Raw genomic sequence first — 57,671 nt, 5'->3', positions numbered from 1 at the left:
AATGTATAATGATAATACAAGATTCATTGAAGATATAGGAGCTGATGAATTGAAGATGCAAGCCTTTTTCAACAAAGTAGAAGAAACATTTAATATAAAGTTATTTGATTCTGAAAAAGACAATTGTAAAACTGTTGGAAATCTAAAAGCACTTCTAAAAAAATTATGTTATCCAAAAACACAACAATACTACAGTAATTATGGGCCTGTTATCTTCCAAACAGAAAATGACATTATACCAAATTTCGATTTATCATTTAATTTAAATTGTACTACAAAATGTATGAATCAGCGTTCCAACATTATTTCTGAAGTTACCAATATAGATGCTACAGTTACACCTTTTAATTTTTCATCTGATCAAGATTGGATAATTACAATAACATATAAGTCAGAAAAAGGTAATTACATTGCAAAAACTTTAAACACAGAAATTACATGGAAAGGAACAGTTACTTCAACTATTGCTTATACAAACGGAAATAAAATAATAGAAAAATGGGAAGTAATAATCCATGCTATAGTATCAAATGAAAGAGGGTTAGTTCTCACAACATCGAATATAGAAAAAAAAGGTAAAGAAATAAAACCTAATAAAGAGTCTGATAATAATAAAGATGATTTATCTCACTACACATTTGAATTCTTAAAAAAGATTATTTCTGAGCAATGTAATATTGACCCAGCCTTTATACATAAAGAGTCTCAACTCATTCATGAACTCAATTTAGATAGTTTAGATTTTATTGAATTAATAATGAGAATTGAAGAAGAATATGGAATTGATATTTCTGCAGAAAATGCAGAACGATTAAATACAGCTGGAGATCTATATCAATACATCATAGAACATGCCTAATAGAGAATGATTTCTAAAAAACTTATTAAATGAAAGAAGCTTTCTCTAGCCACTAAAATGAAAAAACTTTTTTATGTTTTCCAACAATAAAAGACACATAAAAATCTATTTTGGAACTATTTCATTAAAACAAGCTATATCATCATTGGCTAAATAGATAAAATCGCTATCATGTAATTTTTCAGAGATTGAATTTCTTTTTTCCCTCTAGTCAGCAACCTCCGTTATACATATTTTAGATTAAAATCAAATATATCGACATTACTCTGTGATAAAAAGAGTCACTACACATATAGAGAACTATTTTATTTTTGGAGGAGATATTGCTCGTATTCTCTAGCTTTTGTCAAAACTATCAATATCTCTTGGAGTACATGGTCGGTTTTTTCTTTTACTTTCTTCGAAAAGTCTTGCCCTCGCTGTACCTCCAACCATTCTAAAAGAGGTATTGCTTCATCCACTCCAATCATTGTAAAGAGAGGGAGGAGCTTATGCGCCATAGCAGCTATCCCGTCCACCTCTTTATCGTTCAGCGCTTGTTGCATCCGTTCGATATTCTTACCTGTTTCTTCAATAAAAGTCTGAATAATGGAGGATGCCGCTTCCGGATCGTCTTCAGAATAAGCAGTAAGTGCAGAGAAGTTTATTCCGGCTGTTGCCATATCTTCTGTGATATGCGCTTCATCAGCCGAGAGTTGTCCTTCATTTACCGTCATCAATAATTCTTTTACTGTAAACGGTTTATGCAGACAACCGGCAAAGCCATGTTCATGTAAAGCAGCCTTATCCATTTCGCTACGGGCGGTCACAGCAATGACGGGGATTGTTTTTGCTTGTGGTATATTAGAAGCCCGCAATAATTTTACCAAATCAAAACCGTTAATAGCAGGCATTTGTATATCTGTTAGCAATACATCGAAAACGGAAGAGCGAAGCTGTTCAATCAACTGCTCCAGCTGTTCACAGCATACCGCATCGATACCATGTTGTTTCAACATGGCAGCAGTCAGATTCAACTGAATCCTATCGTCATCGATCAAAAGGACACGGATGACTTTCATCGGAGGAATCACAGCCGACTCCTCTGTTATATCCGCATTTTCGCTTTCAGTAGATTCACTTTCCGCAATGGATTTACCTACCGGATAAAGAGGCAGAGTTACAGTAAAACAGCTTCCTTTTCCTAATGTGCTTTGCACGTCAATGGTTCCTTCAAGCAAGGTTACCAGTTTCTTCACAATAGAGAGTCCGAGTCCGAAACCTTCTTCCCCCTGCGCACCGGAAAGACGTGTAAACTCCTGGAAGATACGTTCACGATCTTCTGATGCCATTCCTTTTCCTGTATCGGCGATAGCAATGGTTAACTTAGAAGAATCATAGCTGGCTGTCAGACTAATCTCTCCTTTTTGAGTAAACTTTACGGCATTAGACAAAAGGTTGTTCACTATTTGCCGGAGTCGCAAAGGATCACTGATATATCTTCCGTTCAGTTCCGGGGCGACGTGACATTGCAAGGCTAAACCTTTGGCAGCGGTCAAAGGTTCGAAACTGACATAAATCTCGTCGAACAGCTGGGAAGGGTTAAAGGTTACACGGTTCACTTCCGCTTTATTGAGATCGAGCCGATGGAAATCGAGCAAGTCACTGACTAGTTTCAACAAATGTTCCGAAGAGCTTTTCATATTGTCGAGGTAGAACCGTTGCCGTTCATCTTCTGTCAGCCGGGACAGAAGTTCGGTATATCCCATGATTGACCCCAACGGCGCCTTAAAGTCATGGGTAATGGCCAGCATTAATTTCTCACGGGCAACAAGCAAATCTTCCGCGCGTTTATTCGCCACCTCCAATTGCTGACGATAACGGTTGCTGCGAGAGATATCCCGCATAATCAATATCAGGAAAAAAGCAGATAATAGTACGGCACCAACCGCGATACCGCCGATGATACGCGCCGACCGCATTCTTACCTCCTGCTGAAGCTCGGCATCCTGACGGGCACGCAGGGTCATTTCTTCCTCATATTGTTTAATCAGACTATCCATTCGTGCCGTCAACTGTGTATTCATCCGCTGGTACTTCGTACTGGTACGCCGGATGGTTTTCTTCCGTTGCAACCGTTTTTCTTCGGTAGCCATGCGGATTTTCTGCTGAAGAGAATCTTTAGAAGTAGTCGGTTGGAGAATGGTATCAGTGGCTACTTCCAGCGATGTATTAACTAATACGGCACTGTCTTGTTTAGAAGGGGAAAACACTTCGGCGAGCCGTTTGAAGAATCCCTTCTTTTTAGGAGTAGTTATTAACGAGTCACGCTTGGTAATGACCCGATGTTGTACCCGTTGCTGGGTAATGACAGAATCTTGTTCGGAAATGATTTCTTCAATCTCCGAAGCAGAGAGAAGACTGTCGTTTGCTTCACTTAACACCCGCAACATCTGAATCGTGTTTTGATCTTTCTCGTGGAGAAGGGTCAATAGACTATCAGTTCTTAAGTTCTGCTGATCGTCGGCTGCCGACAATGCTTCCATCTCACGATGTACAAACACCAGCGAGAAAAGGAGGATCGCCAGTAACAAAGTGTAACCGGCGGTTATTTTCAACTTTGTAAAACGGAAGGAAGCCATTGGGATAAAAATTTTAAGTATTAAGTATTAGGTTTTGGGGTGAGGTTCGGGAAGTTTTGTCATGTAGTGGAAACGCCACCAGAGCATTAATCCCGCACTCGTCAGACCAAAAGGAAATGCCATCCAGACACCTACTATCCCCCATCCCATTACAAAGCCGCAGAAATATCCTACGGGAAGCGAAATAACGAAATAGGCGATAAAGGCGATAACCATCATTAGTTTTACATCTGAAATTCCACGCAAAGCATTGGCGAAAGTGATTTGAAGCCCGTCGCCAAACTGATAGACAAGGAAAGGAAAAATTAAAGATGTCACCATAGCAACCACTTCCTGGCTGTCGGTAAACCAGCTTCCCAAGTAATTCCGGCAAAGGAAGACAATCAAGGAAAGCACGGCACCCAATGTCATCATCAGATGAAAACCGGCATAGGCGGAACGGCGTACATTGACGATGTCATTCTGCCCTTTGAAATTGCTGACACGAACAGCAACAGCAGCCCCCATACCGTAATACATCATAAAGGTAAACTGCGAAATAGCCAACATCACCTGATGAGAAGCCAAAGCGATCGTACCCAGCCAACCGATCATGATAGCACTCAAACTAAAGGAGGCTGTCTCCATCCCCATCTGGAAAGCAACCGGCCATCCTAGTCCATTCAAGCGTCCAAATACAGCGCGTGACCATCCCAAACGGAAAAAGCCAATCTTATAACGGACAAAACGCGGACTACGCATAAAAATGATTATAAATACAATCACCATCACAATACGCGAAAACAGCGTACTGATACCTGCTCCCAACAAACCTAATTCGGGCAATCCGAGTTTACCGTAAATCAGGATATAGTTTCCTATGATATTCAAGACATTTCCTCCAAGCAATATCCACATGGCGGTTTTGGTATCCGTTATTCCGTCTGTGAATTGCTTGAATCCATTGAAAAGCATGACAAACACTAATGAAGCAAGCAAAACAAGGTAATACGGTTTAATCAGAGGAATCAATTCTTCCGGCTGTCCGAGATGCTCTATATTCAAATAAAGAACAGTCATACATATAGTCAGTAGCAATGCAACCATCAGGTTTGCCAGCAAACTGTTGCGTAATGCCTGTCCGGCAGGAGCATACTGATGAGTCCCATACAGCCCTCCTACAATGGGAGTCAGTCCATACGAAAACCCTGTACTGAAAATAATCGCCAGATTAAACACATTATTTACGAAGGAAGCTGCTCCCAGCTCAATCGTACTATGATGCCCGATCATTAATGTATCAGCAAATCCGAGAACGATCACTCCTATTTGCCCGATCACAATCGGTAGTCCGAGAAAAATTAGTGCTTTGTAATGGTCTTTGTATATATCAAATAGTCTCTTCATCATCTTTTAAATAGGATCTTAAAATCCTCATTTACTTTTATAGTAAAGCACAACTCCGTTCTCCTTCCGGAAAGCGGATTGGGCTACTGTCCGCAATTGTTCCGCCGTGACAGAACGATAACGTTCTACTTCTTTTTCCATGTCTTCCGCTCGGCCAAGCAGTTCGAACCAAGCCAGGTTGGTTGCCACATTCAAATAATTGATGTTACCGAATATCTGGGTGGACTCAAATTTGTTCTTCACTTTTTCCAGTTCCTGTTCGTCAACCAGTTCGTGCTGCAACAGTTCCAGTTCTTCCCTTACTGCCGCTTCCGCCTGTTCCAGAGTGACACCAGCCGAAGGCTTTCCACTAATATGGAATAACCCCGCATCTACACTGCCTGAAATATAGGCATCTATGCTCGAAAATAACTGTTTCTGTTGTACCAAACGCTGGTTCAATCGACTGGAACGTCCGTTGCTCAACACATCCGACAAAATATCAAATGCATAATAATCTGGATGCCGATGGTCGGGCATGTGATAGGCCATAAACAAAGCATCGAGAGGCACATTTCTCTCTACCGTCAACCGCCGTTCTTCTGTCTGTTCCTGTTCTTGTGGCAGGTTCCGCAAAGGAACTTCCCGACGAGGAATAGAAGCGAACCATTTTTCCGTCAAAGCAACTGCCTCTTCGAAAGAGATATTGCCGGTCACGGCCAATATTGCATTATTAGGAGCATAAAAACGAAAAAAGAATGCTTTTACTTCTTCCAGCGTAGCATTGGCAATATGCGACAACTCTTTTCCGATCGTAGGCCATTGATAAGGATGCGTCTGATAAGCCAGAGGGCGCAAAAGATGTCCGACATCTCCATAAGGCTGGTTCAAACAACGCTGTTTGAACTCTTCCATTACCACTCCCCGCTGTACCTCCAGGCTCCGTTCGCTAAAGTCAAGACTCAACATCCGGTCGGATTCCAGCCAAAAGCCGGTTTCTACATTCTGACGAGGTACAGTGAGGTAGTAATTGGTTATATCATTATTCGTCCAGGCATTATTCTCTCCACCCGCCAATTGAAGCGGCATGTCATAATCGGGAATATTCACCGACCCTCCGAACATCAGGTGTTCGAACAGATGGGCAAAGCCGGTATGCTCGGGATCTTCGTCGCGAGCTCCCACATTATATAATATATTAAGGGCAACCATCTGCGTACTCTCGTCCTGCGAATGTACCAGACGTAACCCATTATCAAGAATATGCCTGTTGATTTTCATACGATTCAGTCAAGTATTGTCACCTTTGTTATCTTTACATCTTCTTCGGGACGGTCGCTGCGGTCTGTTTTCACCTGCTGGATCTTATCCACAATGTCCATTCCTTTCACCACTTCGCCAAACACGGTATATTCGCCATCCAAATGCGGAGTACCACCCACCGTAGTGTAGGCTTCAATCTGTTCCGGAGTGAAATGGAATTCCGGTTCTTTGGCAGCCATTTCCTGTGCCTGCGCAAACAGTTTTTCCTGCAAATCATAAAGACCGTTTTCATCGTTTGCTTTCCGCATCTTATAGATTTCCTTCATGTGTTTCTGTGCCAGTGTATTGAAAATAACATTTATCTTATTCTCATTCATCTGGCTTTCCATTCCCAGCAAAGTAGAGTCGTTAAACACTTTACCTGTCACGATATAGAACTGGCAACCGGAAGATTCTTTCTTCGGGTTCACATTATCCCCCTGGCGGGCAGCGGACAGGGCACCTTTCTTATGGAAATATTTAGGATATACAAATTCAGCGGGAACGGTATAACCTACGTCTCCGGTACCCAGCATTTTTCCTTTCGGCGCATTTTTTGAGTCCGGATCACCGGCCTGAATCATAAAATCTTTGATAACACGGTGAAACAGTGTACCTTCATAAACTCCGTCCTTCACCAGTTTGATAAAATTATCACGATGTTTCGGTGTCTCATTATACAGTTTCACCTCAATGTCTCCTAAAGTTGTTTCAATCTTCACCAACGTTTCTTTATCCATGTCTCCTCCTTTTTTTGTTCCGGTTTTGCAGGCAGTAAGTCCGCAAAACGATATGGTTAATATGATCAATAGAATCTTTTTCATAACACTTTTATTTAATTTAAGTTTGCAAATATACCACTTTCACCCAAAACCTCTTACCTTTGTGACTTAAAAGAATCAAAACCTGACATGATGAGCTCCATATTGATCGTTGAAGATGATATCACTTTTGGAATGATGCTAAAAACCTGGTTAGGAAAAAAAGGCTTTGAAGTATCATCAGTGAGTAATATTGCCCGTGCCCGGAAACATATCGAAAGCCAAAGCGTCGATCTGGTTTTATCAGACCTGCGGCTACCCGACCATGAAGGCATTGATCTGCTGAAATGGATGAACGAACAAGGCATGGACATTCCTTTGATTATCATGACCGGCTATGCGGATATACAATCTGCCGTGCAAGCTATGAAACTGGGAGCACGTGATTATATCGCCAAGCCGGTGAATCCGGAAGAGTTACTGAAGAAAATCTCTGAATGTTTGCAGTCCGGAGAAACTCCCGCTACTCATAACACAGCTAAATCGTCTTCTAAAAAAGGCTCTTCTACCTCATCGAAAGATTCAACAGAAAACAACCGTGCCTATCTGGAAGGAGAAAGTGACGCAGCCAAACAACTCTACAATTATGTAGGCCTGGTAGCTCCGACCAATATGTCCGTACTTATCAACGGCTCCAGCGGAACTGGAAAAGAGTATGTGGCACACCGTATTCACCAACTTAGCAAACGAAGCGATAAGCCGTTTATTGCCGTAGATTGTGGCTCTATCCCGAAAGAACTGGCGGCTTCCGAGTTTTTCGGTCATGTGAAAGGATCGTTTACAGGTGCGTTGACTGATAAAACCGGTGCTTTCGTTGCTGCCAATGGCGGTACTATCTTTCTGGATGAAATCGGGAATCTTAGTTACGAAGTGCAGATACAACTGCTCCGTGCTCTGCAAGAGAGAAAAATACGTCCGGTAGGCTCTACACAGGAGATATCGGTAGATATTCGTTTGGTATCCGCCACCAATGAGAACCTGGAACAGGGTATTGAGAAAGGCACTTTCCGCGAAGACCTTTATCATCGTATCAATGAATTTACCCTCCGGATGCCCGATCTGAAAGAACGGAAAGAGGATATTCTACTCTTTGCCAACTTCTTCCTCGACCAGGCAAACAAGGAACTGGATAAACACCTGATTGGTTTTGACGCGAAAGCATCACAGGCTTTATTGAATTATCATTGGCCGGGAAATTTGCGCCAAATGAAGAACATCGTCAAAAGAGCAACTTTATTGGCACAAAACAGTTTCATCACTTTACTGGAACTGGGAACCGAGCTTTTAGAAACTCCTGCATCAAGTAGCACCAGTATTGCACTACGCAATGAAGAGACTGAAAAAGAGCATATTCTGGAAGCACTGCGCCAAACCGGAAATAATAAGAGTAAAGCAGCGCAATTACTGAATATTGACCGGAAGACATTATATAATAAGTTGAAACTGTATAATATAGACTTATAACTCTGTAAATCTACAAGTATACTCCGTAACACCATCGGATTAACTGAATTTTCTCCGGTACTTCTGTTGAAAACTTTATTTCAGCACCAATTTGAGCAAAAATACTCTCCCTCATTAGAGGTACGATATGAACAAGAGAACAGCTGCACGAGTGTGGAATAATTCCACACTCCCCGCCACAATTTCCACACACTCCACACACACTTCCCCAACATCCTGATTGGTTCTATTTCCACATATCTTTATTTATCAACCACTTACCATACATTCTTCTATTTTGGCACACGCTTTGATATTTAATTAGACGTTAGCGAAAAAGCAATAACCAATTCCTTAACACAAGAGAGAGAATTGAAAACATATGTCTAATTATCATTAAAGCAAACGATTATGAAGAAATTAGTATTAGTAGTAGCAATGTTTATGTTTGTTTGTGGTGGTTCATTCCTTGTAAAGGCGCAGAGTTCTGCGGAAGCTGTGACAGCCCCGACAGAAATCAATGCGACAGTTGTCAATGATACAGTAGTAAAAGATACTGTAACCAAAGAAGACGCACCTGCAAAGGCATCACTGATTGCATTAGCCGCCAATGTCAATGATACAGTTGTCACAGACACTGCATCCAAAGACAAACCGGCTGTGCCTGTCAAGGAATAACCTTGCCAACAACATGCAAAACATAGTCTGCCGAAGAATAGTAAGCACACTACAAAAAAAGCCATCCCTACTTTCGTCTATTCCGGGGATGGCTTTTTTTATTATCCTATCTTCTTACAATCATTCTGTAGGAGTACTTGTTTCCAATATCGGATCTGTTTTCCAACTTGAAACAATATTTGCCGCCTCTGCTTCGAAGCTCTTTCCTGCCAAGGACACAAATGTCTTGGTATTACCATTTCCATTATTGAATAACCAATTAGCTACCATTCCATCCTTATCCTCACTCAACAACTTGCCGCTCTGCTCGGAGATCTGTTGATCCGACAAAGCTTTTGTCCAAATACGGGCATAACTGATAGCTCCGTTCAACCGGCGTTTACCATCAGACTGACCGATGTAGAAATCAGAAGTAAGATTGATCTCTTTCAAATCATCCGGCGTACCGTTTGATAATTGAAGCGTTTCTCTGACACCATTTACATACAATGCAATCCGTTCGCTTCCGCTCTTACTATTATCCAATACCACAGCCACATCATACCACTTATTGGTTTCTATCTTAGTAGAGCCCTCATAGCGAATACTACCTTTATCATCTGCAGCAAGCTGAAGGAAACGTTCTTCATCATTGCTTCCTCCCTTATGCACGTCGACACGCAGCAAGAATTTCTTCTCTATACCCATCACCGTATTAATCCGGGCATTTCCATTGTCATTGCCATTCAACGACTCAATATTGAAACGAGCCTCAAATGTGATCGTACTCAAAATCTTTAGCGATTCATCTGCCGTACCATTATATTCAAACGGTACTTTAAAGTAATTACCGCTGCCCAGGTTCGCTACTTTATCTGCCTGTACCACCGTAACGGTCAGACTTAATTCCTGTTCCGCTTCGTCTCTGACAAACACGGTAGTGATACCCGCTTTTTTACCTATTAAATTGAAACGAGTGTCATCCACCTGCTGAATAGCTACAATCTCTTCATTCTCTGCTGTCAGACTATAACCTCCGTTCCCTTTTTCTACCGTAATCATGATCTTATTGTTGACTCCCACTCTCGGTGTCAGATTGGAGACATCAATAGAAATCGGTTTTACCGTCACCTGAACCACTGCCTGTTTTCCTTTATGGTCCGTAAAAGTCACTGTTGTATGTCCGTTCTTCAAACCTGTCAAAGTATAGAAAGGACGGAATTGATCTGTATTAACCATGCTGACAACCGTTTCATCCTCCACCTCATAAGACAATTCATCATTACTGGAAAAGTTTCCCATGCTGACAATCAGTTGCTTTTCACCGGCAACTTCCAAGACCACCTCCGGTTCATTCACTTCCAATTCAAATACACCTACATTCACAGAGATATTGGCAACTACTCCTTCTCCATCCATTACTTCAACGGTAGTGGCCCCATTCTGTGAGCCACTTTTTACAGTTATTAATTCGCCGGAAACGGTAGCCGTTGCAATGGCAGTGTTGAAACTTCTCACGGTATAGTTTCCGTTTCCAACCACTACATTCACTTTGGCTTCCTCATTCTGCCCGATACGTATTACCGGTTTATTCACAATCAACTCTATCAAGTCTTTAGCCACATCGTCGTCATCATCGTCATCACAACCTGTAACGGCAAACGATAATACCGACAAGAGCAACAGACACATATATGTATAGATTCGTTTCATCTGATTTTCTTTTTAAAGTTATACATTCCTACCGGTTTACCATCCGGGATTTTGTTCAATGGTCGGTGTCTTCTGCAACTCACTCTGGCGAATCGGGAACAGATAATGCTGAATAGAGAACGTACGTTCTTCCACGCAGAAACGTTCCATTCTATATTTCACTCCGTCAACCGTAATAGCCCCATTCTCATCCTGCACCGGACGCATTCCGTTAATCATTCGCTGACAACGGGGCAATGCGCCGTTATTGGCAGCCCAGTATTTCTGCGTACGTTTTGAGTTATCGCTTCCGCTGGATTTCCAAAGGCTTTCCTTTGCTAGCTCTTCCTTACTGGTGGGTTCCAGATACAAGCGGCAAGTCCACGGACGTTTTCCCTCATAAAAGAGTTCCACGCGACGTTCGCGCTGAATGTATTCACGCATCAACTGTTGATTAGTCTTTACTTCCGGCGGCATCGGTTTCATAAAAGAACGTTCACGAACCGTATTCACCAATTTATAAGCTTCATCGATATCCTCGCCCAATTCATTACAAGCCTCTGCATAAATATAAATAAACTCCGGAAGACGCCAGATGGCTGGCGCATTGATACTGAAGTTACCGGATTTGTTCCATGACTCCTGTTGGAATTTACGTAAATAATAACCGGTAGTAGTTGCATTGGTAGCACCAATCTTATCGGAACCACTCGCCGTATTGATCGTTTTCGACTCGTTCTTATTATTACGGTAAGGAGCTCCGTGATAAATTACATCACGATAGAAACGCGGGTCACGAGTACCTTTCACATACGGATTAGTATCATCATAGCCACCTTTGCGGGCTTCTGCCGAATATACCGGATAGCCATAATCACCTACGATATATTCGTATTCATCCACTTGTTCCTGTACCGGTTGCTGGCGCGAACTTCCCTCACGGCTGGGCGGATAAATATCACCCTGCCATGCCTGATCCTTGCTCTTCGTCATAAAGAACACATACTCATTGGCAAAGGCATCCATATCATAAAACATATCCCACAAACGAGCATATACACGGCTGTCATTCAGATTACCGTCAGCCGGATCCTTGAAATCATTTGCATCATGTTTCGTATAGAGAGAATAACGCTTGGTTCCGCCGACTTCGAAATCCAGAACGGCTTTAGCCGCTTCTTTGGCTTTTCTCCAACGAGTAGCATCATAAGCATACTCATTTTCAAACACACGACGCAAGTTGTATCCATATTGAGAAGCACCGTTCCACAACGGAGTAGCCGCTACCCAGCGAACAAAAGAAATCAATCCCAGACAGGCTCCCTTATCCACACGCCCAAAATTCTCGGAAGTTTTCACATATTTATTAGGAACCATGCCATAAGCAGTTTGCGCATCCGTCACAATCTTTTCAACCATCGAATGAACAGATTCTTTCTTGAAGTCCATATTATCTCCGGCATTAATCACACGGTCAATATAAGGAGCTTCGCCATACATACGCAATAACAGCATGTGGAAATAACCACGCATGAAATACATCTCACCGATACGGTTGCGAAGATCACCATCCTGCTGTGGGTTGTCGGGCGTATTATACTTCTGTACATTTTCTATAATCAGGTTCGCTTTACGGATTCCTTCATAAAGAGCTTCCCAATATTGCCCTACACTACCGGGCAAAGAATTCGGGTTCCAGGCACCGTTATTGAAGTTATTCGTAATGTTTCCCTCTACGTTGGTTCCTTCACATTCGTCCGTAATGGCACTGTTGCTGAAGTGCTCGAAGAACACCAGCGGACGGTCTGCTTTCTTTGCAGCCGCATATACGTCGGAAACCAGTCCGTTCACTTTTTCGTAACGGGCAAAAACGTCCGCTTCCGTAATATTATCATCATCGTCCCGATCCAGGTAATCGCTACATGAAGTAAAGACCAACGGCAGGACCAATAAAGCAATTGCTGAAAATCTATATAACTTTTTCATATTTCTATCTTATTTAGAATGTTATATCAATACCAAAATTGAATACCTTTTGAATAGGATACCAGGAAGCTCCGTCTCCGGATTTCGTTTCCGGATCTATATCCACATCACCCAGTTTATCAAAAGTCAACAGATTCAGACCTTGTACATAGATACGTGCCTGTTGCACATGGAATTTACGTAATAATTTGGGTGATACATTGTAACCAATTTCCACATTCTTAAGACGCAGGTAGGAAGCATCATACAAAAACAAACTACTGTTTCCATTCTTGTTGTTATCATGTGTTCCATAATGCAATGCCGGATATTTGGCAGTAGCAGCCGTTTCCGGTGTCCAACGGTCCAGATGCATTTTCTTCACACGTCCGATCTTATCTTGTTCAAATTGCGGGAAGTCAAATACAGCAGCCCCATTCAACAGAATAGATGATTTTGTCGCACCTTGCAATAATACACTAAAATCAAAGTTCTTATACTGGAAACCGAAAGGAATACCGAACATCAGTTCCGGACTACGCGGATTTCCCATTGCTGTACGGTCTTCATCATCAATCACTCCGTTACGATCCAAATCCTTATAAACAACATCTCCCGGAATTAATTGTCCCCACGGCTGATAACCGATCTTGTTCAAACGGTCAGCCTCTTCCTGATCGGCTACAAAATGATCGAACACATAAACGAAGTTTTCGTATAAACGTTTACCGGTTTCTTTACGCCAGGAGTTCTTGCGGGCAACTTCCGCTTTATATTCCAAACGGTTGCGGGAGAAAGTCAGGTTCGGACGAATATAGTAACGGAAATCCTTTCCAATCTTATCATTCCAGCTCAATTCGATATCCACACCGCGGTTGCTTACTTCACCCAGATTCTGTAAAGCTGCATCTTTACCTACAATATCCGGATATCCCATGATACCGTCACTATTCATATCTGTAATAATGTCAAAACGATATTCATAAAATGCATCTATCGTCAATGCCAAACGTTGGTTCAGGGTAGTAAAGTCAATACCGACATTCAGTTTACGGGCTTTCTCCCAAGTCAGATTCGCATTAGCCAGATTACCTTCGGAAGTACCGCCTACATTCGTACCAAAGTTATTACCGAAATCATAACCACTGCCACCACCGTAGAAAGCCAGATATGGGAAACGGCTGCTGACATTGTCACTACCTACCAAACCATAGGAGGCTCTTACTTTCAGGAAGTCAATCCAGGAAGCCTTTTTCATAAATTCCTCTTCAGAGACTACCCAACCGATTGAACCAGCTGGGAAGAACCCGTAACGTTTGCCCGGAGCGAAGTTTTCGGAACCATTGTAACCGAAGTTAAATTCCATCAGATACTTCTGATTATAATAATAAGCAAAGCGTCCGGTGATACCCTGGCTATGATAAGCCAGTTCATTGTTAACAGTACGGTTACCACGGTTTGCCAATAACATGGCGGTCACTTCGTGGCGGTTGCTAAACAAACGGTTGTAATCCAAACGTGCCTGTATATAAGTACGTCCGTCAGAAGCGTTATGACTGAATCCGTTGCCAATAGTCTGGTCAATATCATATTTGTTACCCGTTTTGTAAGCACCCGTATAGTGTCCGCCTGCCATATAAGCATCCGAACCTTCGATCGGCATAAACGTCGCATATTTCGGATATTCACGATAACCGTCTTTGTAAGTATCCAGTTTGCGATTAATCCAGCGTCCTTCAGAAGCATCATAAGAGAACATCACTTCCGCTTTTAATCCTTTCGTCAGAAATTCCATATCCAGATTCATGGCAAAACTACCATTCAGATACGTGTTCTTTTCATTCAGATAACCGGTACGGCTCAATTCACCCAGAAGATTGTAACGGTAGATATTGTCACCATAAAGCATTCCACGAGGATTTTGCTGAATGTATTCCTCATTCTGCGGATGCGCATTTTCTTCCACCAGGATGGGCAGATATGGAGGCTGGGTAGCACAGATGGTCATCAGGCGACCGGCTGTTGTACCCGGTGCATTACGGTCGGTAATACGGGCCCCCAAATCCAAACGGGTACTCAAATAACGATTAATGTTGATATCGATGTTCGAACGGAAGTTGTAACGGGTGAACTTGGTTTGCGAGTCATATTCACCGGCATTCGAATATTTGTAGTTACCGCCTTGTGAAAAGTAATTGGCCAATACATAATAACGTACCTTGTCCGTACCTCCACGGATGGAGAGGCTGACATCTTCCTGCAAACCGGGTTTGAAGGCAAAATCATAATAATCCCAGTCATATCCCAAACCATCGGAGTTGTCTCCTTTCGCACGGCGGAAATTGTCAATCGCCTGTTGAGAGAAAAGGTTCAAACTGCTGATGTCTGCGCCCGTCATCTTGGCATCGTTCAATCTGGCTTCATTATATAAAGTTGCATAATCGGCAGAGCCTAAATATTCGGGGAAACCGATCGGCTGGTTAATACCGATAGAGGCTTTCAGGTTCACGGTTGCCTTTTCCGCTGCCTTACCACGTTTGGTAGTAATAACGATTACACCATTTGCACCACGGATACCATAAGCGGCAGTGGCGGAAGCATCTTTCAGGATAGTGAATGTTTCAATTTCATCCGGTGCGAGGTAACTCATGTCACGTTCGATTCCATCGACAATGACAATGGCACTCTGGTTACCGTAAGTTGCCTTACCACGGATAAACAATTCACTTTGATCCACACCCGGTTCACCACCCGCATACTGGTTTACAATCAACCCCGGCAGACGTCCGGCAAGCGCATTGTTGATATTGGCAGTAGGACTCTGCGTCAGATCTTTCGTTGTGATGGTAGCCACAGAACCGATCATGGTTTCTTTACGTTGTTTGGTATAACCAACTACAACCACTTCCTGCAATGCTTTCGTATCTTCCTGCAATAAGACAGTCAGTTCTTTCTTTGCACCGGGAACAATCTCCTGTGGCTGGTAACCCAGATAAGAAAACACCAACGGAGCTTCCGCATAAGGCAGTTTAAGCGTAAACTTACCATCCATATCCGTAATCGTACCTGCATTGGCTACTCCTTTCACGACAACAGACACACCGATCAACGGATCATTTGTCGTCTTGTCCAATACCGTACCCGACACTGTTATTTTATGGTTTTGTGTGGCCTGCACCTTTGCCGTTCTTCCCGTTTGCGCCACACCCTGCAAAGGTATACCTGCAAGAAGAGTGCAAGAAACAGCCACCAGACAAATATTTCTTTTTATATGTATCATCTTTCTTTTCGATTTTCTATGTGTAATAAATCAATCTTATTCCTCTGCTTTCTTACCGAAATCCGGTCCGACCCAGTTGGCCTTTTCCGTTGCTTTACCTTGTACCCAGTCTTCATAACGAGCACGGATTTCAATCATTGTTGCTCCCGGGACTTCCGCATTCAAGGAGATTGTCAGGCGATCTTCCCTGTTGTCACGATTACCGAAGGTCGGTGCTTTTGCCCAGTCGTACTCCCACACATAATAGCCTTCGGGATGAGCCAACGTCCAAAGCACATCAGAACAGCTGCGCAATGCAGCGATAAACTTATTCTTGGTCTTTTCCGGATAAAGGCTGTTAGTCGGCTGTTTCACCATATCCAGGAAGTAACGGACAAATATTCCACGGAATAAAAGATTATCTCCCGAATTTCCTTCACCACTGAATACCGGATAGTTAGAGTCCATTTTCTTATTTACCTGGTAAGAGCCGAAAGCAACCGCATTACGAAGATATTCATCCTCACCTGTAGCGTTGTACAGCTCCAGGGCAGCCGCCATAAATGTTCCCTGATTATAAGACAAGGCTACTTTATCAGGATCTCCCGGTGTTCCGTCATCTTTAATACTAAGATTATCATATACCTGTCCGGTGGAAATATCACACAGATAAGCCGTCATCCAGTTGTATACCTCTTTGGCGAAGTTCAGGTAATAAGCAGCCTGCTCTTCCCAGCCGTCTTTAGCCTCCTTAACGGTAAGTTGATACAATTTCATAGCCAGAAGGCAACCGGGACCATTGGAACAAGACATACGTGAAGCCGGCGCATCCGTTTTCCATGCCATTCCTCCTACCCCTTTATAGTCATTCTTCGCTCCCTTGATATGGTTCCACATCTTCATCAACGCACTGTAGTAATCCTGATCGCCAGTCAATTCATAAACCCGCAGACAAGACAGTGCCATCCATTCCATATCATCATAGAAGTTATTCCAGAAGTCTTTGCCACCATAACCGCAATGTTCATTCCAGTCATCAAAAGCCGGCAGGAAAGGTTTCATGATGTTTTCATACAAATGAGCTTGATATTCGGGATTGTTTGCGTGACGGATATAAGCATCGATCACGATGTCCAATGCATGTCCCTGCGACCATCCGCCGCTACCGCCCGTGCTTGCCGGTTCTCCGGTTTCCGGTGTATTCGGTTTTTCCCAGTAAATGCTTCCGCAAAAGGTATCCCGTCCGCTGGCATTCTCATAGAAATATTTGATATAAGTTCCCGTACTTTTGTCGGCTGCATCTGTCCAGTTCACATCCGACACATATTCACCGGATGAATTACCTTTGTAGATGTCTCCCAGATCGCCGTCGTCACAAGCTGTAAATATTGCCAGTGCACCGCTTAACAACAAAGCTCTTTTTGATAATGATACTATATAGTTCTTCATATTATTATTCAGTTTTAATCTTCATTCGTTTCCGAAGCTACCCAACGGTGGGTGTACGTTCCAAACTCTGCATTGAAATAGAGGGTTACATCGGTTTTCACCGTAGCATAATAGACATTTCCCTGCTTTTCGCCCCATTGCAGTAATTCGTCGCAGAAACGGAAACTGTAATCCCATGGATCTGTGCCCAATGCCAGTTGATATAAATTATAATAGCTGTTGTCGGTAGTCAGATTCGGTTGCCCTTTATCTTTCTCCTTATGTCCCCAACGGTAGGTTGTTCCGTTGATTTCCATCTTAAAGCTATGACGGGTTTCACCGCTTCCTGCCCAACTTTCCGTTTGTTTCCGGGCAGTATAATTCTTCACACCCCATTTGCCATATCCCAGATAGTTGAAATCCTGTCTATACCCACCCGAATGGTTATAAAGATATACAGCTCCTATTTCATCGTAACTGATCGTTTGTTCACCCATATTGATGGTAATCCGGTAGATGCCTGATTGAGGAACCGTAACTGTATAGTCTTCACCATCATTACGCTCACGCAACACTCCGTTGTCGTCTACATAATAATAGCATTTGCGACCTTCTACAGTAGACATAAATATAAATGGCTGGTCGGCTTTCAATTGAGTGAAAGTCTGATAGATTCCTTCATTCTGACGGAGCATTTGTTGTGCTTCCGCTTCATCACCATCATCTTCCGTGCCCACGCCAGTGATATAAACCGGCTCGTTTTCAGAAGGCATATCATCAATGCCGTCCATCATAAAAATTACGAAATAACCTTCCAGACTACTAAGAGCCTGATCCAATCCGCAATAAGCACGCACCTTCCAACGCAGTGTGCCGTTGGTATTGCAACGGAATTTAGCCAGTTTACCTATTGTGTTTGCCTGATAATGGGTTAAAGTCAACTGTGATTCCAAACCGTTATTGTCAGAAAAGATCGTTTCTACCGGTTTGGTAAAGTCTCCCCCGATCGTATCAATCAATACTTCATAACGATATACTGTATTTCCGTGTTTCTCGGTAGGCGTCCATTTCAGAACAATATCCGTCAACGAAGCACCCGAAAGTACTACTCGCTCGCCACTAGCCATTGCATCCATTGTTCTAACAGGTTCAGGCGGAACAATCGGTTCATAATCATCCGGATCAAATCCCGGATTCAGTTTATTGTCACAAGCCGTCAGTCCGATAAGAAAAAACAGCAGGGCAAATTTGATTAGTTTTTTTGTTATCATATTGTTTCTCATATTATTATATTCCTAGTTTTAGTATGAATGAGGACATTCAATTGGTTCAAAGCGGCTCTTATCTCCATTATAAGTTGCAGGAAGTTCCGCTCCCCAGGCAGGTTTATTTTCGCTTATATTCTGCAAACAAACTTGCGCATCCAATCCGCTGCCGCCATTTCCCCAATTTTCAAAAACTGTAGTACCTCCGACACCTTTCGAGAATACCCAATATCCCATCAAGTCAGAGTGTTCTTCTGCATTAAGGATTTTGCACATATTCGCTTTAATTTCACTTTCGTCCAACGCTCTCTTCCACATCCGTGCCTGATAAACTTTGCAATATCCTACCCGATATGAATCTCCGGAACGTCCAATCAACAGCGCTTTATCATTTCCACCTACATCTGTCAGATTGAGAGATGAATTAGGGGCACAATCCTCATAAGAGTTATCTGCAGGAGTCAACGTTTCTCTCACTCCGTTTATATACATTTTATAAGCCTCTTTAGTACTTGATTTCGTTCCATCATATACAATGGCTATATGATACCATTTACCCGGAGTCTTACGTCCACCTTCCGAATCATCGCAATAAATAGTTTGCTGACTACGGAAACGGGGATCACTCTTACCATTAATTTTAGTGGCTATTTCAAAACGCGGATTCACATCCTTAGCTTCTGCACGAAGCAGGAATACACTTTCCAAACCTATAAACGATTGCATAGAACGAGTATAAGTCGGGTAGAACACAACCTCAAAAGTAAGCTGATTCATACTTTTTACCTCTGAATGTGATTCGGCATACTTTTTAATATCAATTTTAAAGCATACGTCATATTCCATACGATAACATACCGGATTCACATAAACTGGTAACGTCAATTTCTGACCTGCCGCATCAGACAGTTCCAGTGTGGTAGTCCCGAGCTTCTTTCCTGTTAGTTTTAACTTGGTAGCCCCGTCTTCCGTAATCAATTCAGCGGTTTTCAAATAGGTTTTATTATCATCCGTGAGTCGTGCCAATTTATAATCACCATTTCCTCTGGTAATAGCTATTTCAGTAGATGCCTCATAACCACCAATGATTAAAGAAGTTGCTTCATTTTCCAGTTTAAGGTTATATGGATTCACTTTCACCGCAATCTCCTCCACAGAACCTTTCTGGTCTGTCACAATCACTTTCACATCACCTCTAGCTTTGGGTTTCAAGGTAATCAGGTTCTCTTTTTCAGTAGCTTCCACAATCGTTGCATCCGTAGTAGGCTCGCCGTCTCCCACCTGATAAGTGAAACGATATCCGCCATTACCTCTCTCAATAGAGATATATTGAGATTCGGCATCCGGTTCGGCAAAAGTGGCTTCATTACTTTTCAGTGTCAAATCCACGATGTTCACTACCACAGGAATAGTGATTGTCTTACCTTTCTTATCTGTTATCGTAACATTTACCGGATCGGCTCCAGTCTCGAACTTGGCAGTCAACGGAATAACCTGTCCGGATAGTTCACCCACTTCCAAAAACTTATCAGCACCTTCCGGTATGGAAATCTGATAATCTCCGTTACCGGTCAAAATCTTCACCAGTCTCTTTTCACCGATAAAAAGGTCAAAACCTTCTTCCGGTGCATCTACCGTCAAATTCCAGAGTTTTGCTACCCGAACCAGCACTCTAGCCACTTTCTTACGTCCATCTACTATTAATATAGTGGTTTCCGTACGGTTATTTTCTTCCAACTGGCTATTTTCGGTAGCTTTTATAGTCACCTTATTACCATTGATTGTAGCCGTTGCCACACTTTCATCAAATGGTTTCACATAATAATCCCCATTGCCGGAGGTGATACTCACCGTAATTTCGTCTCCTTGTAGTAGTGTCACCGAATTATTATCGACAACCAGGTCAGTTGCCGGTTTCACTTCCTGTTCTTCTTTATCATCACTGCACGAACCCATAAAAAATGGAATGGTCAATGCTGAAAGAAATAAAAAATTAAATTTCCTTTTCATTAGATTAAAGATTAATAAATTAATACTTTTCAAGTTTATCTACTTAAAACTTCGATGAGACAAAGATAAAATCACTAAACTCTACCAAAAGAAAATTAACTATCCTTTTTTACCTTTTGGCACGGATATTTACTATATTAACACGGATATTTACTTCTTCCTTTTCTTAAAAAAATCCCGTCACAAGCTATTGCTGAACCTCTTCCAAATGTTTCATCCGAAACTCTTTTGGCGTACATTCATACTTTTCACGGAACACCTTAAAGAAAGTAACTTTGTTCGAGAATCCCGAATCGAATACAATTTCATCAATCGTCTTTTTAGTGGTCAGCAATAAATCTTTCGCTATGTGCAAACGACATTCCTTAATCAGATCGGTCGGGCTATCCTCTCCTATCTCTTCCATCTTCCGATAAAGACTCCGGGGGCTGATTGCCAGCCGATCGGCGATATAACGCGGAGTCAAATCTTTGTTCGTTATATTATCATTGATAATCTTCAAAACCGACTGTAGGAACTTCTTCGACTCTTTATGCGTCAACTTCCCGTCCGACTTTTCAAAAGAACTGATCGGCGAACTGAAATAATTCTTCAACACCTCTTTCCGTTCCATCACCTGACAGACAGAAATACGAAGGTACTCCGCACTAAACGGTTTCGTGATATACATTTCCGCACCGACAGAAAGAGCTTCCATCTGTTGTTCCATCTCGTGCCGTCCAGAAACCACAATAATAGGAATATGCGCTGTCTCTTTCACCGATTTGATCCGCCTGGTCAGTTCAATACCACCCATTCCCGGCATCATGACATCACAGATAATCACATTCGGATAAACCTCATTCATCACCTGATCCAGCCGTTCAGGATCTTGCAAGGTTACCACATTGAAGTCAGCCGAGAAGATTTCTCCAATAAACCATAGCATTTCGATTTCATCATCGACAACCAAAAGCGTAGGACGCATCTTATCAAACTCATACTGGGGAAGTTTCAGTATCGATTGAGTATCTATCTTAGGGATGTATTCCGCTGTGAGCCGCTTGGTTTCCGCCACTCCGGTAGTCAGTTCCACGACCGGCAAGGTTAGTGTAAACATCACCCATCCGTCAGGAGTATTTTCCACTTTCAACGTACCATTCAGCAACTTTGCCATATTATAAGAGATGGCTAGTCCTAGTCCGTTCCGTGAAAAGTTCTTTTCATCCTGATTCTCGAAATTATCCAAAATGGCATATCGGTTAAAAATATACTGAAAATCCTTTTCCTTGATGGTACTTCCTTCATTCGCTACACGAAGAGTCAGCATGTTTTCCCCGCTCGTATCCACTTCAATCTTGATACTTTGTCCGTCGGGAGTATATTTAAAGGCATTAGAAATCAGATTAATAATAATCGTATTCAGAAATCCTTTGTCCGAGTTCCACATCACCTGCTCGGGTATCTTGCTCAAGAAAGTGATGTTTCTGGATTTAGCCATTTCTACAAACGTTTTGGCTATTCCTTTCACAATGGAAGACACATTCAATGACTCAATCCGTACTTCCCTGTTTCCCGTTTCAATCCGACGGAATTCGATCAACTCATGAATCAGGTTGTTGAGACGCTCCGCATTCGTCTGAATCATCTGTACGTAGTCCACGACAAATTTACTAAGTCCCTTCGATGAAAGGATTCGTCCGCAAGGACCATAAATCAAAGTCAGCGGAGTACAAAATTCATGTGCGATATTAGTAAAGAAACGAAGTTTGGACTCAAAGACATTCTTTTGATGGCGTTTCTCTATCTCGTTCAGCAATTCCTGCTTTTTACGTTTGGAGCGCAGGATAAAGGAACGTATCAGCAAGGCTGCTAGTAAAAGCAGACACAGGGCATAAATCAAATAAGCCCACCAGGAAGCATACCACGGATCACCTATACGAATCACCAGGGAATAGACATCACTCTCTTTATCAAAGACACTATTGTAATATTTCACCAGTAAGGTATATTCGCCGGGAGCCATATTCGTAAAAGAGACTCCGCTTTCCGAACCATTGTTTACCCATTGGTCACTCAATCCTTTTAGTTTATAGAAATAGGTACAGTTATTACCATTCAGATAATCCACAGAGGCAAATGAAACAGAAAAAAAATTCTGGTCATACTGCAAATTCAAGACTTCAGTTTCTTTTTTCCGGGTGAGAAATTCGCCCAGATTGTATTGTTCACCGAAGATAGACAGCTTATCAAAATAAACAGGAGGCATATAAAGCTGCTCTGGACAGCCATCCGCCCGGATAGCTACGACTCCATTGATTCCGCCAAAGAACAGAGTACCAGTCCGGGAATCCCGAAAAGCGGCACCGTCACTAAACTCTACCACTTTTAAACCATCTCCAAAGCCATACGAACGAAAGACATTCCGTTTCGTATCGAAATTGATTAATCCGAGATTGGTGCTCAACCAGAAGTTGTCGGACGAGCTTCTAAGAATTGCATGAATGGTATTATTAAGGAAACCATTCTTGGCATTGAAGAGCTGATAAGAAGTTTCCGATGTGTACTTTATCAATCCGTAGCTCGTTCCGAAAAGATAGTTATTGCTGCTGTCTTTACTGATAGCGAGAATATTATTCAGGGTCATGTTTTCGTATTTGTGAGTAGACACCGGTTCCAGGCCATTCGTCGTTTCGTTATAGCGGAATACCCCATATCCTTTATTGCCAAACAACAGGTTGGCTTCATTCTCCGCATAAATAGTAAAGAAATAGTTCGATCCCAGTTCGCCGTCATTGATGATGTAACGTTGCGCATCCACAATCACCGGATTGTCCGATGTTCCGGCAATACGAGCTTTCACCACTCCCATGCCGACACTCGCCAGCCACAGTTCGGAATCTGCTGTTTCGTAAATGTCATGGATGTATTTAAAATCTTCGTTACCGATCCGTATTGGTATACTCTTGATACGTTTTTCCCGATATGAATAATAAGTTAATCCTTCTTCGTCTCCTATCCAAAGCAAATTCCGGTGGCTCTTGGCAAAACAATAAACGGCATTACTACTCAAAGCACTATTAGAGGTAGTCAACACCTCTGCCCGACAGTCGGAGATGTTTTTATCGAATTCGTAATCATAGATTTTAAGAATTCCGTTTCCTTTGGTTCCCACCCAGAAAGTACATTCATCATCAAGATAGATGGCACGCACGGGGCGTTCTATTTTCTCGGTGTAATTGCTAAGCACCATTGATTTGATAGAATAAAGCGGGTTCGAATAAAGATAAACGCCCTGTCCGTCAGTACCAATCCAGACAACATCCTGAAAACGGTCTTTCTTGAGACAGAATACACCGCTGTTGATAGGTAACGACTGAATTTGATAATGATCCGTCTCCTTCTGTTTTTCCAACAGGAGAATGCCATCCATCAAAAAGCCCACAAAATAGCTGTTATGATAATGAACAATGGACGAAATTTTGCCACGTTCCTGTATTTCCTTACCCAGATTGGCAATAAATTCATTCTTCTGGGTCGGAATATGGAAAGCATAGAAATTAAATTCCTTATCTATATAATAAAGAGATTGCTCGTCATTGAAACAATAAATCAAGGAAGTCTGATAAATCAGGTTTGTTTTCTGGGGTAACAGGGTGATATCTCCCGATGCGGCTTCCTGCTGTATGTCATAACAGCGGTTGTATCCTTTCATGACTACCCACATCCGGTTGTTACCGTCGATAAAGAAGTTTACGATATCGGAAATCGGGATTCCCGTGATATTGATTTTCTTGAAGACTCCTTCTTTTTTATGATAATAATAGATGCAGTTACTATCCTGGATAATGAACAGATTGCCATGACTATCCTTATTCATAAAGAAGAGTTTCTGAAATTCATTATAGTGAGTGATTGTATTGGTTTTCCGGTTCAAACGGTTCAACCCATAGTAGGTTTGAATCCAGTAAATATCTTCGCCCGTATACACAATATTGTCAATCAGATTACCAGATAAGTAATCCTCTTTGTCACGAGTCTTAAATTCCTCAATCTCCTGTCCATCATAAATATTCAGTCCGTCGCAGGTCCCGATCCACATCAATCCACGCTCATCCTGGCACAGAGATGTAATCGAGCTATTAGACATATACTCTTTATCTGCAACTTGCTTCAAATTATAAGCATAAGCGTTATGTATCAACAGATTAAGAAAAAATAATAGAATATAAACCGACTGTTTTCCCATAGTGTATTATTCTTAGATTTGCTATATGACAAAGGTAAACAAAAAAACATTCCGAGCTTTTTTTTGACCGGAATATAAGTAAATTTCCGTGCCAGAGTAGTTAATTTTAGCGACAAGAGGCGATTTAACCTCTCTATTACTAGAAGCACATTCCTTTTCTCCCTATTTTCGTCGTAGAAATTATTTTCAAATCTATAAATTCATTTGTTCATGAAAACACATTTTTCATTTAAACACTTGCTATTTCTTGGAGGTGCCGTGTTGTACAGCCTGCAATCTTCTGCCGTTAAGAATCCGGTAGACTATGTCAGCACACTGGTAGGCACTCAATCCAAGTTTGAACTGTCTACCGGAAACACGTATCCGGCTACGGCATTGCCGTGGGGAATGAATTTCTGGACACCGCAGACCGGTAAAATGGGAGACGGTTGGGCGTACACGTATGATGCCGACAAAATCCGGGGATTCAAACAAACACATCAGCCCAGTCCCTGGATGAACGACTACGGGCAGTTTGCCATCATGCCTATCACCGGCGGACTGGTATTCGATCAAGACCGACGTGCCAGTTGGTTCTCTCACAAAGCGGAAGTTGCCAAACCTTATTATTATAAGGTGTACCTTGCCGACCATGACGTAACAACCGAGCTTGCTCCTACGGAGCGCGCCGTCATGTTCCGTTTCACGTATCCGGAGACAAAGAATGCCTACGTGATTGTAGACGCTTTTGACAAAGGTTCTTATGTGAAAGTGATTCCGAAAGAAAACAAGATTATCGGCTATTCAACCAAGAATAGCGGCGGTGTGCCGGAAAACTTCAAAAACTACTTTGTAGTTCAATTCGACAAACCGTTCACATTCGTTTCCACAGTTTCCGAAAACAACATTCTTCCGAATGAGATCGAAGCGAAAGGAAACCACACAGGTGCGGTAATCGGATTCGCCACGAAAAAGGGAGAAATCGTACACGCACGGGTTGCTTCCTCCTTTATCAGTCCTGAACAAGCGGAATTAAATCTCAAAGAGCTGGGCAGAAACAGTTTCGACCAATTGGTAACGAACGGAAGAGACGTGTGGAACCGTGAAATGAGTAAGATAGAGGTGGAAGACGATAACATTGATAACCTGCGCACCTTCTATTCCTGCCTGTACCGCTCCATGCTTTTCCCACGTAGCTTTTACGAGATAGACGCTAAAGGAGAAATCATGCATTACAGCCCCTATAACGGTGAAGTGCGTCCCGGCTATATGTTTACCGACACCGGTTTTTGGGACACGTTCCGTTGTCTGTTTCCTTTCCTCAACCTGATGTATCCGTCGATGAACCTGAAGATGCAGGAAGGTTTGGTAAACGCTTACAAAGAGAGCGGTTTCCTGCCGGAATGGGCCAGCCCGGGACATCGGGATTGTATGGTAGGCAACAACTCGGCTTCCGTAGTGGCCGACGCTTACATCAAAGGATTGCGCGGATATGATATCGAAACTCTTTGGGAAGCATTGAAACATGGAGCAAATGCACATCTTCGCGGGACTGCTTCAGGTCGTCTCGGTTACGAATCTTACAACCAACTAGGATATGTTGCCAACAATATCGGCATAGGACAAAACGTTGCACGTACACTGGAGTATGCATATAACGACTGGGCAATTTATACATTAGGCAAGAAACTCGGTAAACCGGAGAGCGAAATCGACATTTATAAGAAACACGCGCTGAACTACAAAAATGTCTATCACCCGGAACGCAAACTGATGGTTGGCAAAGATAACAAAGGCGTATTCAATCCGAATTTCGATGCAGTGGACTGGAGCGGTGAATTTTGCGAAGGGAATAGCTGGCACTGGAGCTTCTGCGTATTCCACGACCCGCAAGGACTTATCAACCTGATGGGAGGCAAGAAAGAATTCAACGCGATGATGGATTCCGTCTTTGTCATCCCGGGTAAACTGGGAATGGAAAGCCGCGGCATGATTCACGAAATGCGTGAAATGCAAGTAATGAACATGGGGCAATATGCGCACGGCAACCAGCCTATTCAGCACATGGTATATCTCTACAACTATTCGAGCGAGCCCTGGAAAGCCCAATACTGGATACGTGAGATTATGAACAAGCTATATACCGCCGGTCCCGACGGTTATTGCGGTGACGAAGACAACGGACAGACTTCCGCCTGGTATGTATTCTCCGCACTCGGTTTCTATCCGGTTTGCCCGGGAACGGATGAATATATCATAGGAACCCCGCTTTTCAAATCAGCGAAGTTACATCTGGAGAACGGAAAGACCATCACGATCAAGGCAGATAACAACCAGCTTGACAACCGCTACATCAAGGAAATGAAAGTAAACGGGAAATCACAAACCCGTAATTTCCTTACACATGACCAGCTGATTAAAGGTGCTAATATTCAATTTCAAATGAGCCCCGTACCCAATAAACAACGGGGAACCACAGAAAAAGATGTACCTTACTCTCTTTCGTTTGAATAAAATATTGTACTTTTGGAGATCAATGAATTATCTACCAAACAAACTATAAAAACATGAAACTGAAAAACCTTTTACTAATTGCCCTTGTTGCGATCGTCTTTTGCGGTTGCCAAAGTAACTATCAGCCTACTTCTATCACCGTTGCCTCCTACAATTTGAGAAACGCCAACGGTGGCGATTCAATCAACGGAAACGGTTGGGGACAACGTTACCCGGTCATTGCCCAAATAGTGCAATACCACGATTTCGATATTTTCGGCACGCAGGAGTGCTTTATTCATCAACTGAAAGATATGAAAGAAGCATTACCTAGTTATGATTATATCGGTGTAGGCCGCGACGACGGCAAAGAGAAAGGTGAACATTCTGCTATTTTCTATCGCACAGACAAGTTTGATGTGATAGAGAAAGGTGATTTCTGGTTATCGGAAACTCCCGACGTGCCGAGCAAAGGATGGGATGCCGTGTTGCCGCGTATTTGCAGTTGGGGACACTTCAAATGCAAGGATACCGGCTTCGAATTCCTTTTCTTCAACCTGCACATGGACCATATCGGCAAGAAGGCACGCGTGGAAAGTGCGTTCCTCGTACAGGACAAGATGAAAGAACTTGGCAAAGGCAAAGAGCTTCCAGCCATCCTGACGGGAGACTTCAATGTCGACCAGACCCACCAGTCTTATGATGCTTTTGTGAGCAAAGGGGTGTTATGCGACTCTTACGAGAAGGCCGGCTTCCGCTATGCTATCAACGGCACGTTCAACGACTTCGACCCGAACAGCTTTACGGAAAGCCGTATCGACCATGTATTCGTTTCTCCGTCTTTCCATGTGAAAAAATATGGTGTGCTGACGGATACTTACCGCAGCATCGTAGGCAAGGGAGAAAAGAAGCAGGCGAACGATTGCCCGGAAGAAATCGACATCAAGACTTATCAGGCGCGCACTCCTTCAGACCATTTCCCCGTAAAGGTGGAACTGGAGTTCGAACAGCGTCAGCAGAAATAATCTTTGTATCTAGTTATAACCTGAAAGTTTCACCACACAACCCGATATTCCTATGAGAAATATATGTTTTGTAGCCTGTATGTTATTTTGCCTTACCTCCGCAGTGGGAAAGACACCGGGAAATACCCGTTATCTTTCTATTGCCGACTCGATTCTATCTAATGTATTGAATCTCTATCAGACGAATGACGGACTACTAGCAGAAACGTATCCTGTCAATCCCGACCAAAAAATTACTTATCTGGCGGGCGGAACGCAGCAGAACGGAACGCTGAAGGCTTCTTTTCTATGGCCGTATTCCGGAATGATGTCGGGTTGTGTGGCTTTATACAAAGCGACCGAAAACAAGAAGTACAAAAAGATTCTCGAGAAAAAAATTCTACCGGGGATGGAACAGTATTGGGATAACAGCCGCCTGCCGGCCTGTTATCAGTCATACCCCACCAAGTACGGGCAGCACGGACGTTATTATGACGATAACATCTGGATTGCACTGGATTACTGCGATTATTACCAACTGACTCACAAACCCACATCTTTGGAAAAAGCCGTTGCATTGTATCAATATATCTACAGTGGATGGAGCGACGAGATAGATGGTGGCATCTTTTGGTGTGAACAGCAGAAGGAAGCGAAACATACTTGTTCCAATGCACCGTCTACTGTGCTCGGCGTCAAGTTGTACCGGCTGACGAAGGATGCCAAATACCTCGAAAAAGCAAAAGAGACGTATGCCTGGACGAAAAAGCATCTATGCGACCCTACCGACCATCTTTACTGGGATAACATCAACCTGAAAGGGAAAGTTTCCAAAGAGAAGTACGCCTACAACAGTGGACAGATGATTCAGGCGGGTGTATTACTCTATGAGGAAACAGGAGATGAACAGTATTTGCGCGATGCACGGCAAACAGCCGCAGGAACAGATGCCTTTTTCCGCACAAAAGCCGATAAGAAAGATCCGACTGTCAAAGTGCATAAAGACATGGCCTGGTTTAACGTAATCTTATTCAGAGGACTGAAAGCTCTGTATAAGATTGACAAGAATCCGGCGTATGTCAATGCGATGGTGGAGAATGCGCTTCACGCCTGGGAAAACTACCGGGATGAAAACGGATTATTAGGCAGGGATTGGTCGGGACACAACAAGGAGCAGTATAAATGGCTGCTCGACAATGCCTGTCTGATTGAATTCTTTGCAGAGATTTAACACTTCTTCTCCGCAACACTTTCATAATCAATACTAATCAACAAAAAAAGACTATTACCATGAATATAACTAAAGCCTTTTGTTTGTCCATAGCACTCTTGGGTGCTAGCAATATGCAGGCTATAACGAACAGTGATTTTGTCATCCAACAAGATAATACCCAAATCAACAACTATCAGACGAACCGTCCGGAAGCATCGAAACGTCTGTTTGTCTCGCAAGCTGTGGAACAACAGATTGCGCATATCAAGCAACTGCTGACGAATGTCCGCTTGGCATGGATGTTCGAAAACTGTTTCCCGAACACACTGGATACTACTGTTCATTTTGACGGTAAAGATGATACGTTTGTTTATACGGGTGACATTCACGCCATGTGGTTGCGTGATTCGGGTGCACAAGTATGGCCTTACGTGCAACTTGCCAACAAAGACGCGAAACTGAAAAAAATGCTGGCCGGCGTTATCAAACGTCAGTTCAAGTGTATCAATATCGACCCGTATGCCAATGCTTTCAACATGAATTCCGAAGGCGGCGAATGGATGAGCGACCTTACGGACATGAAGCCCGAACTGCACGAACGTAAATGGGAAATCGACTCGCTCTGTTATCCTATCCGTCTCGCTTATCATTACTGGAAGACGACGGGAGACGCCAGTATATTCTCCGACGAATGGCTTACAGCCATCGCCAAGGTTTTGAAAACGTTTAAGGAACAGCAACGAAAAGAAGATCCGAAAGGTCCTTATCGTTTCCAACGCAAAACGGAACGTGCACTCGATACGATGACCAACGACGGCTGGGGTAATCCTGTAAAGCCGATCGGACTGATTGCTTCTGCTTTCCGTCCTTCGGATGATGCTACAACTTTCCAGTTCCTCGTTCCGTCCAACTTCTTTGCTGTAACTTCATTGCGCAAAGCTGCCGAGATTCTGAATACAGTCAACAAGAAACCTGATTTAGCTAAAGAATGTACTACACTGTCGAACGAAGTGGAAGCAGCCCTGAAAAAGTATGCGGTTTACAATCATCCGAAATATGGCAAAATCTATGCTTTCGAAGTAGATGGTTTCGGCAACCAACTGTTAATGGATGATGCCAATGTGCCGAGTCTCATTGCCCTGCCTTATCTTGGAGATGTGAAAGTGAACGATCCTATTTATCAGAATACCCGTAAGTTTGTATGGAGCGAAGATAATCCTTACTTCTTCAAAGGTACTGCCGGCGAAGGAATTGGCGGTCCGCACATCGGATATGACATGATTTGGCCCATGAGTATTATGATGAAAGCATTCACCAGTCAAAACGACGCAGAAATCAAGACCTGCATCAAAATGCTAATGGATACGGATGCCGGAACAGGGTTCATGCATGAATCTTTCCACAAGAACGACCCGAAGAACTTTACTCGTTCCTGGTTTGCATGGCAAAATACGCTATTCGGAGAACTAATCCTAAAACTCGTAAATGAAGGAAAAGTAGACTTACTGAATAGTATCCAATAGTCTTCTATTATGTTTTTTATTGTATTCCCGCTTATGAGATAACTGTTTCTAACCTTGAAGCTTACGCTTCCAAAGTAGTTTCAAGGTTGAAGAACTTTAGTTTCACGCCTTTGAAACCATAGTTTCAAGTAAGTGAAACCAAAGTTTCCCGCTGACGAAACAAAAGTTTCAAGCAATAGAACTTTTAGTTTCAAGTACTGAAACTCTCTCTTCTGTAATAGGCTGATAATCCTTGAATACCAATCCGGATAGAGAAATAAGTATCCACATAGCAGAGAAACAATAAAATCCTTGCTTTCAACAACAAGGTGACAGCAAAGTTGTCGTCACCTTGCCGTCACATCATGCTGTCACACTGCAGTATATTTATAATCAATCATTTATGCCCAATCAGGTGACAGATGACAGCATTTTATTTATTTTCCAATTTATATGTAGGGAGTATATGACTCCTAAAAAATAAATGACCCATATAATATGAACAATATGAAATCAACTTTTTTATTCCTACTTGCTACAACCATGATGACCTGTACTGCCTACGGACAGTCTTCCAATCATAAAGAGAACAAATTACCCGATTGGGCTTTCGGTGGTTTCGAACGTCCAAAGAATGTCAATCCGGTAATATCTCCTATAGAAAACACCAAGTTTTACTGTCCATTGACCAAAGATTCTATTGCGTGGGAATCGAACGATACATTCAATCCGGCTGCTACACTCTACAATGGTGAGATTGTCGTGTTATACCGTGCAGAGGATAAATCAGGTGTCGGTATCGGACACCGGACTTCCCGCCTCGGTTATGCCACTTCTACCGACGGCACACATTTCCAACGGGAAAAGACTCCTGTATTCTATCCGGATAATGATTCACAAAAAGAGTTGGAATGGCCCGGCGGCTGCGAAGACCCACGAATTGCCGTAACCGATGACGGATTATATGTAATGATGTACACCCAATGGAATCGCCATGTGCCTCGCCTGGCAGTAGCGACCTCTCGCAACCTAAAAGACTGGACAAAACACGGTCCTGCTTTTGCCAAAGCATTTGATGGAAAGTTCTTCAACCTGGGTTGTAAGTCCGGCTCTATCCTGACCGAAGTTGTTAAAGGGAAACAGGTTATCAAGAAAGTCAACGGGAAATACTTTATGTACTGGGGAGAGGAGCATGTATTCGCAGCTACTTCCGATGACTTAATCCACTGGACACCGATTGTCAACATTGACGGTTCCCTAAAAAAGCTGTTTTCTCCCCGTGACGGCTACTTCGACAGCCATCTCACCGAATGTGGGCCTCCGGCTATCTACACTCCGAAAGGAATTGTCCTTCTTTATAATGGTAAGAACCATTCAGGAAGAGGTGACAAACGCTATACCGCCAATGTCTATGCTGCCGGACAAGCACTCTTCGACGCCAATGATCCTACCCGCTTTATCACCCGTCTCGATGAACCGTTCTTCCGTCCGATGGATAGCTTTGAAAAGAGTGGGCAATATGTGGATGGAACCGTATTTATAGAAGGAATGGTCTACTTCAAAAACAAATGGTATTTGTATTATGGTTGTGCTGACTCCAAAGTAGGAGTAGCCGTTTATGATCCGAAACGACCGGCAAAAGCTGATCCGCTTCCATAGTTATAAAAATAGTCTTGATTACATTCTTTTTTAAAGGAAAGATGTACTTATTTCTTAAAACTATATTCCCCAAAACGGCTGAAAACAGTAAGTTCTTGTTAAGGATTTGCTTTTCAGCCGTTTCTAGTATAAAATAAAGCTTTCCGAAGCAGAATTAAATGCTACAATCGGAAAGCCTTATAATACCTATTGAAAACTGAATTGAATATTGAGAACCAGCTTTATTCTTTCATTGTCGGAGGCTTCTTCCTCCTTTCAACAATTAGCTGTCTTTTATAAGTAAGCCATCTTTATCCATTTATCTTATTCAAAACAACCGGTCTGTTTGCCGGAGCCTTACCAAAATTCTTATTAGGCTTTTTCCCCATTACAAACTTCAATGTGCTGCCATTTATTATATCCTGATAAGTGATATAACTCTTATCATAAGGCTTGCCATTCAAATACACTTTCTGGATATAGATATTTTCTTTGCTGTTATTAGGTGCTTCTACAGTAAAAGTGTTACCACCACGTACCTTCACTTCTACTTTCTTAAAACAAGGGCTACCGAAAACAAATACACCATCCGACGGGTTCACCTGATAGAGTCCCATAGATGAAAGAAGATACCAGGCAGACATTTGGCCACAATCCTCATTACCGATGATACCGTCCGGCTGGTCTGTGTAAAAATCGCTCATGATAAAACGAACCTTTTCCGCCGTTTTCCATTGTTCACCGGCATACGCATAAAGATAAGCAACATGATGGCTCGGTTCATTTCCATGTGCATATTGTCCGATCAATCCGGTTATGTCGCTCGATGCTCCTTCCCCCATACTGTCGGTATTGGTAAAGAAACCATCAAGCCTCGTTGTAAAAGGTTTGTCACCTCCAAACAAGGCAATCAGCCCATAGGGGTCTTGTGGAGCAAAGAAAGTATATTGCCATCCGTTTCCTTCACAGAAATCTCCAACAGTATGGATGGAACGTGCCGGATCGTAAGGAGTACGCCAAGAGCCGTCTTCCAGTTTCGGACGAATGAAATGGATAGAAGAATCAAAATAGTTCTTGTAATAATGAGCACGTTTTGAGAATGTTTCAGCATCTTCTGTCTTTCCCATCTTACGTGCCATAGCGGCAATTCCCCAGTCGTCCACTGCATACTCCATGGCTATGGAAGTAGCTTCATGAACTTTGTCGGCAGGGATATAGCCTTTTTTGACTACATAAGGTACTCCTTTCTGCTTTTCATAAGTAGCTGTAGCTATCATTGCTTGCAATGCTTCTTCCGCATCGAACCCGGTAAATCCTTTCAGATATGCATCGGCAATCACCGGCACGGAGCTATACCCCGGCATCTGATCGGTCTCTCCACTCATCAAAGGCCAGATAGGGAGTTTGTCCTGCTGACGATAGATGGAAATCATCGAATTGACTACATGGTCAACCATTTCAGGTTGAGTAATAGTCATCAAAGGATTTAATGCACGGTAGGTATCCCATAAAGAAAGAGTCGTATAGTTGGCTTTCTTCGGGTCTGTGTAAATCATGTCATTCATCCCTCTATACTCTCCATTCACATCGCAAAAAAGCGTAGGGGCAATCATAGTATGATAATGGGCGGTATAGAATACACGTTTGGAAGCCTCATCATCAGTCTCTACTGTCATCTTCTCCAGTTGCTTATTCCATCGGTCGGCACTCATATCCACCACCTTATCAAAATCCCAGTGAGTAAGTTCGGATTGCAGGTTCATCGCTGCGTTGTCACAGCTGACAGAAGAAAGGGCGACTTTTATCTTCACTTCCTTCACGTTACCAAAAGTGAGGACACTCTTCACCGATGCCACTTTCAGTTGGTCCCAAGGTTGCGGGGTATTATCATCATAGGCAGTAAACTGCTCTATCTTCTTATCACTTTTCAACACAAAATAAACTTTGCGGGAAGGACTCCAGCCTCTCACATAACGATAACCCTCTACTGTATAATCATCTACCTTACGGATATAGCTGTCGTAAGCATTCGATCCGTTTCCTTCACGTAAGTCGATTAATATGGAAGCCGGTTTTCCTTCAGGATAAGTATAACGATGGAAGCCTACACGATCTGTAGCTGTCAGCTCGGCTTTGATATTGTAACGGTCGAGAAGCAAAGAGTAATATTCGGGACGGGCGATTTCATTCGCATGAGAATATCTGGAAGCATACCCATCACGTATATCATCCTGATTGCCTCTGGGAGTACGGATCTCATTCAATGGCATGATGAGAATATCACATAAGTCAGTACAGCCCGTACCGCTCAAATGGGTATGTGAAAAGCCAATTAAAATACTATCGGAATAATGATAACCCGAGCACCAGTCCCAACCTTTATGGATATTAGTAGGACCCAGCTGTACCATTCCATACGGAACACTCGTCCCAACAAAGACGTGTCCATGATAACCGGATCCGATATACGGATCGACGTACTGCAATAATCCTTCACTTTTTGAATAGTTCTGTTGCGCTACTCCATTTCCCGCTGCAAGCAAGACACAAGAAGTAAGTGCAAGTAGTTTAAATGCCTTCATTCGTATTTTTCTTTGGTATGATTGAAAATTATAGTTAGCGAATGATGCAAATATACTACCTATTTAGGAATTAACTAACTGTCGCTAGAGTTTACAAGAAAAATGGCAGGCAGGTTTACTCTTTTGGCAAGTTCCAACCACAGATTTACACGGTTTTCCACAGAAAAACTGCGTACCGTCTACTAAATAACATAATAAATGAATCTGTGGAAATCCGTGTTAATCTATGGCGAATCCTTTCCATAAATTCCCTTCGGGAAGAGGAGCTTCAAGCTCTATCAGTTCTTTTGAGACAGGATGTATGAACCGTACTCTCCGGGCATGCAGACAAATGCTCCCATCCGGATTGGAGCGTGGAGAGCCATATTTCAAATCTCCCTTGATAGGGCATCCCATTTTTGCCAGCTGACAACGAATCTGATGATGACGTCCGGTTTTTAAATCGACTTCGAGCAAATAGTAATTCTCCGAATGACCGATCAACCGGTAATGCAAGATCGCTTTCTTGCTGTTCGGCACTTCTTTGTCGTATGCATAACTTTTGTTCTGCTTTTCATTACGTACAAGAAAATGTACCAGTTCACCTTCCGGTTCTTGCGGAGCATTTTTCACAACCGCCCAATAAGTCTTTTTCACCTCACTGGTGCGAAACATTTCGTTGAGCCTTGTTAATGCCTTACTCGTTTTGGCAAAAATAACAAGACCGCTTACGGGGCGGTCCAACCGGTGTGTCACACCGAGGAAAACATTTCCGGGTTTCTGATACTTCTCTTTCAGATACTGTTTTACAGTCTCCGAAAGCGGCGTATCCCCCGTCTTGTCTGCCTGGACAATCTCGGAAGCGGTCTTGTTGACTACAATGATATGGTTGTCTTCGTATACAACAGTCATTCTGTTCGATTACATATTCATACCACCATCTACCTGAATCACCTGACCTGATACATAAGAAGACATATCAGAAGCCAGGAAGGTAGCGATGTTTGCCACATCTTCAGGAGTACCACCACGACGCAAAGGTATTTTCTTTGCCCATTCAGCTCTTACTTCGTCAGAAAGAGCAGCTGTCATGTCTGTCAGGATGAATCCCGGAGCGATAGCGTTGGCACGGATGCCGCGAGAACCCAACTCTTGTGCGATAGACTTAGCCAATGCAATCATACCTGCCTTAGAAGCAGCATAGTTAGCCTGTCCTGCATTTCCGTGAACACCTACAACAGAGGCCATATTGATAATGCTACCAGCTTTTTGACGCATCATGATAGGTGTACAAGCATGGATGAAGTTAAATGCAGACTTCAGGTTCACGTTGATTACCATATCCCATTGCTGTTCGCTCATGCGCATCATCAAACCGTCACGAGTGATACCGGCATTGTTTACCAATATATCGATCCGTCCGAAGTCCTTGTGGATTTCTTCAACGACCTTTGCAGTATCTTCAAAGTTAGCCGCGTTAGAAGCGTAACCTTTGGCTTTCACGCCCATTGCTTCCAATTCTTTAGCTGTATTTTCTGCATTTTCGTCAATGACAAGGTCAGTAAATGCGATGTTTGCGCCTTCGGCAGCAAACTTAAGAGCGATAGCCTTACCAATACCGCGAGCAGCACCGGTTACAATGGCTGTTTTTCCGTCTAATAATCCCATACTAAAAGTTATTTAATTAAATTTCTGTTCTATGCAGTGCGCCAAACACAATGTTGGACACATATCTATTTCTTGTATCTTCATCCAGATGTGCACCTATATGGCCTCGAATATAAGGAACTTCAATTCCTTTCACACAATAATGTATCAAGTCGGCAGTCATCTCCACATCGTCAATATGGAAAACTCCTTTTGCCTGTCCTTCCAGAAGAACAGCTTTAAAGAGCTGGACTTCCTTTGCATCAAACTTCTTGCGAACTTTTTCCACCCGCCATATATCACGGAAGAAATAAGCACGCAGTGTTCCGTTTCGATAGACGACCTCTTTTACTGCGTCCAACCGGGTATATATCATCTCCAACAATTTCTCGTCCGGTGAGATATTTTTCTCGGCCACCCGCTTCATCATATCCGACAGAATATCCAATTCCGATTCCACAACAGCCAAATAAATTTCATCCTTACTTTTAAAATAAGTATAGAGCGTTCGTCTACCTTTTTTAGAAGCAAGAGCGATATCATTCATAGTTGTGTTTTCTACTCCCATCTTCGCAAAAAGCTGACGGGCTACATCTACTAATTTGGCTTTTGTCTTGGATACGGTCATAGGTTACAAATTGCACATTGCTGAATATTTTGAGCAAAAGTAATTCTTTTCTTTAGACCATACAAGAAAATAGAGAGAATATTAACATTTGTATATTAATAGGTGCTAAGAAAAAGTTTCATCATTATTTCATTCATTCTCAACTAAATAAGAAAAAAATGATGATTTACTCGAAAAATATTCAGCAAATTATTTGTTTGTTTCAAAAAAAGCCGTACCTTTGCACCCGTTAAACATCGCGGAGTGGAGCAGTTGGTAGCTCGTTGGGCTCATAACCCAAAGGTCATTCGTTCGAGTCGGATCTCCGCAACTAAAGATAAGAAGAATCGCAGAAATGCGGTTCTTCTTTTTTATGACGACTCTTCTTTACTGGTTTTATTCACAACCTAATTTCAGTTATCAACAAGGATATCAACAAAGTTATTAACAGGTTAATTTGCTTATAACAAGACAATTAAGCATATAGACTCCTTTTCTATCAACAAGGCAGTATTTAGTTATTCACCATACAAAAGCCGGCTGATTCATGAGGGATCAGCCGGCTTTTATGTTCCTTCGAAAAAGGGTATCCTATTGATGTTTATAAAACTTCAGTATCTTTTTCGCATAACGTTTTCCTAATAACAGTTGTGCTTCCGTATTAAAATGAGGGTCTTTCTCATCTTTATACCATCCCAATCCTTTCGATGATACCCAATCGGAATAGGGAATAAATGAAGAAACTTTTTTAATCATCTGATTAAAGGGGACTGTACCTGCTTCTCTTTTCGTCCAGTTCCATTGTGAAATCTGTCCTACAACAACCGGTAGATCCGGCATGTCCAGATCTTCCCGCAAGTCTTTCACCAAAGAAATCAGTTTCTGTTTATACGCTTCCGGATTCGAACAATCGGCTTCTCCCTGATGCCAAAGGATTGCTTTCAAAACACCTCCCTGCTTCATTGCAATCCGAACCCGGGAAAGAGCTTCTTCATAATATCCGTCTTTACTCCCTTTTAGCCAGGAGTTGATGGATGAGCCTCCACGCGCATTTACTACCAGTCCGACAGGACGTTTCGTTTGTCGGGCCATCTCTTTAGCAAAGCCGTAAGCCGGTCCCAAACGCTGCATTGACAAATCTTTCCGAACTGTAGAATAACGATTGAGAGGATTTACTGCCGGTTCAAAATTCCCCTTATCATTCAATAGATACACATTTTGGAGGGTATCCATGACTTCCGGAGTTAATGTTGTACGCCCCGCCATGTTGGATTGTCCGATGCATACATACAAGTCAAAAGAAGACGGAACATTCTCCTTTACATTCCCGGCAAAAGCAAATAAAGATTGCAGGAGGAGAAAAGACAGTAAATAAATAGACCTAAGCATATTGACAGTGTTTATGATTAATAGTTTCTATAAATACGGATAGCGTTCAGAATAGGTTCTCCTTCTTTTTTATGAAAGTCAACACTCAATCCTTTTCCATCCTTCACCGTTACTACAAATTTCTTGATAACAGCACGGGCATATCCGTAATCACGAGCTATGTTGAAATCATCCAAAACAGTCGTTCCATTCATTGAAATTCCGAAGCTACGGTTTCCGGCAAACGTCTGTTCCGAGTCAGCTCCCAGATTATAAACCAACGCTTCCCTCTCTTTGTCCGACTCCAATTCTGCCCAGTACAAATATACGGAATATTCTCCATTCGGTACATCAGCTTTAAAAGATTTTATTCCAACACGTTGAGTCTGGAAGATTGGATTCATATCCGTTCCCAGAATGTCAATATCCGAACCAAGCATACTGCCGAATCCTGTTTTACGACGATAAGAAGTTCCGCCTACAAATCCCCAGCTACCGGGCTTATACTCCTGCTCGGGAATCCATGCTACATTTGCTGTACGGTCTTCAAAATATCTCGGAGAACCCAACATTACATTTATTTCCGTAAATGGAATTGCTTCGTCTTTCAACTGTGAGCCTACCAACTGGAACTGAATCCGGAGCATATCCCGCAATTTGCTATCACCAGCCACGGCAACTGCTTCCAGGAGATTCTCTCCACCAACGAACGGTACGTCGAACAAGGCATAATTATCTTCTACCTTTTTCTTTCCCAGACTTTTATTGTTCACAAACAGCTCTACTTCTTCCGCATTGGAGAATACAGGAACAGACTGAATACATTCTTTCTGTGCAGTATTCACCACTCCCCCACGGCTTTTCCACTCCCGATTACCTATAACAAGTATCGGACGACGTGACAAAGCTGTCTTATAAAACCAATAAACATCCTTCTTCTCCCTGTTTAATCCGACAACTCCTTTATTGTTTACATGAGGAACAGCATCGACACGGGATTCGGAATAAAAATCATTCAGATTCCACAGACTGGAACCGGCAATAAACGGACGTTTCATCATTTCACGGAGATAATGTTTATGATACACCAAACCATATTCCTGTGAGAAGTCGAAACGTTCCGGCTGGTAGGAATGAAGTCCCGGATCTACTCCCGGTCCATATTCCGTAACCATCAACACTTTTCCCTTGTATACCTTATGGGCACGGTCGAGCAAACGTTGAAACTCATTGATATCCGGCTCATACCAGCCTTGATACAAGTTCCATCCCTGAATCATCGGGATTTCGGTCAGATGGGCATCTTCGTAATATTGAGGCATATTATGATAAGCCATCATGGTATATCTTGAAGGATCTTCCTCGCGGATGGTCGCTTCCAAGGCACGGGCTACTTTTTCAGTAAAGCGGTAGTAATCTTCCAATTGCTTGCCTTCGGTATAAGGGCGACGCAGAAAAATCTCATTCATATACCCCCAAATCATAACAGAAGGGCGGTTGAAATCCTGACGTACCATTTCTTTAGCCATCTCAACGGAGTTCTGCAAAAACTCTTCAGTTTCCGTAACAGCATTGACAACGGGGATTTCAACCGAAGTCACAATACCCAGTTTATCACACATTTCCATGATTACAGGATCTTGGGGATAATGTGACACACGCAGGAAGTTCCCTCCCATCTCTTTCAACAGTAGTACATCCTGTACATGCAACTCGTCGCGCAAGGCATTTCCTTTCTGAAAATAATCCTGATGCCGGGCAGTTCCGATTAGTTTACGTCCTTTGCCATTCAGGAAAAAGCCCTTTTCCGAATCAAATTTAAACCAGCGCAAGCCTAACGGATTCACCACTTCATCCAGCAAAGTACCCTTTTTCTTATCGAGAATACGCGTATATACCATATACCGATAAGGATCGTCTATATCCCACAAACGGGGCGAATCTATTTTTATCTTTTTAGAGATGTCTGTCTTTGTTTCACCGGATGCCAGCTTTATTTCCGCATGAGTCTTTTTCACTTCCTTACCATCCGCATCGCAGATTACATTTTCCACCCTGATTTCTGCAGGTTGGAGTGTATTATTCGTCAGTAATGTAGTAATTTCTACCGAGGCTGCGGAGTTGTTCACTTCGGGTGTACGGATATAAACTCCTGACGAAGCATAATCATTCGTTGCAATGTGCACCGGATTCATAAACTGCAGATAGACATCCCGGTAGATACCGCCAAAGAAAGTAAAATCGGCAGATAAGGGAGGAATATTCGGATTATAGACATTGTTCACATAAATGGTAAACAGGTTTTCCTGTCCATAACGCAAATGGGAAGTGATGTCAAAACAGAAACGGGTATACCCTCCTTTGTGTTCTCCCACGAACTGACCGTTCAGATAAAATCGTACTTCCTGATTGGCTCCTTCAAAATAGATCACTGCCTGACGTCCCTCCTGGCTTTTATCTACAAACAATTGTTTCCGGTACCAAGCCGGTCCCCGATAAAATCCCGGAGTTTCGTCGTCTGCATCTTTATTATTCCATGTATGAGGTATATTGACCGTCTCCCAAGAAGAGTCGTCACAGCCGGCCAGCTGCGCTTCAAACGGAGATCCTTTTGTAAATTTCCATCCGTCGTTGATTGTGTATACCACACGCTGTTGCGCCTGTGCCCATCCCACAATAAACAATAGAATAAAAATATAGAGAAACTTCTTCATAATCGATATATACTTATAATTAAAACTTTATTTTTACTTCTCTACCTGTGTAGACGCACTCTTTGCTATCAAGAGCTACACCTTCAGGCAGATATAATTTCACATGCATTTTTATTTGTTCCGGCATACCGGGATAAGTTCCCTCACGCAGTCCAATAGTCAATGTCCGTTCCGAATCTTTCCATTGCATCGGCACTTTCGAACATACACCCTCTTCATAGCGGTAGGAATCACCTTCATCCTCATACCATAAAAAAGCAGCATCCGCTCCTCCATAGATACGCAATTCCAGTTCACGATCGGGATATTCCATCGCATATTGTTTCACTTCTGCCAAAGGCAAGATAGAACCAGCCTTCACATAGAGCGGAAGTATGTCGAGGATATTTGTCTGCATTTGTTCTCTTCCTCCTTCAAAAGCTTCTCCGGTCCAGAAGTCATACCAATATTTACCGCTATGTTCCGGCAGATAAATACAGATGTTCTTTTCTTCCGATTGCGGATGAAATACCGGACGCACCAATAAGGAAGTACCGAACATATAGGCATTATCAATATCAAATGTCCGGGTATCTGTTGTGAAATCCATTGCCAAACCTCTCAACATGGTATAATTATTGGCGGTTACCTGATGGGACATTGAGTAAATGTATGGCAACAGACGGTAACGCAGATAAATATACTTCACTTGATTATCATAAGATAATGTCCCCTCTTCACCGAATTGCCAAATTTCACGCGGCACATTCGTACCGTGAGCACGGAAGATAGGAGTAAATGCGCTAAACTGGAACCAACGGGAATATAACTCTTTATAATCATTACTTTTCAGTCCGTCGGGATATTTTGCATCCCGTTCTGTGACAAAGAATCCTCCCGTATCGGAAGTCCAATACGGAATACCGGACATAGACAAGTTTAAGCCGGCAACCAGTTGTTTGTGCATATTCTCCCATGAAGCCGAAACGTCACCCGACCATACGGCTGTACCATAATGCTGTTGCGAGGCAAAGGCGGAACGAGTTAGGATAAATATACGCTTCTGATCGCTCTCGGCGCGCAGGCGTTGATAGAAGTCCTTTAGCATTTCTAAAGAATAAGTGTTCAGATAACGGTGGAAGCTACCCAGATAAGTATTACCTGCCGATTTGGTCTTTTCTTCCTGCTTCAACTGTGTGAATCCATCCCGGAAAGATGGTTCCGTTGCATCCATCCACCAAGCATCCACACCCATATCATAGAGTCCTTTCTTGAGGTATTGCCAGAAAATATCCCTCGCGACAGGATTGTAGGCATCAAAAACCTTATAACCTGCCCATGTAGGTTCACTAAACAATGCACCGATAGAATCCAAAGACTGATAGACAGCCGTTTCCGGTCCGAATCCGGGCCATACGGAAAGCATAAAATGAACATGGTCCTGTTGATGCAGTTCATCAATAACCTGACGGGGATGATTAAAGTTTGCCGGATGGAAGGTCAGGCTGTTCCAATGAGGTTTGTCTCCCCAATATTCCCAGTCCTGCACAATGTTATCCAACGGAATTCCCCGTTTACGGTATTCTTTAACGACTGCCTTCAATTCATCGAACGACTTATATCGTTCTTTGGACTGCCAGAAGCCATACACCCATTTTCCAAACATCGGCACGTCCCCCGTCAATTCCCGATAACCGGCAAGGACTTCGTCCATATTCTTACCATAGACAAAATAATAGTCGGAGGCATCACCTACTTCGGAAGTAAATGAGTAGCCCTCCTTCGTATCTTCAAACTTCGTAGAAGAATAATTATCCCATAAGACACCATATCCGTTGGTCGAAATAAGGAACGGATTGACAATATCCATATTGGCCTGTAACAGAAGTACAGATTTCCCCCGATAGTTCATGATTCCATTCTGATACTGTCCCAGTCCATAAATGGCCTCATCCTCGGTAGGAACAAAGCGTTGAGTGACTTCGAGACATTGTTCACCTCCGGCAACCGAACGTTTGAAGTTCCGTGCCTTTCTATCCCCTTTCTCTTTTAGTAATAACTTACCTGTGGATGTTTCCTGAAAAGTGAAAGCCACATCTGCCTTATCAAAAACTACGGAAAGTTCACGGGTGCGAAAGAGTAGCTTCTGTCCCGTATCTTCCCATTTATAATCTTTAAAAGCCGGCTTTTCCGAATCGACCACCAATCTTCTTGTTACCAGTGTATCACCTTCGGGAAAAGACAGAATCCGCACGCACCCCGCCGACATAAACTCAACCCGATATTGAATACTGTCAGATACGAAAGCACATCCCCTGTCATCTTCATGGACCGGAGAGGAACATCCGAAGCAGGATAGTACAGATAAAACTAATAACCAATTATTTAAACTCTTCATCCATGCATTTATTTGACTGTGTAGATCGTATAGCCCAATGACAAATTACGGACTACGACATTTCCTTTTAAATAGAAAGTAGGCATATTGAATCCATTCACGATATTATCCTTATACAATTCTACTTTTGCGCTTTTCCATTCACCCGTGTTGTCGGTACGTATCCGGGACACAATTTTAAACGGCTCTTTCGGTTCGCGCTGTGTAGATGAACGTATAAAAAGAGATTCATTTCCCTTGTCCAGGTATTCAAAATAGAGATACCCTACATAGTTATTCATTTGTAATTTGGAAACCAGCTCTTTGGGCAAAGAGATAGAGAGAGTTTCTTCGGCACTGTAACCACCGGATTTTCGCTTTCCCTGAATCTTCATGTCCGACTCACGCAAACGCATCATCTCAACCGCCAAAGCGGATTTTGCCGTCTTGACATCATTTTCTATTTGTGACAACAAGCCTATTGCCACCGGATAACGTCCCTGGCTAATCAACAATGCTGCCTTATCGAGCGAACGTTGACAAGCGGATACGTCCATCTTCGTCTTTTCCAGGAAACGGGCTTCTTTTCGCAGCCGGAAAAGCATTAAAGGTAAGGTTAATCCACGCTCGTCCGCCTGTTCGTCTTTGAATTCCGCCGCATACTTTAAAGTCGTATGTAGTTCACGGTCACCGTTTTCAATGGTCGGCTCTATTTCGTGTCCTTCGGTATAGTCACTCCACGAAGCGATAAACATCATGTCCAGGCTGTCCTTCTCTGCCATACAGAACTTCCACATACTTTGATAAGTTTCTCCATTGTTACGTGGGATATAATAGAAGTGTCCACGTCCCCAGCCCGCACATCCCCGGTTATCCATTCCCGGCATGGCAAATCCCGACTTAATGGTATAAGCAGGATTGTTACTATGCCAAATTGAATCACGGAAAGGTTTCATAAACTCAATAACATCATCCTGAGTGGCGTAATTATCCCATTCGGCATGTGCCTGATCTCTTGTACGGACACGGGCAGGAAGCCATGCAGTCGGTATTTCTCCCACTTCTTTCCAGGTATCCATTTCATCGCTACGAGTGACGGGGATATATTTATCATTTTCCAGTTTTCCCCAATCTGCCCAACGGCGTAAAGCAACCGGCTGCTTCATTCCTTGCGGTAACTTCGCCAATGATAATACTTTCTTATATTCATCCACTTTCGCTCCGGGACCGAAATGATAAAAAACAGGCATTCCCTTCACCATAGGAGCTGTAGGACCGGTAAAGACGCTATCCACCAGATATTGGTAACATTTGGCCATGTATTCGGTCTTTGCCTCACGGGTGTTAACTTCCGGATAAATCTTCGTAATCCAGTCATAATATAACCAACCGTCGCACCAGTTTACGCCGATTTCAAAGTCATACTTTGCTGCCACTTTCTGCATCTCACGCAGCAAGATGTCATTTTCGTGAGGCTTGAACCCCCATTCGATAAAGAATCCATCTATCTTAGCCGCTTTTGCCGACAATATCTGATATTCGATATAATCGGGATCGAGATTGGACTGCATTCCGACTTGGGGATAAGCCACTGCCGCTATCTCATGCCGTCCTTCGCTGTCTATCAGGTCGGCATTATAACACAGCGACTTTCTTCCGGTACTTGATTTTTCCGTATTGGCATACATCTCCCAACGCCCCAGCTTTCCGTCATGCTGCCGGGTATAGCGCACTCCGTGAAAGTCGGCATACACTTTCTTTCTATTCTGCGCCAAGGCCGGTAATGCGATAGATACCAATAAAAAAAGAAGAAGTTTCCTCATTGTTCCAAACTTAATTATTCAACTTATGTACTTAATCAATCTTCCACCATACTTAATCAGTCCTCACTCAACACGAAATCATGCTTTTCCGGATAACTGAAAAGATTGTCTATCATCCAACGGCCTTTATAAATCTTGGCTCCGTCCATTTTGAAAAGTTCTTCTCCCTTCTCATTTACAAGTCCTTCTGCCCACCATTCTTCAGTCGGTTTCAGCATCAGGATTCCGTCCGGTCCGTTGCAGATGCTTTTTATATCGGCTATGCTGTAAACTTTCTCGCAAGTAGGTTCGGTAGAGTCATTAGTCGTAGCGTCGGTAACTCCAGTCAAATCAAACTTATAGACAGCCGAAGCAGCAGTAAGCCATAATTTATCTTCTTCACCATATACCGGGAACAAATCATGCCCACCCGATTCATTGCTGAATGTATAAAGGGTAGTCTGATTTATTAACTTGGGATTACTCCGGTTACCATCGTACTTAAAACGGAATAATGCAGTCACTCCCTCTTTTTTGATAGCTGTAGCATAAAGATACGATCTTTTCTTATCCCAAACAACATTATGCGCATTACCCAACTTCACCGTATTAGCTTTTGCTCCCAATACCTTAACCGTGTCAACCACAAAGGTATTGATTTCACCGGATTTAGATTCTGCCGTCACGATATTTCCATCGGGCAATACCTCCGCAGAGTGGGGATTCTGTCCGCAATTTGCATAGAACATTAATTTATGATCGGACAAACGGATTAAAGCCACAGCTCCGCCGGAGGCAGTCATCAAGATATAGCGTCTATTGAAAACCGGTTTTACTTCACTCGGATTAACAAACCAACCCTGCTGTGCAGCAGGAACACAGGCAGTATAAGGATCCCAACTCCAAATATTGCGGTGCGTCTCCGCATCTCTGATGACAATAGCCCGTCTGGATTGTTCCGCCAGTACATAAGCCTTTTCCGGAAGTTGAAAGATTTCATTTTTTACTACAGGAGCGGCATCATCATCGGAACATGCTCCCAAAGCTATATTAAATCCTAAAAGGATTGCAAATAAACTAAACTTCTTCATGGTCATAACTATTTTAATTCTAAATATTCAATTTGTCTATTTAAAGTTTCCGTCAATCTATTGAACCGATTTTATATCGTAATAATCGATCAATGAATGAACTGAAAGATTCAACTGCCGCATCTGCGACAGAAAAGATTCATAAGGTTCGTATTCGATGGAGACTATTCCTTTATTAGAAGCTTTTCCGTTAGAATCGTAGCCGTCATTATATTCAAAGTGTACCCAACCCACACAATTTCGGGTTTCCAGCAAACGCAGGCAGAAGTTCTGATAAAACTCACCTCTATTTTTCTGTGTATGCACCAGCCATCCACCTCCTTCGGTATTGGTATATCCAGTTCCCTGATAACTGGCATCTTCTGCTTTCGTATAGAATTCCGAAACTAAAAAAGGTTTCGTTCCACACCAAACTTTCAGGTTTGCCAAGAAATCTGCTTCCGGTTGCCAACGGGCATAATAATTGATAGAAACAAGATCACAATAACGAACACAAGCTTCCACCACTTTCTGATTGTATTTGCTCCAGTCATGCAGCCGTGTTCCCAATATCAAATGCTCTTTATCATATCGTCTGACGGTAGCGGTAGTCAACTGATAATAATAATCAGCAACCATCCCCCGAAAGTCTTCCTGATTTTTCTTGGTGATCGCTCCGGCAGAAGCTATACCGTTATCCCGCATGAACTTTTCTGCATACTCACGAGCTGCTTTATAGCGTTCGGGCAAGGACAAAAAATGTTTCAGATCAATTCCTCGCAAAGGGTCAGTATTCTGATAACTGGCAAACGGCAATTCATTGTCAAGATAGAAACCTATAAAATGCCGGTCACCGGCAAATAAAGCTGACTTCTCTTGTACGAGATGATCTATGTACGTAGCAAATGTCGGTTCGAAAAGAAGAACGAGACGATTATATTTGTCATCATCAAACGCGTAGCCCAAATTCTTGCTCATATCCCACATAAAGGTACGGAGCAGATACAGATTCTCTGCATAAGCAATCTTTTGCGTCTTAGGTGTCAACAAGTTAGCACGTACTGCAGCAGGAAATACTTCAATACGGTTCGAACCATACGAAATATAGTTTATATGATTGTCTGCTAACAGTTTGCCAGTCTCTTCACTCCATTGCGCCTCACTACCGTATCGAGTACCGAAAGCCTTCTTATGAGCAGTAGATTCTCCCGGACGAACATGCTGAATTCCATGAATGATAACAGCTCCATTATCCGGATCGAGCAAATAAGAACGGCCTTCGCAACTAGCCACTCGGAAAAAGCCTTCTTTTCCAACCACAGAAGAGGGTTGCAAACCGATTCGTCCTCCCCACGCAGTCCGGCTATCATCCGAAGAGGGAGTATACCAATTCATATTATCAATGGTACGTGTTTCCCTTGAATCTGCCGTTGTCCATGCTTGGAATGTTCCGTTCTGCCATTTCCGGTATTCAACGTTCAAAAAAGTATATTCATCTTTTTCCAAAGGAGTATCTCCTCCTTCCGGTTTCAAAGGTTCTATTTCGTTGGAAGAGGAGGAACAACTAAGCGCTAACTGCATCAGTCCGACCAAAGATAAAAAGAGGAAATACCTATATATTATATGTTTTCTCATATTACTTTCAGCTACCGCACATTATTACTTAACCAATGTGCTCGTTATCAATCGCATCTTTCGTATATTCTATCTAAGTTCACCGGGATAGCTGTTAATAACTCTCGCGTTGGCTATTAATAGAAAAGTTATCCTCCACTAGGAGAGAACTTCCTTCCCCCTTGTTGCAAACTTCTTTTATCTCTATTATAAACTATAAACGCAAGCTTTGTTTTTATAATTGCAAGTTTTGTTTTTATAAACGCAACTTGCAATTATAAAAACGGAAGCTTCATTTATAGTTTGTATCGGACAGAGAACAACTTTACTCCCAATGAAAGGGAAGTTTAGTCTTAATAGAAAAGAAGTTTTCTATTAAGACTTCAGGCGGTAGGTAATACTACCCTGCTTACTTCTTCTTAGGGAATTTGATTTCAACAGTTAATACACGAGCTGTTGTATCTCCGGGCTTCAGTACACCTTCACCAATAGATGGTGTCATACTAATGATTTTCATCACTCCGATTCTGTTTCCACCTGCTGCAGAAGTCGATGCTGTTTTAAAGGCAATAATATCTCCCTCCGCTATAGGAATCAGTTCTTCTTTCACAATCAAACTAGCTGATATTTCAGAAGCTATAGAAGTAACTGTTGCATTATCATAATCAAAGCCGGAAAGTTTAGCTATCATAGTCTTATTCTTCACAGCCGCGGTGTTCAAAGATACCCCACCGGAGCCTGTATATTCATTTGTTTTTGTAGCATTTATAGAATACAGACGAGGCTCTGAAGGAACGTCCTTACCTTTTCCCATACAATAGAATTTCAAATCAACATTCTTCGCATTATCCGCACTAGCTAATGCATAATCAACAGAATACGTTTTTAAATCTTTGAAAGATAACAAACCATAAGCATCCGGATATTTTTCGTGCGCACTATTAGCAAAAGTCTTACTAGATATATTCACTGTGGCAACATCCATATTTACATATGCTTTCACAGTTCCGACAGCTTCTTTTCCCACTCTCCCATCAGAAACCACCACTTTAATTTGAGACGTAGTTTCAGTAAAATCAATTTCCGGAGTGTAATCCAATTGTTTCTCACCATTCTTCTGTTCCCGTAAGACTTCGATTTCCTGTCCGTTTTCAATACGGTAAATAATTACTTCGTGAACTCCTCGTACAGATTCGACCTTCACCGGCACTCCCTGTTTTGCATCTGTTGTAGCAAAAATAGGCAATTCAGGCAAAGTCAATACAGGTATTGGCACTGTTCTATATTCCACAGGTAAAGTTGAAATGGTCACATTATCATATATATCCACTGCTTTTACTTTGAAACCTTTATCGCCTTCTTTGTAATTAATCATCTCGTCATACGAGAAATCCTTTTTGCCATTCAGTTCCACACTTCCTTTTGATTCCTGTCCAGTGGCAGATACCAAATACACTTCCACAACCTTCAAGCCGGCTTCCGAAACAACTTCGAAAGTAGTACGGGGAATTACCGGATTTTCATCCATCTCATCATATACAATCTCTTCCGGATCGAATGTAATGACAGGACGTGCCATTACATCGGTAACAGCAATTGGTAAAGTCCCACTCGTAACATGATTCAGTTTATCCGTAGCTTCAATGATAAAAGCTTCATAATTTGCATTGTACTCCAAGTTTTCAGACAAGCTATACGAGTTGGGATTGAAAAAGTCGGTTACAGTTTTATATTCTGTCACTCCCTCCACCGTCTGCAATTTCATTGTCACGCTCTGAAGCCCTGCCTGTGATTTAATAACAGCCACTACCGGCAGATTGTCTACTTTATTCAAATCAACGTCCAGCTGCTCCATAGGAAAATTAATCACAGGAGCCGCTGCATTAGGATCCAATCCATCATTATCGTCGCCACAGGCAGCAAAGCCCAAGCAAAGTCCTAATATTAATAAGGTATATATTTTACGAATCATAATTAGTTCTCTTTTTAATTAACTGTGGTTATTTGGAATATTTGCAATAGTTCTCAAATATATGAATCACACCGTTTGTCGGCAGAATATTGCTAGTCTTAGCTTGTCGTTGCGGAGATTTTCCGTTGCTTCCGGTCTGATTCACCAGAATCTTACCTACTGCAGCCTGCCATGGATTTTTCCAAACAGACATTGTCATCAATCCAGTCTCACCTTTCAGCATAGTTAAGACGAACATCGGTTCTACCTGCAATTGCCCATAAGAACTATATTCTCCATCTACAATATGATAAAGCAACATATTCTTCACCTTTTCTTTATCACAATCTGTAATGGAAGCTACGCCTGCAAATTCATTCTCCCGATAAAGCTGCATACCGGCATTATTCAAAGCCAGAAAAGTATATTTATTATCAGTCTGGGTATAATAGTCCTTTAAGCCTGTATATTCAATAGCTGCTATCAACTCCGAGAACATATCTTTGTGATCCTGAAAATATTCCCACGCTGTCACTTTTACATACGGATCATCCACCGAAGGCTCATAATCATAGTTCTTTTGCAAGTCCAGATCACAACCGGTCAATGCCAAAATTGTCCAACAAAAGAAAAGAGTCTTATATAATATTGTCTTTTTCATTGCTTCTACCTTTTTTAGTTGTTAGTATTACCATAATACGTATTCTGCACAATCTTCGGATTTTCCAAGATATGTGAATAGTGGATCGGGAAAAGTTCATTGCCATCCTGCTCCATTCCGTTAATAGGTTTCATCACTTCCTTCCACTTTTCGGTACGCAGTAAATCAAACCAACGGCGTCCTTCGCCAGCTAACTCCACCTGACGTTCACGCAAGATATAATTGACTACCTCTTCTTCTGAAGCAAAATCATTTTCAGTCAGTGTATTCAATCCGGCACGGTCACGTACAGTTTTTACTAAATCCAAAGCTTCCCCCCATTTTCCCTGATGAGCACGAGCTTCAGCTTGCAACAACATCATATCTGTGTAACGATAGATTGGATAGGCTACTTCGCATGTCTTATTCAAAGAGTTACTGATGTCACCTGCCATATATTTACGCAATTCATTTCCATTTTGGTAATTCTTCACCGTATAATCTTTGCGTAAATCACCTTTCATATCCTTTTCATCAAAGATACTCATAAACTTATCAGACATGACTGCCGCACGATTCCCTGAACCGGAAAACCATTGATACATGTAACTGTAACCATTCGTGCCGACTTCATCCATGTTGAAATGAACAAGGAAAATAAACTCTCTGGAGTTATATTCATCATTTTCCGGTGTATCATCAGAAGGTTTATTAGTCAGCTCTTCCGTAAACATGGTATGCCAAGTAGCAATGTTAGGTTCGAAGTCTACAAAACGACCGCCCTTTTTAGAAGCGATAGTCGCCATCTTATCGATGGTCTGGTCGGCCAGATTATATTCTTTAGCCCACATATAAGCATCCGCCATGATGGCCCATACGCCACAGATAGAAATGCGTTTGCGTTCGTAATTCTTGTTACGGTTAATCAGGCTTTCCGCTTTCTTCAGGTCCGGAAGAATGACATGTTCCAAAATGTAGTTTTTATCCGTACGCTCTTTGTAGATGGCTTCCGAATACTTTTCAGTAGGTTCTGTAAACAAAGGTACGTCTCCCCAAACACGGATAGCATAGAAGTAGGCCAAAGCACGCAATGCATAAGCTTGTCCGAGATAGTCATTTCGGTCTGCCACATCAGGCATACTGATATTAGGAACATATTTAATAGCCAGATTTGCCTGGTTAATCATCTGATACAGAGTCGTCCACTTTGCACATTTCTCATCCGTAGACATTAGGTTGTTGATAACACGTGCCTGATCGGCCATTACCGGTGCTCCGGGAGCTACATTATCCGAACGGAACTCCCCCCAATAGAAATAGTTCTCCCGTAAAGTGGAACGTAACAATCCATAGATTTCATTTATACCTGCCTTAGCGTCACGGGCAGTCTGCCACATGTCACCTGCCGGAATTTCACTTACCGGTTCCTCATTCAGAAAGTCTGAACAGCTATTCAACGATAGAGCCAGGCATACAGCTCCAACAAAATATTTTATATTCTTCATACGATATCTTCAATTAAAAGTTTGCAGAAAAACCAATACCATATTCTCTCTTTCTCGGATAACGGTAAGAGTCTTTACCTACCTGCAGAGGATTGTTGGTAGAGAATTCAGGATCGAATCCCGAATAGTTGGTCCATGTCAAGGCGTTGTTTACAAAAGCGTAGATATTTATATTCTTCAACATCAGCTTCTTTATCCAGTTTTCAGGAAGATCGTATGCTACACGTATGTTCTGCAAACGAATAAAGGAAGCATCTTCCAGATAGAACGAGTTACCCATACGGGCATTGTTGTAATCATCATTATACGGACGCGGATAGATTGCCTGGTCACCCGGATGCAACCACATATTATGGATGACTTCCGGTGAAGGAGTAGTTCCGGTGTATTTGAACATATTACGATTATGTTCGGCTGCATTATAAATCTGTCCTCCCAATGAATAATAGAATCCTAAGTATAAACTCAAATTCTTCCAAGTCACCGTTGTATTCAAACCACCGGTTACATCAGGCATGGCATTACCGATCACCATACGGTCATTATCATCAATCACACCATCACGGGTTCCTTCCGGTTCTTCCCAGTTGTAATCTCCACCACGGAACGGTTTGCCGTTCGGCAACGTCTTCTGACGAATATTACCTGTATATTCTTTTCCATCCAACAAATATTTGTACTGGAATACACCATTCTCAAACACCGGAGTCAGTTGTTCCCATTTATCAGTGAAAGCATTCGATTCGTCGTATGCAAAGACACCGGCGCTTTTAAATCCGTAGAAGTCACCCACACGGCCACCTTCCTTCATCCACCAGATATCACCTTCCATATATGCCTTACCTTCAGACAGCTTCTCAATACGGTTGATGTTTCTGGAGATATTGAAAGAAGCATTCCACTTCCAGTCCTTCGTGCGGATAATATCACCGGTAACAGCTATTTCAAAGCCTCGGTTACTCATTTCACCGACATTGGTTTTCATATATGCAAAACCGGATTCTTTAGGCAATTGGTAGTTTGCCAGCAAACCGTCTGTATATTTATCGTAATAATCGGCAGTGACTGTCAAACGGCTATTCCAGAAATTCAAGTCCAGACCAAGGTTGAATTGTTTAGTTTCCTCCCATTTCAGATTGTCTTTACCGATACGAGTCGGAATAACGCCACCCACTCCGTCATAAATAGAATTCGGAGAATAAGAGTAGATATAGTCGTAGTTGCCGATTGCTTCGTTACCCGTGATACCGAAACTTGCACGGATCTTACCATCTTCGAGAAACTTTTTCGAAAATTTCATGAATTTCTCATCCGAGAAGCGCCATCCCACAGATACGGAAGGGAAATTACCCCATTTGTTCTCTTTGGCAAAACGAGAAGAACCGTCACGACGCATAATGGCATTGAGCAAATATCTTCCTTTATAATCATAAGTCACACGGGCAAAAATGGAAGCCATAGAGTGATTGCTTAATGTGGAGCCTGTAGATGACAAATCCAGGTTTGCGGCAAAAGCATTCATTGTATAGATAAAATCTGTAGACGAGTTTATCCCCACAAATGTTTCGTTTTCATAACGCCACTGCTGTGCACTAACACCTACCATGGCCGTAAAATTATGATCTTTTATTTTGCGTGCATAAGTAAGGATGTCTTCATTCATCCAGTTCCAGTTCAGGTAATTATAAGAATAACCTTTATTCTGTTTCTGCCATTCATCGGTGATAAGACTCGGTTCGAGTTTTTTGCGTTTATCCAGATAGAAGTTGGCATTAATATTAGCTCTAAACTTCAAATACTTGTTGAATTTGATTTCAAAGAACTGGAAGAAGTTAGCCTTATAAGAATCAGTAAAGTCGGTGGTATAATTGACCTGCGCAATAGGGTTCTTCTGACCGTTAAACACTCCGACCAAAGAGCCATCCGGATAATAAGTATTGAAATAAGGACGACGAGTCAACACTGCGCTCAATAAAGTACCTTCATTCAGACCTTTCTTTTTAGAATAAGTCAAAGAAATACGGCTACCCATATTCATCCAGTCTGTCGGTGAATAATCGGAGTTGATACGAGTATTTAATCTCTGGAAACCTGTATTGGAAATAATACCTTTCTCATTATAATAACCGGTATTGATGAAATATTTCAGTTTCTTTGTACCACCACCTACACTGATATCCACCTGATCTTTTTGTGCAGTGCTTGTAATCATGTCCAGATAATCGTTATCCACATTAAAGAAAGAGTTCAACGGATCATTCAGTATATCACTACTTTCATCCGGATTACCTCCGCCGTATGTTTCAAAATACTCTTTACGATACTGGTCGTACAACAAACGTTCTTTACGGTTTGCCTGTGGCACCTTGTGAGACAATGTACCCCACGAGTGATTATACTTGATATCAATACGGGCTTTACCTTCTTGCCCACTTTTGGTAGTGATAATAATCACACCGTTCGCCGAACGCGAACCGTAGATAGCTGCAGAAGCGGCATCCTTCAAAATCTCCATAGAAGTAATATCATTGGTATTGATACCATCGATACTTTCCAAAGGAACACCATCTACAATATAAAGAGGAGTCACACCTTCGGCAGAGAAAGTGGAAGTACCACGAATTTTGATAGAAGAAGATTCACCGGGCTGTCCGGAACCGGACACCACCTGTACACCGGCAGTAGTTCCCTGCAATGCTTCAAAAACATTAGTAGCCATTTTTTGCTCAATGGCCTCGCTTGAGATGGAAGTAATAGCTCCTGTTACATCACGCTTTTTCATCGTACCGTACCCCACTACCACTACTTCGTCCAATAGCTTAGAGTTCTCTTCAAGCGTAATATTCATTGTTTTATCTTTCACTACCACATCTTTAGGGGTATATCCCATGAATGATACAGTCAAAGTAACTCCCTTCTTCGAAACATTCAATGAGAAATTACCATCTAAATCTGTAATTGTCCCATTAGATGTTCCCTTCTCCATCACATTGGCGCCAGGCAAAGGAAATCCTGTTTTATCCACAATAACTCCCTTCACTGCAAACCCGCCTTGAGCATAAGCCGGATTGACAAGGAAAAAGAGACTCAAGGAAATCAAAAGCAACGACTGAAGCAACCGCACTTTTGTCCTACTCTGCAAATTTTTCATAACTAGAATAAAATTAAATTGGTTAATTATCAAGGTTTTACTCACTACTTAATTAATTGGGGAAAATATATTGATTCTCTCCAATAAGATGTTATCTTTTATTTATTATATGGATATTTGTCTTTCATAATACTACACAATAATTATTATATTAGAATAAAGATTACACAGCACCTGGTCTACCAAATGAAAGTGTGTGCGGACACACCTAACCAAAGAAAACTCAAGTACAAGCTGGCATTATCCAACGCCACAAAAGTATCGCATTTGAATATATTGCACCCTATCGAATTGTTCGTTTTATCTAGTCTAAAAATTCAGATGACTTATTTTAATCACTTCACAGAGGGTTCGGAGGAGGTATTATGAGCTTTTCGGTATTGCGTAGGAGCAATATCAAAAAGTTCTTTAAAGCATTTATTGAAGTATTGAGGATTTCCAAATCCTAACCGGTAAGCAATATCCGATATATTCATTTCCGGAGAATTCTGCAGAAAATATGCCGCTTTTTTCAGACGCAGATTCATGATAAAATTATTTGGCGTACTTCCCGTGATACCTTTTATCTTCTGGAATAAGACAGTACGTCCCACCCCCATCTCACGTGAGAAGACATCTACACTGAATTCGGGATTTTCCATATTATCTTCCACTACCTGCGTCGCTTGTTCGATAAACCTCTGATCGAGTTCATTCGTTGCAATTTTCTCCGCTTTGCTATCCAGCTGATGGGCATATTTATTCTGTAAAAGTCTGCGGGTATTAATCAGATTATTGCATTGCATCACCAGCCGCCGCATATTAAATGGCTTCACCACATAAATATCCGCTCCAATTCTCAATCCTTCCAACTCACGTTCGGGCGCACTAAGGGCAGTCAGAAGAACGACAGGGATATGACAAGTTTCAATATTGTTCTTAATTTTGGCACACAATTCCGTTCCGGGCATTCCGGGCATCATAATATCCGAAATAACCAGATCAGGTTGCATCATTTTTACTTTTTCATACCCTTCCTCACCATCACTTGCAGTTTCAACCGTGTACAATGGAGAAAAGATATCTACAAGGATATTTCTGATTTCTTCATTATCATCAATAACCAACAGCTTGCAGTCAGTAGTCCCACTCTCACTTTGAGCCGACTGTACCTCCTTAACCAATAGTTCTTTATCTTCCGAATAATAAATATATTCCTTATCCTGCTCCGGTTCAATCCGGGAAACAGAAGAATCAAAGTGAGCATCTCCTTTCTTCAGAGTGACCTTAAAACATGAACCTTTCCCCAACTGGCTTTCTACAGTTATATCTCCCTGATGAGCTTTCACAATCCCCTGACTTAGAGCCAGCCCGATACCCGTTCCTCCATACTGTCCGATATTCTCGGCCTGATAGAACCGCTCGAATATCTTCACGTAATCTTCCTCGGATATTCCTGCCCCATTGTCTGAAACAGAAAACATACATTCATCCGCTCCATCAGCCAATTCCATACTGATACTTCCACCGTCTGAAGTATATTTAAAAGCATTCGACAGCAGGTTATTAACCACTTTCTGCAATTGCATACGATCTCCCCACACGAGGCATTGCTCACAGTCAGCATGCAAAACAAACGAAATATTCCTGTTAGCTGCCAATTCTTTGAACAATACATAATGCTCTTTGAGTAAAGAATATAAATCAAATTGAGAAACTTTCAATTTCAAAAGTCCCTGCTCCTGTTTCCGAAAATCAAGCAACTCCGTTATCAATGATTTCAGGTTACCGGCATTTTTATGTATATTCAGTAATTTCGAATAAGCATACGTAGACAACTTACCAGAATTCAACAACAGATCAACCTGCCCCAGGATAAGAGTAATAGGGGTTCTGATTTCGTGTGAGATATTAGTGAAAAAACGCAGTTTGGATTGGTTCATTTCTTCAATGTATTGTTTC

Annotated in this window: 34 protein-coding genes and 1 tRNA gene (2 of these 35 running past the window's edge); 9 read left to right on the top strand and 26 right to left on the bottom strand. The window is 42.3% G+C overall.

The window, feature by feature from the left end; translation table 11 throughout:
- Window positions 1–859, top strand: partial view of an acyl carrier protein gene (locus tag BXY_RS23300; RefSeq protein WP_004313045.1) — the 3' portion only. The gene continues 200 nt to the left of window position 1, outside the view; only the last 859 of its 1,059 coding nucleotides appear in the window; the start codon falls outside the window, past its left edge; its stop codon occupies window positions 857–859.
- 305 nt (window positions 860–1,164) lie between these two features.
- Here the strand turns inward: BXY_RS23300 and BXY_RS23295 are convergent, their stop codons facing one another.
- From BXY_RS23295 to BXY_RS23280, 4 genes are read right to left on the bottom strand one after another with little or no spacing between them, the layout of a single operon-like run.
- The gene (locus BXY_RS23295; protein WP_008645255.1) at window positions 1,165–3,480 is read right to left on the bottom strand and encodes a hybrid sensor histidine kinase/response regulator; all 2,316 of its coding nucleotides are present in this window, start codon (window positions 3,478–3,480) and stop codon (window positions 1,165–1,167) included.
- Between the two features lie 27 nt (window positions 3,481–3,507).
- Entirely contained in the window at window positions 3,508–4,866 is a 1,359-nt protein-coding gene (locus BXY_RS23290) for an MATE family efflux transporter (RefSeq protein WP_008645254.1), read from the bottom strand.
- A gap of 27 nt (window positions 4,867–4,893) precedes the next feature.
- The gene (locus BXY_RS23285) at window positions 4,894–6,126 is read right to left on the bottom strand and encodes a M16 family metallopeptidase (protein WP_008645253.1); all 1,233 of its coding nucleotides are present in this window, start codon (window positions 6,124–6,126) and stop codon (window positions 4,894–4,896) included.
- Window positions 6,127–6,131: 5 nt separating this feature from the next.
- Entirely contained in the window at window positions 6,132–6,971 is an 840-nt protein-coding gene (locus tag BXY_RS23280; RefSeq protein WP_008645252.1) for a peptidylprolyl isomerase, read from the bottom strand.
- 87 nt (window positions 6,972–7,058) lie between these two features.
- Here BXY_RS23280 and BXY_RS23275 point away from each other — a divergent pair, with 87 nt between their 5' ends.
- Both BXY_RS23275 and BXY_RS23270 read left to right on the top strand, forming a co-directional pair.
- A complete protein-coding gene (locus BXY_RS23275; RefSeq protein ID WP_008645251.1) occupies window positions 7,059–8,432 on the top strand; it encodes a sigma-54-dependent transcriptional regulator in 1,374 nt (457 codons plus the stop codon).
- 390 nt (window positions 8,433–8,822) lie between these two features.
- Window positions 8,823–9,089: a hypothetical protein gene (locus tag BXY_RS23270; RefSeq protein ID WP_007755811.1), complete on the top strand. Its 267-nt coding sequence runs from the start codon at window positions 8,823–8,825 to the stop codon at window positions 9,087–9,089.
- 120 nt (window positions 9,090–9,209) lie between these two features.
- Here BXY_RS23270 and BXY_RS23265 read toward each other — a convergent pair whose 3' ends face one another.
- From BXY_RS23265 to BXY_RS23235, 7 genes are all read right to left on the bottom strand, one after another.
- Complete coding sequence (locus BXY_RS23265; protein ID WP_015533077.1) at window positions 9,210–10,781, bottom strand: LamG domain-containing protein; 1,572 nt, start codon at window positions 10,779–10,781, stop codon at window positions 9,210–9,212.
- Between the two features lie 36 nt (window positions 10,782–10,817).
- Window positions 10,818–12,746, bottom strand: a complete 1,929-nt coding sequence (locus BXY_RS23260) for a RagB/SusD family nutrient uptake outer membrane protein (RefSeq protein ID WP_004299918.1) — start codon at window positions 12,744–12,746, stop codon at window positions 10,818–10,820.
- Between the two features lie 13 nt (window positions 12,747–12,759).
- Window positions 12,760–16,005 carry a SusC/RagA family TonB-linked outer membrane protein gene (locus BXY_RS23255; protein ID WP_008649705.1) on the bottom strand — a complete coding sequence of 1,082 codons (3,246 nt, stop codon included), beginning with the start codon at window positions 16,003–16,005 and terminating at the stop codon, window positions 12,760–12,762.
- A 36-nt stretch (window positions 16,006–16,041) separates the two neighbouring features.
- The gene (locus BXY_RS23250) at window positions 16,042–17,433 is read right to left on the bottom strand and encodes a glycoside hydrolase family 76 protein (RefSeq protein ID WP_004299916.1); all 1,392 of its coding nucleotides are present in this window, start codon (window positions 17,431–17,433) and stop codon (window positions 16,042–16,044) included.
- 14 nt (window positions 17,434–17,447) lie between these two features.
- Window positions 17,448–18,695: a SusE domain-containing protein gene (locus BXY_RS23245; protein WP_004299915.1), complete on the bottom strand. Its 1,248-nt coding sequence runs from the start codon at window positions 18,693–18,695 to the stop codon at window positions 17,448–17,450.
- 18 nt (window positions 18,696–18,713) lie between these two features.
- Window positions 18,714–20,687, bottom strand: coding sequence for a LamG-like jellyroll fold domain-containing protein (locus BXY_RS23240; protein WP_134993251.1), 1,974 nt, complete (start codon window positions 20,685–20,687; stop codon window positions 18,714–18,716).
- A gap of 187 nt (window positions 20,688–20,874) precedes the next feature.
- Complete coding sequence (locus BXY_RS23235; protein WP_015533075.1) at window positions 20,875–24,915, bottom strand: hybrid sensor histidine kinase/response regulator transcription factor; 4,041 nt, start codon at window positions 24,913–24,915, stop codon at window positions 20,875–20,877.
- Window positions 24,916–25,125: 210 nt separating this feature from the next.
- On the opposite strand from BXY_RS23235, the gene BXY_RS23230 reads away from it, so the two are divergent.
- From BXY_RS23230 to BXY_RS23210, 5 genes are all read left to right on the top strand, one after another.
- Window positions 25,126–27,408, top strand: coding sequence for a GH92 family glycosyl hydrolase (locus BXY_RS23230; protein ID WP_015533074.1), 2,283 nt, complete (start codon window positions 25,126–25,128; stop codon window positions 27,406–27,408).
- Window positions 27,409–27,461: 53 nt separating this feature from the next.
- Window positions 27,462–28,412, top strand: coding sequence for an endonuclease/exonuclease/phosphatase family protein (locus BXY_RS23225; RefSeq protein ID WP_015533073.1), 951 nt, complete (start codon window positions 27,462–27,464; stop codon window positions 28,410–28,412).
- Window positions 28,413–28,464: 52 nt separating this feature from the next.
- Entirely contained in the window at window positions 28,465–29,622 is a 1,158-nt protein-coding gene (locus BXY_RS23220) for a glycoside hydrolase family 76 protein (RefSeq protein ID WP_128859097.1), read from the top strand.
- A gap of 59 nt (window positions 29,623–29,681) precedes the next feature.
- Complete coding sequence (locus BXY_RS23215) at window positions 29,682–31,127, top strand: glycoside hydrolase family 125 protein (RefSeq protein WP_015533071.1); 1,446 nt, start codon at window positions 29,682–29,684, stop codon at window positions 31,125–31,127.
- Between the two features lie 477 nt (window positions 31,128–31,604).
- Complete coding sequence (locus BXY_RS23210) at window positions 31,605–32,765, top strand: glycoside hydrolase family 130 protein (RefSeq protein ID WP_015533070.1); 1,161 nt, start codon at window positions 31,605–31,607, stop codon at window positions 32,763–32,765.
- Window positions 32,766–33,055: 290 nt separating this feature from the next.
- On the opposite strand, the gene BXY_RS23205 is transcribed toward BXY_RS23210, so the two are convergent.
- From BXY_RS23205 to BXY_RS23190, 4 genes are all read right to left on the bottom strand, one after another.
- Complete coding sequence (locus BXY_RS23205) at window positions 33,056–35,326, bottom strand: GH92 family glycosyl hydrolase (protein ID WP_015533069.1); 2,271 nt, start codon at window positions 35,324–35,326, stop codon at window positions 33,056–33,058.
- A 219-nt stretch (window positions 35,327–35,545) separates the two neighbouring features.
- A complete protein-coding gene (locus BXY_RS23200) occupies window positions 35,546–36,217 on the bottom strand; it encodes an RluA family pseudouridine synthase (protein WP_004299905.1) in 672 nt (223 codons plus the stop codon).
- Between the two features lie 9 nt (window positions 36,218–36,226).
- On the bottom strand, window positions 36,227–36,973 hold the full coding sequence (gene fabG / locus BXY_RS23195; protein WP_004299904.1) for a 3-oxoacyl-[acyl-carrier-protein] reductase: 747 nt from the start codon (window positions 36,971–36,973) through the stop codon (window positions 36,227–36,229).
- 16 nt (window positions 36,974–36,989) lie between these two features.
- Window positions 36,990–37,580 (bottom strand): TetR/AcrR family transcriptional regulator, encoded by a 591-nt coding sequence (locus tag BXY_RS23190; RefSeq protein ID WP_004299903.1) that lies wholly within the window; start codon window positions 37,578–37,580, stop codon window positions 36,990–36,992.
- Window positions 37,581–37,817: 237 nt separating this feature from the next.
- Here BXY_RS23190 and BXY_RS23185 point away from each other — a divergent pair.
- A tRNA-Met gene (locus BXY_RS23185) sits at window positions 37,818–37,890 on the top strand.
- Between the two features lie 260 nt (window positions 37,891–38,150).
- On the opposite strand, the gene BXY_RS23180 is transcribed toward BXY_RS23185, so the two are convergent.
- The 11 genes from BXY_RS23180 to BXY_RS23130 form a co-directional block, all read right to left on the bottom strand.
- Window positions 38,151–38,948 (bottom strand): sialate O-acetylesterase, encoded by a 798-nt coding sequence (locus tag BXY_RS23180; RefSeq protein WP_015533068.1) that lies wholly within the window; start codon window positions 38,946–38,948, stop codon window positions 38,151–38,153.
- 17 nt (window positions 38,949–38,965) lie between these two features.
- On the bottom strand, window positions 38,966–41,641 hold the full coding sequence (locus BXY_RS23175; protein WP_004299901.1) for a glycoside hydrolase family 2 TIM barrel-domain containing protein: 2,676 nt from the start codon (window positions 41,639–41,641) through the stop codon (window positions 38,966–38,968).
- 19 nt (window positions 41,642–41,660) lie between these two features.
- Window positions 41,661–44,018: a glycoside hydrolase family 31 protein gene (locus tag BXY_RS23170; RefSeq protein ID WP_008645235.1), complete on the bottom strand. Its 2,358-nt coding sequence runs from the start codon at window positions 44,016–44,018 to the stop codon at window positions 41,661–41,663.
- An 8-nt stretch (window positions 44,019–44,026) separates the two neighbouring features.
- A complete protein-coding gene (locus tag BXY_RS23165; protein ID WP_015533066.1) occupies window positions 44,027–45,820 on the bottom strand; it encodes a glycoside hydrolase family 71/99-like protein in 1,794 nt (597 codons plus the stop codon).
- A 56-nt stretch (window positions 45,821–45,876) separates the two neighbouring features.
- A complete protein-coding gene (locus tag BXY_RS23160) occupies window positions 45,877–46,890 on the bottom strand; it encodes a DUF6528 family protein (RefSeq protein ID WP_208946901.1) in 1,014 nt (337 codons plus the stop codon).
- A 57-nt stretch (window positions 46,891–46,947) separates the two neighbouring features.
- Complete coding sequence (locus BXY_RS23155) at window positions 46,948–48,504, bottom strand: hypothetical protein (RefSeq protein ID WP_208946900.1); 1,557 nt, start codon at window positions 48,502–48,504, stop codon at window positions 46,948–46,950.
- Window positions 48,505–48,892: 388 nt separating this feature from the next.
- Complete coding sequence (locus BXY_RS23150; protein ID WP_004310455.1) at window positions 48,893–50,455, bottom strand: hypothetical protein; 1,563 nt, start codon at window positions 50,453–50,455, stop codon at window positions 48,893–48,895.
- Window positions 50,456–50,483: 28 nt separating this feature from the next.
- A complete protein-coding gene (locus BXY_RS23145) occupies window positions 50,484–51,095 on the bottom strand; it encodes a fasciclin domain-containing protein (protein ID WP_004310456.1) in 612 nt (203 codons plus the stop codon).
- Between the two features lie 14 nt (window positions 51,096–51,109).
- Window positions 51,110–52,579, bottom strand: coding sequence for a RagB/SusD family nutrient uptake outer membrane protein (locus BXY_RS23140; RefSeq protein WP_004310457.1), 1,470 nt, complete (start codon window positions 52,577–52,579; stop codon window positions 51,110–51,112).
- Window positions 52,580–52,592: 13 nt separating this feature from the next.
- Complete coding sequence (locus tag BXY_RS23135; protein WP_015533063.1) at window positions 52,593–55,730, bottom strand: SusC/RagA family TonB-linked outer membrane protein; 3,138 nt, start codon at window positions 55,728–55,730, stop codon at window positions 52,593–52,595.
- Window positions 55,731–56,065: 335 nt separating this feature from the next.
- A protein-coding gene (locus BXY_RS23130) for a hybrid sensor histidine kinase/response regulator transcription factor (RefSeq protein WP_015533062.1) crosses the window boundary here: on the bottom strand, window positions 56,066–57,671 show its end. Its footprint extends 2,420 nt past the window's final position; only the last 1,606 of its 4,026 coding nucleotides appear in the window; its start codon lies beyond the right edge, outside the window; it ends in the stop codon at window positions 56,066–56,068.

The organism is Bacteroides xylanisolvens XB1A (genome assembly GCF_000210075.1).
GTDB lineage: Bacteria > Bacteroidota > Bacteroidia > Bacteroidales > Bacteroidaceae > Bacteroides > Bacteroides xylanisolvens.
Note: the sequence above shows the minus strand (reverse complement) of the source record. Positions and strands in the feature narration are given on the sequence as shown.

What these genes read in the sequence shown, in the direction of transcription:
- BXY_RS23295 (WP_008645255.1), bottom strand. Translation starts at nt 3,480, where the DNA reads ATGGCTTCCTTCCGTTTTACAAAGTTGAAAATAACCGCCGGTTACACT.
- BXY_RS23290 (WP_008645254.1), bottom strand. Translation starts at nt 4,866, where the DNA reads ATGAAGAGACTATTTGATATATACAAAGACCATTACAAAGCACTAATT.
- BXY_RS23285 (WP_008645253.1), bottom strand. Translation starts at nt 6,126, where the DNA reads ATGAAAATCAACAGGCATATTCTTGATAATGGGTTACGTCTGGTACAT.
- BXY_RS23280 (WP_008645252.1), bottom strand. Translation starts at nt 6,971, where the DNA reads ATGAAAAAGATTCTATTGATCATATTAACCATATCGTTTTGCGGACTT.
- BXY_RS23275 (WP_008645251.1), top strand. Translation starts at nt 7,059, where the DNA reads ATGATGAGCTCCATATTGATCGTTGAAGATGATATCACTTTTGGAATG.
- BXY_RS23270 (WP_007755811.1), top strand. Translation starts at nt 8,823, where the DNA reads ATGAAGAAATTAGTATTAGTAGTAGCAATGTTTATGTTTGTTTGTGGT.
- BXY_RS23265 (WP_015533077.1), bottom strand. Translation starts at nt 10,781, where the DNA reads ATGAAACGAATCTATACATATATGTGTCTGTTGCTCTTGTCGGTATTA.
- BXY_RS23260 (WP_004299918.1), bottom strand. Translation starts at nt 12,746, where the DNA reads ATGAAAAAGTTATATAGATTTTCAGCAATTGCTTTATTGGTCCTGCCG.
- BXY_RS23255 (WP_008649705.1), bottom strand. Translation starts at nt 16,005, where the DNA reads ATGATACATATAAAAAGAAATATTTGTCTGGTGGCTGTTTCTTGCACT.
- BXY_RS23250 (WP_004299916.1), bottom strand. Translation starts at nt 17,433, where the DNA reads ATGAAGAACTATATAGTATCATTATCAAAAAGAGCTTTGTTGTTAAGC.
- BXY_RS23245 (WP_004299915.1), bottom strand. Translation starts at nt 18,695, where the DNA reads ATGAGAAACAATATGATAACAAAAAAACTAATCAAATTTGCCCTGCTG.
- BXY_RS23240 (WP_134993251.1), bottom strand. Translation starts at nt 20,687, where the DNA reads ATGAAAAGGAAATTTAATTTTTTATTTCTTTCAGCATTGACCATTCCA.
- BXY_RS23235 (WP_015533075.1), bottom strand. Translation starts at nt 24,915, where the DNA reads ATGGGAAAACAGTCGGTTTATATTCTATTATTTTTTCTTAATCTGTTG.
- BXY_RS23230 (WP_015533074.1), top strand. Translation starts at nt 25,126, where the DNA reads ATGAAAACACATTTTTCATTTAAACACTTGCTATTTCTTGGAGGTGCC.
- BXY_RS23225 (WP_015533073.1), top strand. Translation starts at nt 27,462, where the DNA reads ATGAAACTGAAAAACCTTTTACTAATTGCCCTTGTTGCGATCGTCTTT.
- BXY_RS23220 (WP_128859097.1), top strand. Translation starts at nt 28,465, where the DNA reads ATGAGAAATATATGTTTTGTAGCCTGTATGTTATTTTGCCTTACCTCC.
- BXY_RS23215 (WP_015533071.1), top strand. Translation starts at nt 29,682, where the DNA reads ATGAATATAACTAAAGCCTTTTGTTTGTCCATAGCACTCTTGGGTGCT.
- BXY_RS23210 (WP_015533070.1), top strand. Translation starts at nt 31,605, where the DNA reads ATGAACAATATGAAATCAACTTTTTTATTCCTACTTGCTACAACCATG.
- BXY_RS23205 (WP_015533069.1), bottom strand. Translation starts at nt 35,326, where the DNA reads ATGAAGGCATTTAAACTACTTGCACTTACTTCTTGTGTCTTGCTTGCA.
- BXY_RS23200 (WP_004299905.1), bottom strand. Translation starts at nt 36,217, where the DNA reads ATGACTGTTGTATACGAAGACAACCATATCATTGTAGTCAACAAGACC.
- fabG (WP_004299904.1), bottom strand. Translation starts at nt 36,973, where the DNA reads ATGGGATTATTAGACGGAAAAACAGCCATTGTAACCGGTGCTGCTCGC.
- BXY_RS23190 (WP_004299903.1), bottom strand. Translation starts at nt 37,580, where the DNA reads ATGACCGTATCCAAGACAAAAGCCAAATTAGTAGATGTAGCCCGTCAG.
- BXY_RS23180 (WP_015533068.1), bottom strand. Translation starts at nt 38,948, where the DNA reads ATGCTTAGGTCTATTTATTTACTGTCTTTTCTCCTCCTGCAATCTTTA.
- BXY_RS23175 (WP_004299901.1), bottom strand. Translation starts at nt 41,641, where the DNA reads ATGAAGAAGTTTCTCTATATTTTTATTCTATTGTTTATTGTGGGATGG.
- BXY_RS23170 (WP_008645235.1), bottom strand. Translation starts at nt 44,018, where the DNA reads ATGAAGAGTTTAAATAATTGGTTATTAGTTTTATCTGTACTATCCTGC.
- BXY_RS23165 (WP_015533066.1), bottom strand. Translation starts at nt 45,820, where the DNA reads ATGAGGAAACTTCTTCTTTTTTTATTGGTATCTATCGCATTACCGGCC.
- BXY_RS23160 (WP_208946901.1), bottom strand. Translation starts at nt 46,890, where the DNA reads ATGAAGAAGTTTAGTTTATTTGCAATCCTTTTAGGATTTAATATAGCT.
- BXY_RS23155 (WP_208946900.1), bottom strand. Translation starts at nt 48,504, where the DNA reads ATGAGAAAACATATAATATATAGGTATTTCCTCTTTTTATCTTTGGTC.
- BXY_RS23150 (WP_004310455.1), bottom strand. Translation starts at nt 50,455, where the DNA reads ATGATTCGTAAAATATATACCTTATTAATATTAGGACTTTGCTTGGGC.
- BXY_RS23145 (WP_004310456.1), bottom strand. Translation starts at nt 51,095, where the DNA reads ATGAAAAAGACAATATTATATAAGACTCTTTTCTTTTGTTGGACAATT.
- BXY_RS23140 (WP_004310457.1), bottom strand. Translation starts at nt 52,579, where the DNA reads ATGAAGAATATAAAATATTTTGTTGGAGCTGTATGCCTGGCTCTATCG.
- BXY_RS23135 (WP_015533063.1), bottom strand. Translation starts at nt 55,730, where the DNA reads ATGAAAAATTTGCAGAGTAGGACAAAAGTGCGGTTGCTTCAGTCGTTG.